The sequence below is a fragment of the Micromonospora sp. NPDC007220 genome, assembly GCF_040634035.1.
GTDB classification, from domain to species: Bacteria; Actinomycetota; Actinomycetes; order Mycobacteriales; family Micromonosporaceae; genus Micromonospora; species Micromonospora reichwaldensis.
Genome location: NZ_JBEYEU010000004.1, coordinates 280813 through 336490, shown reverse-complemented (window position 1 = coordinate 336490; position 55678 = coordinate 280813). Strand labels below are relative to the sequence as shown.

General features: G+C 74.3%; 53 protein-coding genes and 2 tRNA genes (2 of these 55 running past the window's edge). 23 read left to right on the top strand and 32 right to left on the bottom strand.

The window, feature by feature from the left end; all coding sequences use genetic code 11:
• A protein-coding gene (locus ABZ573_RS12130; protein ID WP_327029499.1) for a diacylglycerol kinase family protein crosses the window boundary here: on the top strand, window positions 1-439 show its end. It extends 512 nt beyond the left edge of the window; only the last 439 of its 951 coding nucleotides appear in the window; its start codon lies off the left edge, out of view; the stop codon is at window positions 437-439.
• 451 nt (window positions 440-890) lie between these two features.
• A complete protein-coding gene (locus tag ABZ573_RS12125) occupies window positions 891-1148 on the top strand; it encodes a WhiB family transcriptional regulator (RefSeq protein ID WP_007072794.1) in 258 nt (85 codons plus the stop codon).
• 89 nt (window positions 1149-1237) lie between these two features.
• Here ABZ573_RS12125 and ABZ573_RS12120 read toward each other — a convergent pair whose 3' ends face one another.
• The 4 genes from ABZ573_RS12120 to ABZ573_RS12105 form a co-directional block, all read right to left on the bottom strand.
• Window positions 1238-1999 (bottom strand): CbiX/SirB N-terminal domain-containing protein, encoded by a 762-nt coding sequence (locus ABZ573_RS12120; protein WP_358117887.1) that lies wholly within the window; start codon window positions 1997-1999, stop codon window positions 1238-1240.
• Window positions 2000-2076: 77 nt separating this feature from the next.
• Window positions 2077-2862, bottom strand: coding sequence for a phosphoadenylyl-sulfate reductase (locus ABZ573_RS12115; protein WP_358117767.1), 786 nt, complete (start codon window positions 2860-2862; stop codon window positions 2077-2079).
• Window positions 2859-3017: an IS1 family transposase gene (locus ABZ573_RS12110; protein ID WP_121399684.1), complete on the bottom strand. Its 159-nt coding sequence runs from the start codon at window positions 3015-3017 to the stop codon at window positions 2859-2861. Before ABZ573_RS12110 ends, ABZ573_RS12115 begins: the two co-directional genes overlap by 4 nt.
• 70 nt (window positions 3018-3087) lie before the next feature.
• Window positions 3088-4803: a nitrite/sulfite reductase gene (locus ABZ573_RS12105; protein ID WP_358117764.1), complete on the bottom strand. Its 1716-nt coding sequence runs from the start codon at window positions 4801-4803 to the stop codon at window positions 3088-3090.
• A 431-nt stretch (window positions 4804-5234) separates the two neighbouring features.
• On the opposite strand from ABZ573_RS12105, the gene ABZ573_RS12100 reads away from it, so the two are divergent.
• Window positions 5235-6659 carry a glycosyltransferase family 39 protein gene (locus tag ABZ573_RS12100; RefSeq protein WP_358117884.1) on the top strand — a complete coding sequence of 475 codons (1425 nt, stop codon included), beginning with the start codon at window positions 5235-5237 and terminating at the stop codon, window positions 6657-6659.
• 145 nt (window positions 6660-6804) lie between these two features.
• Here ABZ573_RS12100 and ABZ573_RS12095 read toward each other — a convergent pair whose 3' ends face one another.
• Together ABZ573_RS12095 and ABZ573_RS12090 are read right to left on the bottom strand one after the other, a co-directional pair.
• Complete coding sequence (locus tag ABZ573_RS12095) at window positions 6805-8412, bottom strand: histidine kinase N-terminal domain-containing protein (protein ID WP_358117761.1); 1608 nt, start codon at window positions 8410-8412, stop codon at window positions 6805-6807.
• Between the two features lie 25 nt (window positions 8413-8437).
• On the bottom strand, window positions 8438-9469 hold the full coding sequence (locus tag ABZ573_RS12090) for an SIS domain-containing protein (RefSeq protein WP_132231368.1): 1032 nt from the start codon (window positions 9467-9469) through the stop codon (window positions 8438-8440).
• 185 nt (window positions 9470-9654) lie between these two features.
• Between ABZ573_RS12090 and ABZ573_RS12085 the strand changes: the two genes are divergently transcribed.
• Window positions 9655-11466, top strand: coding sequence for a tetratricopeptide repeat protein (locus tag ABZ573_RS12085; RefSeq protein WP_358117758.1), 1812 nt, complete (start codon window positions 9655-9657; stop codon window positions 11464-11466).
• Between the two features lie 18 nt (window positions 11467-11484).
• Here the strand turns inward: ABZ573_RS12085 and ABZ573_RS12080 are convergent, their stop codons facing one another.
• Window positions 11485-11994, bottom strand: a complete 510-nt coding sequence (locus tag ABZ573_RS12080) for a GNAT family N-acetyltransferase (protein WP_358117754.1) — start codon at window positions 11992-11994, stop codon at window positions 11485-11487.
• The gene (locus ABZ573_RS12075) at window positions 11991-12206 is read right to left on the bottom strand and encodes a biotin/lipoyl-binding carrier protein (protein WP_088973021.1); all 216 of its coding nucleotides are present in this window, start codon (window positions 12204-12206) and stop codon (window positions 11991-11993) included. Before ABZ573_RS12075 ends, ABZ573_RS12080 begins: the two co-directional genes overlap by 4 nt.
• A 220-nt stretch (window positions 12207-12426) precedes the next feature.
• Between ABZ573_RS12075 and ABZ573_RS12070 the strand changes: the two genes are divergently transcribed.
• Entirely contained in the window at window positions 12427-12558 is a 132-nt protein-coding gene (locus ABZ573_RS12070) for a hypothetical protein (protein WP_255421071.1), read from the top strand.
• A gap of 138 nt (window positions 12559-12696) precedes the next feature.
• Here the strand turns inward: ABZ573_RS12070 and rsrA are convergent, their stop codons facing one another.
• From rsrA to ABZ573_RS12045, 5 genes are all read right to left on the bottom strand, one after another.
• Window positions 12697-12984 carry a mycothiol system anti-sigma-R factor gene (gene rsrA / locus ABZ573_RS12065; RefSeq protein ID WP_151457066.1) on the bottom strand — a complete coding sequence of 96 codons (288 nt, stop codon included), beginning with the start codon at window positions 12982-12984 and terminating at the stop codon, window positions 12697-12699.
• A 1-nt stretch (window position 12985) separates the two neighbouring features.
• Window positions 12986-13825, bottom strand: a complete 840-nt coding sequence (locus ABZ573_RS12060; protein WP_151457065.1) for a sigma-70 family RNA polymerase sigma factor — start codon at window positions 13823-13825, stop codon at window positions 12986-12988.
• A 247-nt stretch (window positions 13826-14072) separates the two neighbouring features.
• Complete coding sequence (locus tag ABZ573_RS12055) at window positions 14073-14687, bottom strand: alpha/beta family hydrolase (RefSeq protein WP_358117749.1); 615 nt, start codon at window positions 14685-14687, stop codon at window positions 14073-14075.
• An 83-nt stretch (window positions 14688-14770) separates the two neighbouring features.
• Window positions 14771-15163: a WhiB family transcriptional regulator gene (locus ABZ573_RS12050; protein WP_121399693.1), complete on the bottom strand. Its 393-nt coding sequence runs from the start codon at window positions 15161-15163 to the stop codon at window positions 14771-14773.
• A 194-nt stretch (window positions 15164-15357) separates the two neighbouring features.
• Entirely contained in the window at window positions 15358-16065 is a 708-nt protein-coding gene (locus ABZ573_RS12045; RefSeq protein WP_358117744.1) for an SOS response-associated peptidase, read from the bottom strand.
• Between the two features lie 102 nt (window positions 16066-16167).
• On the opposite strand from ABZ573_RS12045, the gene aroA reads away from it, so the two are divergent.
• From aroA to ABZ573_RS12025, 4 genes are read left to right on the top strand one after another with little or no spacing between them, the layout of a single operon-like run.
• On the top strand, window positions 16168-17469 hold the full coding sequence (gene aroA, locus ABZ573_RS12040; protein ID WP_151455368.1) for a 3-phosphoshikimate 1-carboxyvinyltransferase: 1302 nt from the start codon (window positions 16168-16170) through the stop codon (window positions 17467-17469).
• Window positions 17439-18578 carry a ribosome small subunit-dependent GTPase A gene (gene rsgA / locus ABZ573_RS12035; RefSeq protein ID WP_358117741.1) on the top strand — a complete coding sequence of 380 codons (1140 nt, stop codon included), beginning with the start codon at window positions 17439-17441 and terminating at the stop codon, window positions 18576-18578. Before aroA ends, rsgA begins: the two co-directional genes overlap by 31 nt.
• Before the next feature lie 24 nt (window positions 18579-18602).
• Window positions 18603-19421: a histidinol-phosphatase gene (hisN, locus tag ABZ573_RS12030; protein ID WP_151455367.1), complete on the top strand. Its 819-nt coding sequence runs from the start codon at window positions 18603-18605 to the stop codon at window positions 19419-19421.
• A 26-nt stretch (window positions 19422-19447) separates the two neighbouring features.
• Window positions 19448-20344, top strand: coding sequence for a hypothetical protein (locus ABZ573_RS12025; RefSeq protein ID WP_151455366.1), 897 nt, complete (start codon window positions 19448-19450; stop codon window positions 20342-20344).
• 58 nt (window positions 20345-20402) lie between these two features.
• On the opposite strand, the gene ABZ573_RS12020 is transcribed toward ABZ573_RS12025, so the two are convergent.
• A complete protein-coding gene (locus ABZ573_RS12020) occupies window positions 20403-21605 on the bottom strand; it encodes a glycosyltransferase (RefSeq protein WP_358117880.1) in 1203 nt (400 codons plus the stop codon).
• Window positions 21606-21821: 216 nt separating this feature from the next.
• Between ABZ573_RS12020 and ABZ573_RS12015 the strand changes: the two genes are divergently transcribed.
• The 3 genes from ABZ573_RS12015 (at window position 21822) to ABZ573_RS12005 (ending at window position 24313) form a co-directional block, all read left to right on the top strand.
• Window positions 21822-22820, top strand: coding sequence for an SDR family oxidoreductase (locus ABZ573_RS12015; RefSeq protein WP_151455364.1), 999 nt, complete (start codon window positions 21822-21824; stop codon window positions 22818-22820).
• Window positions 22821-22906: 86 nt separating this feature from the next.
• The gene (locus ABZ573_RS12010; protein WP_225852277.1) at window positions 22907-23635 is read left to right on the top strand and encodes an ATP-binding protein; all 729 of its coding nucleotides are present in this window, start codon (window positions 22907-22909) and stop codon (window positions 23633-23635) included.
• Window positions 23636-23740: 105 nt separating this feature from the next.
• On the top strand, window positions 23741-24313 hold the full coding sequence (locus ABZ573_RS12005) for a DUF5709 domain-containing protein (RefSeq protein WP_151455362.1): 573 nt from the start codon (window positions 23741-23743) through the stop codon (window positions 24311-24313).
• 54 nt (window positions 24314-24367) lie between these two features.
• Here ABZ573_RS12005 and ABZ573_RS12000 read toward each other — a convergent pair whose 3' ends face one another.
• Both ABZ573_RS12000 and ABZ573_RS11995 read right to left on the bottom strand, forming a co-directional pair.
• The gene (locus ABZ573_RS12000) at window positions 24368-25030 is read right to left on the bottom strand and encodes a response regulator transcription factor (RefSeq protein WP_358117877.1); all 663 of its coding nucleotides are present in this window, start codon (window positions 25028-25030) and stop codon (window positions 24368-24370) included.
• A 14-nt stretch (window positions 25031-25044) separates the two neighbouring features.
• Window positions 25045-26175, bottom strand: a complete 1131-nt coding sequence (locus ABZ573_RS11995; protein WP_151455361.1) for a DUF5931 domain-containing protein — start codon at window positions 26173-26175, stop codon at window positions 25045-25047.
• A gap of 120 nt (window positions 26176-26295) precedes the next feature.
• Here ABZ573_RS11995 and ABZ573_RS11990 point away from each other — a divergent pair, with 120 nt between their 5' ends.
• A complete protein-coding gene (locus ABZ573_RS11990) occupies window positions 26296-26763 on the top strand; it encodes an ATP-binding protein (RefSeq protein WP_358117734.1) in 468 nt (155 codons plus the stop codon).
• A 29-nt stretch (window positions 26764-26792) separates the two neighbouring features.
• Here the strand turns inward: ABZ573_RS11990 and ABZ573_RS11985 are convergent, their stop codons facing one another.
• Window positions 26793-27731 carry a ribose-phosphate pyrophosphokinase gene (locus tag ABZ573_RS11985; protein WP_358117731.1) on the bottom strand — a complete coding sequence of 313 codons (939 nt, stop codon included), beginning with the start codon at window positions 27729-27731 and terminating at the stop codon, window positions 26793-26795.
• A 93-nt stretch (window positions 27732-27824) separates the two neighbouring features.
• Between ABZ573_RS11985 and glpK the strand changes: the two genes are divergently transcribed.
• Window positions 27825-29309, top strand: coding sequence for a glycerol kinase GlpK (gene glpK, locus ABZ573_RS11980; RefSeq protein WP_358117728.1), 1485 nt, complete (start codon window positions 27825-27827; stop codon window positions 29307-29309).
• Window positions 29310-29392: 83 nt separating this feature from the next.
• On the opposite strand, the gene ABZ573_RS11975 is transcribed toward glpK, so the two are convergent.
• Window positions 29393-30226 carry a phosphoribosylaminoimidazolesuccinocarboxamide synthase gene (locus ABZ573_RS11975; protein WP_151455357.1) on the bottom strand — a complete coding sequence of 278 codons (834 nt, stop codon included), beginning with the start codon at window positions 30224-30226 and terminating at the stop codon, window positions 29393-29395.
• Window positions 30227-30392: 166 nt separating this feature from the next.
• On the opposite strand from ABZ573_RS11975, the gene ABZ573_RS11970 reads away from it, so the two are divergent.
• The gene (locus ABZ573_RS11970) at window positions 30393-31724 is read left to right on the top strand and encodes an extracellular solute-binding protein (protein WP_358117725.1); all 1332 of its coding nucleotides are present in this window, start codon (window positions 30393-30395) and stop codon (window positions 31722-31724) included.
• A gap of 135 nt (window positions 31725-31859) precedes the next feature.
• Here the strand turns inward: ABZ573_RS11970 and ABZ573_RS11965 are convergent, their stop codons facing one another.
• The 5 genes from ABZ573_RS11965 to ABZ573_RS11945 all read right to left on the bottom strand — a co-directional run bounded on the left by ABZ573_RS11965 (window position 31860) and on the right by ABZ573_RS11945 (window position 38176).
• Window positions 31860-32111, bottom strand: a complete 252-nt coding sequence (locus tag ABZ573_RS11965) for a hypothetical protein (protein ID WP_151455355.1) — start codon at window positions 32109-32111, stop codon at window positions 31860-31862.
• A 293-nt stretch (window positions 32112-32404) separates the two neighbouring features.
• Window positions 32405-32481: transfer RNA gene (locus tag ABZ573_RS11960), tRNA-Met, on the bottom strand.
• A gap of 770 nt (window positions 32482-33251) precedes the next feature.
• A tRNA-Met gene (locus ABZ573_RS11955) sits at window positions 33252-33328 on the bottom strand.
• Between the two features lie 608 nt (window positions 33329-33936).
• A complete protein-coding gene (locus ABZ573_RS11950) occupies window positions 33937-36984 on the bottom strand; it encodes a UPF0182 family protein (protein ID WP_327029509.1) in 3048 nt (1015 codons plus the stop codon).
• Between the two features lie 178 nt (window positions 36985-37162).
• Window positions 37163-38176, bottom strand: a complete 1014-nt coding sequence (locus tag ABZ573_RS11945; protein ID WP_151456066.1) for a PDZ domain-containing protein — start codon at window positions 38174-38176, stop codon at window positions 37163-37165.
• A gap of 113 nt (window positions 38177-38289) precedes the next feature.
• Between ABZ573_RS11945 and ABZ573_RS11940 the strand changes: the two genes are divergently transcribed.
• Window positions 38290-39597 (top strand): zinc-dependent metalloprotease, encoded by a 1308-nt coding sequence (locus ABZ573_RS11940; protein ID WP_165947701.1) that lies wholly within the window; start codon window positions 38290-38292, stop codon window positions 39595-39597.
• Window positions 39598-40045: 448 nt separating this feature from the next.
• Here ABZ573_RS11940 and ABZ573_RS11935 read toward each other — a convergent pair whose 3' ends face one another.
• Entirely contained in the window at window positions 40046-40660 is a 615-nt protein-coding gene (locus tag ABZ573_RS11935; protein ID WP_151456065.1) for a hypothetical protein, read from the bottom strand.
• Between the two features lie 282 nt (window positions 40661-40942).
• On the bottom strand, window positions 40943-41473 hold the full coding sequence (locus ABZ573_RS11930; RefSeq protein ID WP_132231076.1) for a M48 family metallopeptidase: 531 nt from the start codon (window positions 41471-41473) through the stop codon (window positions 40943-40945).
• A gap of 547 nt (window positions 41474-42020) precedes the next feature.
• Between ABZ573_RS11930 and ABZ573_RS11925 the strand changes: the two genes are divergently transcribed.
• From ABZ573_RS11925 to ABZ573_RS11915, 3 genes are all read left to right on the top strand, one after another.
• Complete coding sequence (locus ABZ573_RS11925; RefSeq protein WP_012014940.1) at window positions 42021-42188, top strand: DUF5679 domain-containing protein; 168 nt, start codon at window positions 42021-42023, stop codon at window positions 42186-42188.
• 219 nt (window positions 42189-42407) lie between these two features.
• Window positions 42408-43460, top strand: coding sequence for a TOMM precursor leader peptide-binding protein (locus ABZ573_RS11920; RefSeq protein WP_151456068.1), 1053 nt, complete (start codon window positions 42408-42410; stop codon window positions 43458-43460).
• 78 nt (window positions 43461-43538) lie between these two features.
• Window positions 43539-44906 (top strand): AarF/ABC1/UbiB kinase family protein, encoded by a 1368-nt coding sequence (locus tag ABZ573_RS11915; protein WP_151456064.1) that lies wholly within the window; start codon window positions 43539-43541, stop codon window positions 44904-44906.
• Window positions 44907-45302: 396 nt separating this feature from the next.
• Here ABZ573_RS11915 and ABZ573_RS11910 read toward each other — a convergent pair whose 3' ends face one another.
• The 3 genes from ABZ573_RS11910 to ABZ573_RS11900 all read right to left on the bottom strand — a co-directional run bounded on the left by ABZ573_RS11910 (window position 45303) and on the right by ABZ573_RS11900 (window position 48344).
• On the bottom strand, window positions 45303-45668 hold the full coding sequence (locus ABZ573_RS11910; protein ID WP_088998544.1) for a WhiB family transcriptional regulator: 366 nt from the start codon (window positions 45666-45668) through the stop codon (window positions 45303-45305).
• 128 nt (window positions 45669-45796) lie between these two features.
• Window positions 45797-46054: a hypothetical protein gene (locus ABZ573_RS11905; protein ID WP_327029511.1), complete on the bottom strand. Its 258-nt coding sequence runs from the start codon at window positions 46052-46054 to the stop codon at window positions 45797-45799.
• A gap of 127 nt (window positions 46055-46181) precedes the next feature.
• On the bottom strand, window positions 46182-48344 hold the full coding sequence (locus ABZ573_RS11900) for an ATP-dependent DNA helicase UvrD2 (RefSeq protein ID WP_358117717.1): 2163 nt from the start codon (window positions 48342-48344) through the stop codon (window positions 46182-46184).
• A 92-nt stretch (window positions 48345-48436) separates the two neighbouring features.
• Between ABZ573_RS11900 and ABZ573_RS11895 the strand changes: the two genes are divergently transcribed.
• Window positions 48437-48679 (top strand): mycoredoxin, encoded by a 243-nt coding sequence (locus ABZ573_RS11895; protein ID WP_151456061.1) that lies wholly within the window; start codon window positions 48437-48439, stop codon window positions 48677-48679.
• Between the two features lie 84 nt (window positions 48680-48763).
• On the opposite strand, the gene ABZ573_RS11890 is transcribed toward ABZ573_RS11895, so the two are convergent.
• On the bottom strand, window positions 48764-50236 hold the full coding sequence (locus tag ABZ573_RS11890; RefSeq protein ID WP_358117712.1) for an MFS transporter: 1473 nt from the start codon (window positions 50234-50236) through the stop codon (window positions 48764-48766).
• Window positions 50237-50282: 46 nt separating this feature from the next.
• Here ABZ573_RS11890 and ABZ573_RS11885 point away from each other — a divergent pair, with 46 nt between their 5' ends.
• From ABZ573_RS11885 to ABZ573_RS11875, 3 genes are all read left to right on the top strand, one after another.
• The gene (locus tag ABZ573_RS11885) at window positions 50283-51263 is read left to right on the top strand and encodes a helix-turn-helix transcriptional regulator (protein ID WP_327029513.1); all 981 of its coding nucleotides are present in this window, start codon (window positions 50283-50285) and stop codon (window positions 51261-51263) included.
• A 72-nt stretch (window positions 51264-51335) separates the two neighbouring features.
• Window positions 51336-51572, top strand: coding sequence for a DUF397 domain-containing protein (locus ABZ573_RS11880; protein WP_132231069.1), 237 nt, complete (start codon window positions 51336-51338; stop codon window positions 51570-51572).
• A 214-nt stretch (window positions 51573-51786) separates the two neighbouring features.
• A complete protein-coding gene (locus ABZ573_RS11875) occupies window positions 51787-52062 on the top strand; it encodes a hypothetical protein (RefSeq protein ID WP_132231358.1) in 276 nt (91 codons plus the stop codon).
• A 171-nt stretch (window positions 52063-52233) separates the two neighbouring features.
• On the opposite strand, the gene nudC is transcribed toward ABZ573_RS11875, so the two are convergent.
• The 3 genes from nudC to ABZ573_RS11860 all read right to left on the bottom strand — a co-directional run.
• Complete coding sequence (gene nudC, locus ABZ573_RS11870; RefSeq protein WP_151456613.1) at window positions 52234-53172, bottom strand: NAD(+) diphosphatase; 939 nt, start codon at window positions 53170-53172, stop codon at window positions 52234-52236.
• Window positions 53169-54512, bottom strand: coding sequence for a pitrilysin family protein (locus ABZ573_RS11865; protein WP_358117707.1), 1344 nt, complete (start codon window positions 54510-54512; stop codon window positions 53169-53171). The genes nudC and ABZ573_RS11865 overlap by 4 nt, the downstream gene beginning before the upstream one ends.
• Window positions 54513-54627: 115 nt before the next feature.
• Window positions 54628-55678 carry the 3' portion of a pitrilysin family protein gene (locus ABZ573_RS11860; protein ID WP_327029515.1) on the bottom strand. 260 nt of this gene lie beyond the right edge of the window, so the window shows 1051 of its 1311 coding nt (coding positions 261-1311); its start codon lies beyond the right edge, outside the window — the gene reads right to left on this strand; the stop codon is at window positions 54628-54630.

Below are 55678 nucleotides of genomic sequence, written 5' to 3'. Positions count from 1 at the left end.
GACGCCCTCGCTCTACTTCCGGTCCACCGCGGCCCAGTACTTCCTCAACTCCGACCGTCGCCATCCGGCGATCAGCCTGGAGCGCCCGGACGAGCTGGCGGAGGGCGAGCTGGCGACGGTCATCATCCAGAACACCGCGCCGTGGACGTACCTGGGCGACCGCGAGGTCAACCCGAACCCGGAGGCGTCGTTCGATCTGGGCCTGGACGTGCTCGCCCTGCGGCAGCTCCGGGTGGCCAGCACGACACGCACGGTGACGCAGTTCTTCTCCCGGACCCCAGATCCGCATGGCCGCCAGGTGCTGCGGCTGCACGATGTAGCGGAGTTCACCCTGGTCTCGGCCCGTCCGCAGGCGTTCCAGCTCGACGGCGACTACCTTGGCGAGCGGGAAAAAGTCAGATTCACATCCATTCCCGCTGCACTGAGAGTAATCTGCTAGGTCTCGGGTACTGCCCTAGGTCGACGCGGCCGCGACACCGGACCGATGCGACGGCCGCCACACCGAGGGGCTGTGCCGGAAATGTCAGCAATGTCACGCGGACTGTACTATATTGATCCTCGACAGTGGTACGCCGGGTAACCAGGAAGGCGCTGGAATCCGGACAAAGGGGTTGTGGGCTTGCTCACCGCCCGGAGTTTTTCCGAGCGTCACCCTTGACATCCCGGGCGTTCGTGAAAGTATTCACAAGCGAACTTGAGTTACCGGGACATTGTTTGGATAGGCTCGTCAGGTTGAGCTGTTCCAGCAGGTCCGCAGGGCCGACACAGCCTGCTCACGCACTGCCGAATAGGCGTACGCGAACCGTCACCATTCGGCGCTGCGGATGCATATAGGAAAAGCAACAGAAAGCAATCTCTGCCACCCACCCAGAATGAGGAGTGTTGCCGCCATGGACTGGCGTCACCATGCTGTCTGCCGCGACGAGGACCCGGAACTGTTCTTCCCGATCGGGACGTCCGGGCCGGCTCTCCTGCAGGTCGAGCAGGCCAAGGCCGTCTGCCGGCGCTGCTCCGTGACCGACCAGTGCCTGCAGTGGGCGCTGGAGTCCGGTCAGGACGCTGGCGTCTGGGGCGGGATGAGCGAGGAGGAGCGGCGGGCTGTCAAGCGCCGCGGTGGCCTCCGGGTGCTGCGCGCTCACTCCGCCTGATCCCCCACGCACCAGTCAGTACGCCCCGGCCGGGTACGCCCGCCGGGGCGTGCTGCTGTCCGAGCCTGTATTCGTGATCCGGATTCCGATCACGACCCGGCCGTGATCCCGGCCAACCGGCTCGCCGCGTCCACGCGCCGCAGGACCAGATCGGCCAGCTCCGGCGCGTCGGTCAGCGGGGCGGACACCGCCACCGCACCGGCGCCCCGCGCCGCCGTGGCGACGGCGTCGTGGAACAGGCCCGGAGCCAGGAAGTACGCCGACACCGCCACCCGCCCGGCGCCCCGCGCCCGCAGCCGCGCCACCGCCGCCGCGACGGCCGGCGGGGCCGCCGAGGCGTACGACACGCGGGTGGGCACGCCGAGACCGGCGCGCAGCGCGGCGGCCACCCGGCCCACCGACCCGCGCGCCCGGGCGTCCCTGGTGCCGGCCGCGGCCAGCACCAGCCCGTCGAAGCGCCCCGCCCCCGCCTCACCCAACCGCCGGTGCAGGCCCGCCAGCAGACCGGCGTCCACCGCCCCGTCGGCCGGGCCGAGCACGTCGGTCACCCGTACCGCGATCGGTGGCCCCGCCTCCCGGGCGGCCGCGACCGCCGCCGGGACGTCCACCCGCCGGTGGTACGCCGCCGTGAGCAGCAGCGGCACCAGCACGGCCCGGGGGTGCCCGGCGGCGGCCAGGTTCCGCAGCACGGTCGCCGGTCCCGGCTCGGTGTGGTCCAACCAGCTCGCCAGCACCGGCGTGCCCGGCCGGGCGGCCGACACGGCCCGGGCCAGCGCCCGGGTCGCCTCGGCGGCCCTCGGGTCCCGGCTGCCGTGGGCGACCAGGACCACCGGGTCGGCCACCTCCGACAGCCCGACCGGCCGCCACGACCCGGGCGCCCCTGACGGCCCGGGCGCCCCCGACGCGGGAGAGCCCGGGACCGGCCCGGTCAGACGTGCAGGCCGCACTCGGTCTTCTCGAACATCGCCCAGCGGCCGGCCCGGGGGTCCTCCCCCGCCTTCGTGCGGCGGGTGCAGGGCCAGCAGCCGATCGAGCCGTAGCCCTGCTTGAACAGCTCGTTGACCGGCACGTTCCAGCGGGCGACGTAGGCGTCCACGTCGGCCTGCCGCCAGGCCGCGATCGGGTTGACCTTGACCTTGCCCCGGCGCGCGTCGAAGGTCACCACCGGCGTGTTCGCCCTGGTCGGCGACTCGTCCCGGCGGAGCCCGGCGGCCCAGGCGTCGTAGCCGGCGAGCGCCCGCTCCAGCGGCTCCACCTTGCGCAGCTGGCAGCAGTCGTCCGGAGCCTTGTTGAACAGGCGCGGGCCGTACTGGCCGTCCTGCTGGCCCACGGTCAGGCGCGGCCGGATCGAGCGCACGTTCACCGGCAGCGTCCGGACCACCTCGTCGCGGACCCGGAGCGTCTCCGGAAAGTGCAGTCCGGTGTCGAGGAAGACCACGTCCACCCCCGGGGCGACCCGGGAGACCAGATGGGCCAGCACGGCGTCGGCCATCGAGCTGGTGACGCAGAACCGGGCACCGAAGGTCTCGGCCGCCCAGCGCGCGATCTCCAGCGCCGGCGCGCCCTCCAGGTCCCGGCCGGCCGCCTCGGCCAGCGCGCGCAGCTCGTCGGGGCCGCGCCGGGCCGCGTCGGCCGGAGCCGGGGCGCCCAGGCCGACCAGGCCCAGGCCCGTCGCCGAGACGAGACCGGGCCGGTCGCCCGTGCCCCCGCTCACCGGGCCACCGCCCGGCCGAGCAGGCCGGTGAACTTCACCGTGAACACCCGGGCGCACGCGTGGCACTCCCAGGCGCCGTGGCCGGCCTCACTCGGCCGCAGGTCCTCCTCGCCGCAGTACGGGCAGTACAACGGCGCGGAACGGGTCTCGCTCATCGCGTCACCTCGCTTCGCTCGGCACCGCGACGAGGCCCCACGGCACCGCTGGTTCGCTCGCTTCGATCGCTCATCGGAGTTCCTCCTCGTCGACCCTGATCACCCAGTTGGCGAACGTCTCGCCCGTCTCCCGGCCGGCCAGGTAGCGCCGGGCCAGCCGCTCCACGTACGCCGGAAGCTCCTCGGCGGTGGTCTTCAGACCGCGCAGCTTGCGGCCGAACCCGGCCGTCTGTCCCTCGGCCATGCCGAGCCCGCCGCCGAGGTGGACCTGGAAGCCCTCCACCTGGCGGCCGTCCGGGCCGACGACGAGCTGGCCCTTGAGGCCGATGTCGGCGACCTGGGTGCGGGCGCAGGCGTTGGGGCAGCCGTTGAGGTGGATGGAGATGTCGGCGTCGAAGTCGCGCAGCCGCTCCTCCAGCCGGGCCACCAGCTCCTCGCCGCGCGCCTTGGTCTCGACGATGGCCAGCTTGCAGTACTCGATGCCGGTGCAGGCCATCGTGCCGCGCCGCCAGGCCGACGGCTGCGCCTCCAGGCCGATCCCGCGCAGCTCGCGCATTAGCGAGTCGGTCCGCTCCGGCGCCACGTCCAGCACCAGCAGCTTCTGGTACGGGGTGAGCCGCACCCGCCCGCTGCCGTGCGCCTCGACCACGTCGGCCAGGCGGGCGAGCTGCCCGCCGGATACCCGGCCCACCACCGGGGCAGCCCCGACGTAGTTGCGCCCGTCGCGCTGCGGGTGCACCCCGATGTGGTCCACCGGCCTGTCGGGCAGCTGCGGGGCCGGGCCGTCGAGCAACGCCCGGCCCAGGTACTCCTTCTCCAGCACCTCGCGGAACTTCTCCACGCCCCAGTCGGCGACCAGGAACTTCAGCCGGGCGCGGTTGCGCAACCGGCGGTAGCCGTAGTCGCGGAAGATGCCGACCACGCCCGCCCAGACGTCCGGCACCTCCTCCAACGACACCCAGACGCCGAGCCGCTTGGCCAGCATCGGGTTCGTGGACAGGCCGCCGCCGACCCAGACGTCGAAGCCCGGCCCGTGGTCCGGGTGGTCCACCCCGAGGAAGGAGATGTCGTTCGCCTCGTACGGGGTGTCGACCAGCCAGGAGATGGAGGTCTTGAACTTGCGCGGCAGGTTGGAGTACGCCTTGTCGCCCACGTAGCGGCGGACGATCTCGTCGACCGCCGGCGTCGGGTCGAGCAGTTCGTCGCGGGCCACCCCGGCGACCGGGCTGCCCAGCACCACCCGGGGGCAGTCGCCGCACGCCTCGGTGGTCTGCAGGCCGACGGACTCCAGGCGGCGCCAGATCTCCGGCATGTCCTCGACCCGGATCCAGTGGTACTGGATGTTCTGCCGGTCGGTGATGTCGGCGGTGTCCCGGGCGAACTCGCGGGAGATGTCCGCGACCACCCGCAGCTGTGCCAGGCTCAGCTCGCCCCCGTCCACCCGGACCCGGAGCATGAAGAACTCGTCCTCCAGCTCGTGCGGCTCCAGCACGGCCGTACGGCCGCCGTCGATGCCCGCCTTGCGCTGGGTGTAGAGGCCCCACCAGCGGAAGCGGCCACGGAGGTCCTGCGGATCGATCGAGGCGAACCCCTGGTGGGCGTAGATGTTCTCGATCCGGGCCCGTACGTTCAGCGGGTCGTCGTCCTTCTTGATCCGCTCGTTGGGGTTGAGCGGCTCGCGGTGACCGAGCGCCCACTGACCTTCACCTCGGGGCCGGCGGGGAGTCCGGGCCGGTCGGGGGGACGTCGGGTCCCCGGCCCGGGCCGGGATGCTGCTGACCGCCATGGCGGCGTCCTCCGTTGTCTGCGGTGCCTCGGGAACACGCAAGGCGCGCGGCCGACCCGTCGGAACGGGCTGGCGACAACGGTGTCGGAACAGCCGGCGCGCGGCGCGCCCGAGACAGAGTGATCGGGCGTCGTCAGTGGGCCGGACAGATCGCGCTGCGCACGCGGCCGTAGTCGACGTGGCGACGAGCCACGAAGCGGCGGACGACAGCGGCGGTCATGGAGGTCATGCTGCCACACCCGACGGGGGCCGGCCAACGAGTGCGTGCGGGATCCCACATCACGGGCCACACGTCGCGGGCGCGCCGAGACCGCTGACGCCGCGCCCGATCGGCGGATCGGCGCACCGGACGGCCGGACTGTGTGACGCTGCGGTATGTGACCGGTTCCGCTGACCCGCCCGGCGACCGCGTCCCGCCGGTGCGCGAGGCGGTGAGCGGGCCGGATCGCACGGGCCGGCTGATCTGGATCGGGCCGAGCCTGGCCACGCTGGCCGTGGTACTGACCGGGATCGACCACGCGCAGCCGTGGCGCGACGAGCTGGCCACCTGGAGTGCGGCGAGCCGGTCCCCCGGGGACCTGGTCCGGCTAGCCGGCACCATCGACGCCGCCACCAGCCCCTACTACCTGTTCATGCACGCCTGGGTGGCCGTCTTCGGCGACTCGGTGACCGCGCTGCGGCTGCCCGCCGCCCTGGCCATGGCCGCTACGGCCGGGCTGACCGCGTTCCTCGGGCAGCGCCTGCTCGGCGCCCGGGCCGGGCTGCTCGCCGGGCTGCTCCTCGCGGTGCTCCCGGGCACCTCGCGGTACGGCCAGGAGGCCCGCCCGTACGCGCTGGCCACCTTCCTGGCGGTGCTGGCGACTCTGCTGCTGGTCGAGGCGACGGCCCGACCCCGGTGGACGCGCTGGGCCGGGTACGCCGTCGCCGTGGCCGCGCTCGGGCTCACCCACCTGGTCGCGCTCACCCTGCTCGCCGCGCACGCGGTGGCGGTGCTCGCCACCCGCCGTACGGGGCCGCCGAACCGCCCGCTGCGCTGGGCGCTCACCCTGCTGCCCACCGTGCTGCTGCTGACCCCGCTGGTGCTGCTCGCCAGGGAACAGCGCTCCCGGCAGCTCGGCTGGGTGGATGCCGTCCGCCCCGACGACCTGGCCGCGCTCGCGGGCGGGGTGGCGCAGAGCGGGGTGGTGGGCGGGGTCCTGGTGGGCCTCGCGGCGCTCGGCGCGGCGCGCCTGGGCCGGCGCGCCCTGCTGCCCGGGCTCGCCGTGCTGCTGCCCGTGCTGCTGCTCTTCGCCGCGGGGCTGGTCGTACCGCTCTGGGTGCCCCGGTACCTCGTCTTCGTGGTGCCCTTCGCCTGCCTGCTCGCGGGCGCGGCGCTGGCGACGGTGCCGCTGCCGCCCGCGCTGGCCGTCGTCGCCCTGGCCGGGCTGCTCGGGCTGCCCGACCAGGCGGCGCTACGGCGTACCCACGAGTGGCCGCGCAGCGCGACGGTGGACTACCGGGGCGCGGCCCGGATCGTCGCCGACGGCCAGCGGCCGGGCGACGCGGTCGTCTACTCCCCCCGGCAGAGCTGGCTCTTCCTCGACCTGGGTCTCGCGTACCACCTGGGCGACCGTCGGCCCCGCGACGTGCTGGTGACGCAGGACCAGGCCCGCAGGGGGGACCTGTGGGCCGCCGAGTGCACCCGGCCGGCCGAGTGCCTGGCCGGCGCGGAACGGGTCTGGCTGGTCGTGGCCGGCCGTCGCGACGATCCGCTGGCCACCGTCACCGGCGCCAAGGGCGACGCGCTGCGCGCCGGCTACACCGTCGAGCGGGTCTGGCCGCGCCCGGGACTCACCGTCGCCCTGCTGACCCGCTGACCCACCCACCCCACCCCGCCCCGGCTCCGGCGACCGGCTTGATCGGTCGACGGGGAGCCGGGGTCGTGGGGCCTCCGGGGCCGGTTTCCAATCAACTGATCATGGCCGCCCCGGCACCCCCGGCCCTCGCGCCGGGGTGGGTGGGTCAGCCGGCGGGACGGCCCTCGGGGGCGTTGCGCACCAGCGGGACGACGAGCGTCGCCTCGGTGCCGCCCTTCGCGCCGTCGCGCAGCTCGATGGTGCCGCGCAGCTCGCCGGTGACCAGCGCGCGGACGATCTGCAAGCCGAGGTTGCCGCTCCGCTCGGCGTCGAAGTCGGGCGGCAGCCCACGCCCGTTGTCGGTGACCGAGACGTGCAGCATCTTCCGGAACCGGTGCGCCGACAGCACCACCTCCGGCTCGACCGGACCAGCCGCCTCCGCCACGGGCGCCCCCGGGGCTGGCGCGGCCGGGGCGGGGGTGCCGGGACCGGTCGGGACGACGGGCGTCTCGGCGGCCGGCGGGAAGCCGTGCTCGACGGCGTTGAGCAGCAACTCGTTGAGCACCATCACCAGCGACGTGGCGACCTCGGCGGGCAGCACGCCGAAGCTGCCCTCGCGGCGCATGCCGACCGTGGCCTCCGTCGCGGCCACCTCCGTGGCGGCGCTGGCCACCCGGTCGACGATGCCGTCGAACTCGACCGCCTCGTCGCTGGACATGGAGAGGGTCTCGTGCACCAGCGCGATGGAGGCGACCCGGCGTACCGACTCCTCCAGGGCGACCCGGGCCTCCGGCATGGACACCCGGCGGGCCTGAAGCCGCAGCAGCGCGGCGACGGTCTGGAGGTTGTTCTTCACCCGGTGGTGGATCTCCCGGATGGTGGCGTCCTTGGTGATCAGGGCGCGGTCGCGGCGGCGTACCTCGGTGATGTCGCGGACCAGCACCAGCGCGCCGATCGGCACCCCGGCGGGCATCAGCGGCAGCGCCCGGGTGAGCATCGTCGCGCCCCGCGCGTCGATCTCCCGGCGGGGCGGCGCCTCGCCGCGCAGCGCCGCGAGGATGCCGTTCGCCGCGTCCGTGCCCTCCAGCGGGTCGCTCGCCAGCCGGCGGTGCAGCGCCGCCAGGTCCTCGCCCACCAGGTGGGAGGCGTAGCCCAGCCGCCGGTACGCCGACTGCGCGTTCGGGCTCGCGTAGGTGACCTTGCCGCCGGCGTCGAGCCGGACCAGCCCGTCGCCGACGCGCGGGGCCGACGTGGTCTCCCCGGGATGGCGCGGCGGCGGGAAGGTCCCGTCGGCGATCATCTGGGCCAGGTCGTCGGCGGTGGTGAGGTAGTTCAGCTCCAGCTGGCTCGGGGTGCGCGCGGTGGAGAGGTTGGTGTCCCGCCCCACCACGGCGATCACCTCGCCGGCCTCGCCGTCGGTGGTGCGCAACCGGACCGGGATCGCCTCGTGCCGGGCCGGCACGTCGCCGTACCAGACCGGGTCGCCCTCCCGCCAGATCCGGCCCTGCCGGTGGGCCACCTCCAGGTGGGCCACCTCGGGCCCGCCGACGATCCGCCCCACCTGGTCGTCCAGGTACGCGGTGGGCGCGGTCGTCGGCCGGACCTGGGCGACGCAGAGGAACGCGCCGTCACCGTCCACGGGCACCCAGAGCAGCAGGTCGGCGAAGGACAGATCGGACAGCAACTGCCAGTCGCCGGCGATCCGGTGCAGGTGGTCGATGTCGGCCGGGCGGAGGCGGGTGTGCTCCTCGGCGAGGTTGCGCAGCGTGGACACGTCGACCAGCGTGCCACGACGGGCGTCACATCGTCGCGGTGACCTTCTTCAGCCCGCGCGGCGCGTCCGGGTCCTCGCCCCGGGCGAGCGCCAGCGCCAGCGCCAGGCGCTGCAACGGCAGGATGTCCAGCAGCGGCGCGTACCGCTCGTCGACCTCGGGGACGGCCATCCGGGTGGCGCCCTCGACGTCGGCGGAGCCGACCACCACCACGTCGGCGCGGCGCTCGCCGAGGCGGGGCAGCACCTCGCCCATCGACCGGCCGCCCGGCCCGGAGCCGACCACGGCGAGCACCGGCACGTCCGGGTCGGTCATGGCGAGGGGGCCGTGCAGCAGGTCGGCGCCGGAGAACGCGAGCGCCGGCAGGTACGAGGTCTCCATCAGCTTCAGCGCGGCCTCGCGGGCGGTCGGGTACGCGTACCCCCGGCCGGTGGTGACCAGCTGGCCGGCGAACCGGTAGCGGGGCGCGAGCTGGGTGGGGGTGGTGTCCTCCAGGGTGCGCGCGGCCAGCTCGGGCAGGGCGGCGAGCGCCTCGCGTTCGTCGGCGGGCAGCGCGCCGTCGCCGGCCCGGACGCCCTCGACGAGCATCAGCAGGGCGAGCAGCTCGGCGGTGTAGGTCTTGGTGGCGGCCACCGCGCGCTCGTGCCCGGCGGCGATGTCGACGCTGAGCTCGGCGACGCCGGCCAGCCGGGAGTCGGGCGCGTTGGTGACCGCGAGGGTCAGCGCGCCGGAGGCGCGGGCGGTGCGCAGCACCTCGGCGAGGTCGGGCGAGCCGCCGCTCTGGCTGACGCCGACGACCAGCGCGTCGGAGAGGTCCGGCTTCGCGCCGTAGAGGGTGACGACGCTGGGCGAGGCGAGGCCGGCGGGCAGGCCGAGCCGGATCTCGGTCAGGTACGCCCCGTAGAGGGCCGCGTGGTCGGAGGTGCCCCGGGCGGTGAAGACCACGTGCCGCGGGCGGCGCTCCGCGATGACCGCCGCCACCCGGGCGATCGCCCCGGCGTGCTCGGCGGAGAGCAGCCGCTCGTAGCCCGCCGGCTGCTCGTCGATGTCGGCCGCCATGCCGGCCCCTGCACGCGTCACGGAAACTCCTCCCACTGCGCGATTGCCGCGCGTTTCCTGCTCAGTCTTGCACGTTTGAGCTGGCCTGAGCAATCGAACGAACAGTAGTGCGCAGATGATCACCATCTCGGCGCAACATCACCTAGGCTTGCCCGGCCCCAACGACCGACGAGCGAGAGGACGACGTGCCCGAGGACGACCGGTCGCTGTCCGCGGCGGAGGAACTTGCCCTGGCCCGTCTGGCCATGGACGACAACGACCTGGCGCACGCCGCCGGTCACGTCGCCGCCGCGCTGGCCCAGGCCCCGACCCTGCCCGAGGTGCACGAGACCCTCGCCCGGCTCGCCGCCACCGACGGCGCGGGCGGCGTCGACCTCTTCCCGCTCCAGGGCCACGCCTTCGTCGGGGCCGTCGTGGCCCGCGCGCACCTGCTCGCCGCCGCCGGCCGGCCCGCCGAAGGGCTGGACCTGCTGGTCGCGGCGACCAGCCACGCGCCGGGGACGGACTGGGCCGGGGTGCCGTGGGTGACCACCCCGGAACTCGCCGAGCGCCTCGAACCGGACCGGGCCGCCCGGATCCTGATGCAGGTCTGCGCCGCCGTGCCCGACCCGGTGCCCCGGGCCGGCCGGACCGCCCTGGCCCCCTACCTGGCGCTGGCCCGCAACGCGGTCACCGTCCACCCCGAGCACGGCCTGCTGCTCGGCGCGGCGTCCGCGCTGGCCAGGCGCGTCGGCGAGGTCGACCTGGCGATCCGTTGGGCCGCCCGGGGCGTACGCGCGGAGCCGTCGAAGATCGGCGAGGTGTGGCTCGGGTACGCGTACCGCAGCGCCGGGCGCACCCGGGAGGCGCTGGCGGCACTCGGCCGCGCCGTCGCGCACGACCCCGGCGACCTCACCGTCTACGCCGACATCGCCGGCACGCTCGCCGACAACGGGCGGCTCGACGAGGCGCTCGACTGGATAGACCGGGCGCTGGCCCGGGACCCCTCCTTCGAGTGCGCCGTGCACACCGCGCACCGGCTGCGGCACCAGCGCGACGGCGACGTGGCGCACCTGGTCGCGCTCGCCGACTTCGTCCGGGACCATCCCGACGACACGCACGAGCACGGCGACCTGGCCGAGAGCTGCCGGAGCCGGCCCTGGCTCGGGCAGGTCACCCCGGCGACCGGGCCCGTGGTGGACGCGCTGCGTCAGGCCGTCACCGACGAGCGCGTCGGCCTCGGCGCCGTACGGCTGGACCAGCCCCCGCCGCCCAGCGCGCTGCGTGCCGCCGCGACGGCCGCGCCCGGGCTGCGGATCGAGGTGGCCGGCGTGCCCGACCCGGACCCGCGCGAGCCCCGGCGGGCGACCACCCGGCAGCTCTGGCGGCCCGACGGGACGACGGTCGTGCCCGCCGTGCCGGCGCCCTCGCCGGAGGCGGCGGCGCGGCTGCGGCAGCTCGCCCACCCGGCGTGGCCACACCCGCCGGCGGCGTACGACGCGGCGGTGGGCCTGGCCACCCTGGAACTGGACGACCTGCTCGGCCTGCTGGCGCACCCGCCGGAGGCGCCGCCGACCGCGTTGGGCCGGGTACTCGGGCAGGACCCCTCGCTCTGGGTGCGCTGCGTCCAGGTGTGGGCGTGTCTGGGCCTGCTGCACCACCGCACCGACGAGCCGTGGGCGGAGTCGACCCGGCGCCGGGTGCTGCTGGACCTGGTCTGGGGGGTCGAGGACTGGGTCACCGAGGCGGCCCTGTTCGCCCTGGTCACCGCCGCCTGGGTCGACCCTGAGGTGCGCGCCGACGTGGCCCGGGTGGTGACCGAGCGGCTGGCCGACGTGGCAGCGGTCGCCCGGACCCGCCCGACGCCGATCGCGCCGTCGCTGGCGCACCTGGCCCTGGCCAGCCCGGCCCTGGATCCGGAGACGGCGGCCCTGGCCACCGCGCTGACGGCCACCGCGCCGGTCCCCCGGCCGCGTTCCCGCCTGCGCCGCCTCTGGGGGCTCCTCAGGCGCCGGTGAGCCGTCGCCGCCGGTGGCTCACGCGCCGGTCAGCTCCAGCCGCAGGCCGAGCAGGTGCACCCCGTCCACGGGCACCCAGTCCAGCTCCGGCACCCGCACGAAGCCGCGTCGCCGGTAGAGCCGCTGGGCGGAGGCGGCGAAGCCGTCGCGGACGCAGATGACGACGGCGGCACAGCCCAGCTCGGTCGCCCGCGACACGCAGGCCTCGACCAGCGCCGCGCCGACGCCCCGCCCCTGCGCGGCCGGGTCCACCGCCAGCATCCGGAACTCCGCCTCACCCGCCCGGGACAGCTCGGCGTAGCGGGTGCCGGGCAGGACGAGGGTCACCGAGCCGAGCAGCTCGCCGGTGGCGTCGTCGACGGCGACGAGCACCTCGCCGTCCCGGGCCCGGGACGCCACGTCGGCGAGTACGGCGGCGTAGCCGTGCTCGTTCTTCAGCTGGCCGTCCGCCTCGTACGCGGCCACCGTCAGCCGGGCCACCGCCGCGAAGTCGGCCGGCCCGGCCCGGCGTACCGAGAGGCCGGTCAATCGATCACCGCGATCAGGTCACCGTCCTGCACGACGTCGCCCTCGTTGACCGCGAGCTGCTTGACGACACCGTCGGACTCGGCGACGACCGGGATCTCCATCTTCATCGACTCCAGGATCACCAGGGTGTCCCCCTCGGACACGGTGTCCCCTGCCGACGCGACGACCTTCCAGACGTTCGCCACCATCTCGGCGCGGATCTCCTCGGCCATCTTCGGGCCCTCCCTCTCGCGGTTGCCTGCCGACGTATCCAATCATGCGGGCGACCTCCGGCGGGCGTGGAGCGGCGCGGGCCGGGTCGATGATCGACTCAGGGGCGGTCCGCCGGCGGGTCGTGCGGCGTGGCGCGGCGTCGGCGGCCCCGGCGGACGACGGCGGGTGCCGGCCGCACTAGCATCAGCGGGTCGGACCCGGCGCCGGGAGGACCGGTGCGTGCACCGGCGCCGAGATCGTGCGCAGGCGGGATCCGACCATCACGAGGAGGTCACCATGGCGAAGAAGGCCCGCAAGAAGAAGGCCCGCAAGAAGAGCGGCGCGAACCACGGCAAGCGCCCCAACTCCTGACCGGCGGGCCGGGCCCCACGGCCCGGCGTCGACCAGTCGGCGCGGACGCCGGTGGCCCGGGTCGTCACGACCCGGGCCACCGGCGTCCGCTGTCTCCGGGGGCACCGACCTCGGTCGGCTGCCGCGCCCGGCCCGACCTCAGTCGGCAAGCTCCTTCGACTCGGTGGTCTCGAAGACGACCAGCTCGGTGAGGCGCAGCCGCAGCCGCTCCCGCAGCTGGTCGGGCGCGGTCTCGTTGCCGCAGCAGCGGGCCACCAGCGCCCGCACCTCCTGCTCGATGCCGTACTCGCGCAGGCACGGGCCGCACTCGTCGAGGTGGTGCCGGATCAGCGTGCGCCGCTCCTCGGCGCACTCCAGATCCAGGTAGAGGTAGACCTCCGCGATGACCTCGCGGCAATCCGTCTCGTGCGGATCTCCACAGCTCATGTCAGACCTCCCGGCCGGCGGAAGCGGTCGAGCCCTTCTTCGACGCCGCGGCGCTGAAGCCCCGCTCTGCGGCGTACTGTTCGAGCAGCTTGCGCAGGTTACGCCGGCCCCGGTGCAGACGCGACATGACCGTGCCGATCGGCGTGCCCATGATGTCGGCGACCTCCTTGTAGGAGAAGCCCTCGACGTCGGTGAGGTAGACGGCCAGGCGGAACTCCTCCGGCAACTGCTGGAGGGCCTCCTTGACGTCGCTGTCCGGCAGCCGGTCCAGCGCCTCGGTCTCGGCCGAACGCAGCCCGCTGGAGGTGTGCGACTCGGCCTCGGCGAGCTGCCAGTCGGTGATCTCGTCGGTCGGCGCCTGGATGGGCTGGCGCTGCCGCTTGCGGTAGGAGTTGATGTAGGTGTTGGTCAGGATCCGGTAGAGCCAGGCCTTCAGGTTCGTGCCCTGCTCGAACTGGTGGAAGGCGGCGTACGCCTTCAGGTAGGTCTCCTGGACCAGGTCCTCGGCATCCGCCGGGTTGCGGGTCATCCGCAGCCCGGCAGCGTAGAGCTGATCGACGAAGGGCATCGCGTCCCGCTCGAAGCGGGCCCTGCGCTCGTCCGTCTTCTCGGTCGTCAACCGCACATCCCCTCGCGTCGGATGCTTTCCCGCCGAGGATACGCGTACGGACGTGCCCGCAGATTCACTTCCGGCGGGTGTGCTCGTACTCACCGTGTGCGTGCTCACCGCGGCCGGGCCGACCGGCGGCACCACCGCGGGCCAGTCCGGGCCGCCCAGCAGCCGTCGCAACTGCCGCGCTCCCCGCTCGTCCCGTTCCCGGACCCGCGTCTCGGTCGGCACCGGTCTCCCCCCTCGCCAGAAATGTCGTCCCGGGGGGTGCAACGCCCCCGACGGGGCGGGGCATTCCGCTCACCTCCCCCGTTCCTGGTCCCGGCGCCGGCGGAGGCCGACGCTGGGACCAGGAAGGGCCTGGGAGGACCGGCGCCGCCCGCCCGAACCGGGCGTCCGGCGCCATCCGATGCAACGACCCGCCGCGGCAGGCGGACACGGCCCGCCGGAGCGCCCGGCGATGCGGCGGGGGCGGCGTTCAGCCTCGCGCCCAGCCCTGCCCGCGCAGCCAGTCGCGCACCACGGCGGCCGTGCCGGCCGGGTCCCCCCGCAGGTCGTGCCGCTCCCCCGGGCGGGTCACCACGTGCACCCCCGGCCCCGGCTCCGGCACCCCGAACGGGTCACGGTCGCCGTTGACCACGAGGGTCGGCAGGCCGGTCGCCAGCTCCGCCGCCCGCGACCGCTCCGGGCGGCCGGGCGGATGCAGCGGGAACGCGAGCGCGACGACCCCGGCGGCGCCCACCGCGGGCGCGGTGCGGCACGCCACCCGCGCGCCGCTGGACCGGCCGCCCACCAGCAGCGGTACGCCGGGATGCCGCTGCCGCAGCACGGCGAGCACGGCGGTCCACGCCTCGTCGAGGTGCCCCGCCGGTGCCGGCGCACGGCGTCCGGCGACGCGGTACGGCTGGGTCACCCGGGCCACCACCAGACCGGCGTCGACCGCCGCGTCCCGGAGCGCACGCAGGTCGGGAGCGTCGACGTCGCCGCCCGCGCCGTGCCCGAGCACCAGCAGGGCGCTCGGCGCACCCGCCGGCAGGTCGGTGTCGACCCGGGCGGGCCCGCGCGGGGTGGGTACGTCGTCGTCCTCGGGCATCGGCCCATTCTGCGGTGTCCGGGGCACGACGGGCAGCCGGCCCGCCGAGGTGGCGGGCCGGCTGCGACCGGTTCAGTCGACGGTCAGCTCAGCGGCACCAGGGTGAGCAGCCGGTCCCGGACCGGCGGACCCGCCTCGCGGGCGGCGTCCGGATCCGGTTGCACCTCGTCGCGCCAGGCGACCAGCATCGCCCGCCGTTCGCGCGGGGTGGTACCGCCCCAGACGCCGTGGCAGTCACCCACGTCCAGCGCCCAGGCCAGGCAGGATCCCTGCACGTCACAGCTGCGGCAGAGCGCGACGGCCGCGTCGGCCGGCTCGTTCGGCGCCGGAAAGAACGTTTCCGGGTCGACGTTCTGGCAGGTTCCCCTGGTGCGCCACGCCTCGTCCTGTCGCCGCTCCCGCAACGCCCGCAACAGCCGCGGATCCCGTCGTGCGGTGGCCACCTCGTGCGGCCGGGGCATACGTGCCCGTGTCATCCACCCACCTCCCCCGTGGGACCGGCAAGATCGGTGTGCGTCGTCCGCCCCGTGCGAGTCGCGCCCACTACCGGCGCTGTGTTGTATCGCACTTCCGGACACCGGGACAAGACTTCACGGCGAATATGGGTGAACGTCGGGGCGACGATTCGCCCGCAACTCTGGCAAATCACGCCCGACAATGTGTCGGACTGTCAGAAGAGCGTCATTTCCTCCGGCGCGGCGGCCCGGGCGAGCGGCACCCTCTCGGTCAACTGCGGCCCGTCGTTACGCACGTCGCCCACCGCCGTGCCCACCGGGCGGATCTCCAGCGCCGCGAGCCAGTCGGGCGGGGGCGGCGCGAGCAGGCCCTCCGGCTCGTCGGTCGACAGCCACGCCCCCCAGCGGTCGCGGGGCAGCAGCAGCGGCATCCGGTCGTGCACCTCGGCCAACTCGCCCAACGCGGCGGTGGTGAGCACGCTGAAGGTCAGCAGCGGGCCGCCGGAGCCGTCCCAGACCGACCAGATGCCGGCGAAGGCGAGCACCGAGCCGTCCGACGGGGTCATGTAGTAGGGCTGCTTGCGCCCGTCGGCCGCGCGGCCCCACTCGTACCAGCCGTCGGCGGGGACGAGGCAGCGGCGGCGGGCGAAGGCCCCGGCGTACGCCCGGCTGGTGGCGACCGTCTCGGCGCGGGCGTTGATCATGCGGGCGGCGCCCGCGGGCGACCTGGACCAGGACGGCACCAGGCCCCAGCGGCCGACCGACAGCGCGCGGTGGCCCTCCGGGCTGACCCGCACCAGCGGCACCGGATCGGTGGGCGCGACGTTGTGGTCGGGGCCTACCCCGTCGCCGGTCTCGTCCTGGGACTCGAACAGCGCGCTCAGGTCGCCCGCGCTCCGGGTCGTCGCGTACCTCCCGCACATGCCGCACACGCTAACCCGCCGCGCGCCGCCCGGCTGTCCCGCTGACCGGGAGGACGCGTGCCGGCCGGCGCCACCCGCCGTCGGACGCGGCAGAATGTAACCGTGGGGAACCTGATCGCGACCCGGCCGCCGCAGCCGTGGACCGCTCCGACCGCCTCCGACCCGGTCGCGGCGACGCTGCGCCTGCCCGGGTCCAAGTCGATGACCGCGCGCGCCCTGGTGCTGAGCGCGCTGGCCGGCGGACCGTCGACCCTGGCCGGGCCGCTGCGCGCGCGGGACACCGAGCTGATGGCCGCCGGGCTGCGCGCGATGGGCGCGCACATGTCGATCAGCGACGACGAGCGCTGGCTGGTCCGCCCCCACCCGCTGGTCGGCCCCGCGCACGTCGACGTCGGCCTGGCCGGCACCGTGATGCGCTTCGTCCCGCCCGTGGCGGGCCTGGCCGACGGGCGGATCACCTTCGACGGCGACCCGCAGGCGCGCACCCGGCCCCTCGGCCCGCTGATCGGGGCGCTGCGCTCCCTCGGCGCGCGCGTGGACGCGCCCGCCACCGGCAGCCTGCCGCTGACCGTGCTCGGCGCCGGGCGGGTGGCCGGCGGCGAGGTGGTGATCGACGCGTCCGCCTCCAGCCAGCTGGTCTCCGGGCTGCTGCTGGCCGCGCCGCGCTTCGACCGGGGCGTGGTGGTCCGGCACGTGGGCCCGCCGGTGCCCTCCGCGCCGCACCTGCGGATGACGGTGCAGATGCTCCGGGCCGCCGGCGCGGCGGTCGACGACGGCACCCCCGACGTGTGGGTGGTCGAGCCGGGCCCGCTGACGGGGCGCGGCTGGGAGATCGAGCCGGATCTCTCGGGTGCCGTGCCGTTCTTCGCCGCCGCCCTGGTCACCGGCGGCGAGGTGACCCTCCAGGGCTGGCCGCGCAGCAGCGCCCAGCCCGTCGAGCAGCTCCGCTCGCTGCTCCAGCGGATGGGCGGCGAGGTGACCCTCTCCACCGACGGGCTGACGGTCCGGGGCACCGGCGCGGTGCACGGCATCGAGGCCGACCTCTCCGACGTCAGCGAGCTGACCCCGGCGCTCACCGCGCTGGCCATGCTCGCCGACTCGCCGTCGGTGTTCACCGGCGTCGGCCACATCCGCGGCCACGAGACCGACCGGCTGACCGCGCTGGCGCGGGAGTTCGCCGCCCTGGGCGCCGACATCACTGAGTCCCCCGACGGGCTCGAGATCCGGCCCCGGCCGCTGCACGGCGGGGTGTTCGAGACCTACCACGACCACCGGATGGCGCACGCCGCCGCCGTGGCCGGCCTGGCCGTCCCCGGCATCGAGTTGAGCGACGTGGCATGCACCTCGAAGACCATGCCCGAGTTTCCGGCACTATGGTCGGCGTTGGTGACCGGCAAGAGCTGACACGACGGGGGCGGGTCCTGGCGACCAGACGGCGGGAGTACGACGAGGACGACGTCCGGGTGCGGCCCGGCAAGTCGTCGCGCCCGCGTACCCGCACCCGACCCCGGCACTCCGACGCGGTGGACGGCTTCGTGATCGCCGTCGACCGGGGCCGCTACACGTGCGTGCCGCCCGACGCCGAGCCGGACGCGCCCCTGGTCACCGCGATGCGGGCCCGGGAGCTGGGGCGCAAGTCGGTGGTGGTCGGCGACCGCGTCGGCCTGGTCGGGGACACCTCCGGCGCGGCCGGGGCGCTGGCCCGGATCGTCCGGATCGCCGAACGGACGTCGGTGCTGCGGCGCACCGCCGACGACGACGAGACCACCGCCGAGGGACGCCTGGAACGGGTGGTCGTCGCCAACGCCGACCAGCTGGTCATCGTGAGCGCGCTGGCCGACCCGCCGCCGCGCACCGGCTTCATCGACCGGTGCCTGGTGGCCGCGTACGACGCCGGCATCGAGCCGCTGCTCTGCCTCACCAAGGCCGACCTCGCCGGCCCCGAGGCGGTGCTCGACTACTACGCCGAGCTGGAGCTGCCGTACGTGCTGATCCGCCCGGACTCCGACCTCGACGCCCTGCGCGACCTGCTCGCCGGGCGGATCTCGGTCATGGTCGGGCACTCCGGGGTGGGCAAGTCGACGCTGGTCAACCGCCTCGTGCCGGACGCCGCCCGGGCGGTCGGCACGGTCAGCGCGATCGGCCGGGGCCGGCACACCTCCACGAGCGCGGTGGCGCTGCGACTGCCCCGGGACCCGGCGCACGGCGGGAACGCCCCCGCCGGCTGGATCGTCGACACCCCGGGGGTACGCAGCTTCGGGCTCGCGCACGTCTCCGCCGACAGCCTGCTGCACGGCTTCCCCGACCTGGTCGAGGGGACGGTCGACTGCCCCGCCAACTGCCCGCACACGCCGGACGAGACCGCCTGCGGGCTGGACGCCTGGATCGCCGCCGGCAAGGCCGACGCGCGGCGGCTGGCCTCGTACCGCCGGCTGCTGGCCTCCCGGTCGGGCGAGGGCGACGCGCGCGAACCCGACCAGCGGAATCCCGGCGACCCGCTCGCGGGGTCCTGACCCGGTCGCCGCTACCGTTTGGGCATGCCCGGGTACGCCGACGACCTCGCCCTCGCCCACCTGCTCGCCGACGCCGCCGACGCCGTCTCCACGGCCCGGTTCCGCGCGCTCGACCTGCGGGTCGAGGCGAAACCCGACCTGACCCCGGTCTCCGACGCGGACACCGCGGTGGAGCGGGAGATCCGGGCGCTGCTGGCCGTGCACCGGCCGGCCGACGGTCTGCTGGGCGAGGAGTACGGCGAGGAGCCCGCCAGCGGCCCGGACGGTCGCCGCTGGGTGGTCGACCCGATCGACGGCACGAAGAACTTCATCCGGGGCGTGCCCGTGTGGGCCACCCTGATCGCGCTGCTGGAGGGGGACCGCCCGGTCGCCGGACTGGTCTCCGCGCCGGCGCTCGGCCGCCGCTGGTGGGGCGCGCTCGGCGAGGGCGCGTACGCGGGGCCGGACGCCGCCGGTGGCACGCCGATCCGGGTCTCCGCGGTACGGGACCTCGCGGACGCGAGCTTCTGCTACTCGTCGCTGACGGGGTGGGAGTCCGCCGGGCGGCTGGACGCGATGCTCCAGCTCATGCGGGACACCTGGCGCAGCCGGGCGTACGGCGACTTCTACGGCTACATGCTGCTGGCCGAGGGCGCGCTGGACGTGATGGTGGAGCCGGAGCTGTCGCTGTGGGACGTCGCCGCGCTCGTGCCGATCGTCACCGAGGCGGGCGGGACGTTCACCGACCTGGCCGGCCGGCCCGCCCCCTCCGGCGACGCCGGCACCGAGAGCAGCGCCGTTGCCAGCAACGGCGCGCTGCACGCCGACATCCTCGCCCGGCTGGGTCGGCCAACCGAGCACTGACCTCCGACAGCCTCTATCCTCGCCAGGTGGTCTCCTCCGGTTGGTGCTTCCTCGCGGCCATGATCGTCGCGTACGGCGTCGCCAACCTGCTCCAGTCGGTGGCCGCCGCCCGCACCACCGTGCACCACTCCTTCGACCCGGGACTGCTGCTGCGGCTGGCGGGGCACCGCACGTACCTGGTCGGGCTCGGCTGCCAGGTCGCCGGGTTCGTGCTGGCCCTGCTCGCCCGCCGGGACCTGCCGCTGTTCCTGGTCCAGTCCAGCGTCGCCGCCGGGCTCGGGGTCACCGCCCTGCTCGGCGTGCTGGTGCTGAAGTGGCGGCTGCCGGCCGCCGAGGTGGCCCTGCTGGTGCTGCTGTTCGCCGGCATCACCGCGCTGGTGCTCTCCGCCGAGCCCGCGCCGGCCAAGCCGCTCGGCACCGCCGGCCTGATCGCCCTGGCGGTGGCGCTCGGCGTGATCGCCGTGATCGGCTTCTTCGCCGTACGCCTGCACGGGGCGCCCGGCTCGGTGGCGCTCGGCGCGCTGGCCGGGCTGGCGTTCTCCGCCGCCGCGGTGGCCGCCCGGCCCCTCGCCTCCGCCCCGACGCCGGAGGCGTTCGTCCAGGATCCGCTGCTCTACCTGCTGATCGTCCACTCGGTCGTCGGCCAGCTGCTGCTCGGCCTGGCCATGCAACGCGGCTCGACCACGGCCGCCGTGGCGGCGATGGACGCCGCCGGGGCGGTGCCCGCCGCGATCGTCGGCCTGCTCCTGCTCAACGACAAGATCTGGCCCGGGCGGGAGTGGCTCGCCGCGGTCGGGTTCCTGGTCACCCTCGCGGCGGTCATCGGTCTCACCCGGTACGCCGAACCCCAGCACCACCACGCGGTGGCCGGGGAACGCGACCGGCGCATGGTGGGCGTCGGAGCGCCCGGTCGCCCCCTCTGAACCGGGCGCGCGGGGGCGGCCGGCCCGGGTCAGGCCGCCTCGGACCGCCGGCCCCGGGTCAGGCCGCCTCGACCGGCTTGCGGCGGCTCACCACCCGCTCGTAGAGGCGCTCCAGCGCGCCCGCCGTCCGCTCCCAGGTGTAGCTGCACCGCACCCGGTCGACGGCGGCGTGCCCGTACGCGAACCGCCCGGCGTTGTCGGCGAGCAGCCGGCGCAGCGTCACGCCCAGCGCGCGGACGTCGCCCGGCGGCACCAACCGGCCGGTGACCTCGTCGACCACGGCGTCGGCGATCCCGCCCATCGAGTAGCCGACGACCGGCACCCCGCAGGCCATCGCCTCCAGCGACACCCGGCCGGCGGACGAGTAGTGCGGGGTGCAGGCGACCACGTCCGCCGAGCGGTACCAGGTGGCCATCTGTTCGTGCGGCACCGCGCCCACCAGCTTCACCTGGTCGGCCACCCCGCTGCGCTCGGCCAGCTCGCGCAGCCGCCGGGCCTCGGCGTGGTTGGCGAGCTGCCCGACGGGCGGGCCGCCGGCGATCACCAGCTCGGCGTCGCCGACCAGTCGCATGGCCCGGATCAGGTCCTCCTGGCCGTGCCCGGCCGAGAGCCCGCCGACGGAGAGGATCCGGGCCCGCTGGTCGCGGGGCGCGGCCTCGCCGTCGGGGTGGAACTGCGCGGTGTCGACGCCGGCCGGCACCATCGCCACGGAGGCGCGTTGCAACCCCATCCGGGTCAGCTCGTCGACCTCGTCGTTGCACTGGGCGACCGCGATGTCCACCGCCCGGGTCAGCGCCCGCTCCAGCGGGATCCGCTCCCCCGGCCCGTCGTACTGCCGGCCGAGGTGGCGCAGCTGCTCGACGCCGAGGGAGTGGAACGTCTGCACCACCGGGACGTCCGTCTCGCGGACCGCGTGCGCGGCGGCCAGCCCGCCGACCCAGTAGTGCCCGTGCACCACCTCGGGACGCCAGTCGCCCGTCCACCTCTCGGCCAGCCAGGCGCCGAACGCGGACACGTGCGGCACCAGTTCGGCGGTGGGCAGCGGGGCGGCCGGGCCGATCGGCACCCGCTCCACCCGGTAGCCCTCGACCGTCGCCGTCTCCGGCAGGGCCGGGTCGTCGCGGCGTTCGTACACCCGGACGTCGTGGCCCCGCGCGGCGAGTTCGGCGGCGACCCGGGCGATGTGCTGGTGGGTGCCGACGGTCAGGCCGTCGGTGCCCCTGGCTGGGCCGGCGTGCGCGCAGACGAGGCCGACGCGCATGGGTCACCTCCATGCGATCTTCTCAAGCGGTGGTCCTCGGTCAGAGGGTCCCATTAACCGAACCCCCGGGAGCCGAAACCTGGCAGATCGGGAAGAGCCCGGCGGGTGCTTGCGCGACGGCAACTGTTGCGGGGCGGGCGCCACCCCGACCCGGGGCCGCGAGTATCCGACCGGCGCCGGCCGCATGACCCCTGCCGACGGGGGTACGGGCGAGGAATGCCTCTCACCCGCAGCCTCGCCGACGCCACCGTCGTGCTCACCGGCGCCTCCAGCGGCATCGGTACGGCCACCGCGTACGCCCTCGCCCGGCGCGGCACCGCCGTGGTGCTGGCCGCCCGCAGCGAAGCGGCGCTGGAGGAGGTCGCCGTGCGGTGCCGGGAGCTGGGCGGGCGGGCGCTGGCGGTGCCGACCGACGTGACCGATCCGGCTGCCGTCGAGCGGCTCGCCGCCCGCGCGGTCGCCGAGTTCGGCCGGATCGACGGCTGGATCAACAACGCCGCGGTCGGCGCGGTCGGGCTCTTCGACGAGATCCCCGTGGCGGAGTTCCGCCGGGTGCTGGAGGTCAACCTGCTGGGCGCCGCGTACGGCACCAGGGCCGCCCTGCCCCACCTGAGCGCGGCGGGTGGCGGGGTGCTGGTCAACAACGCCTCCGTGCTGGCCGAGGTGGCGATGCCCTACCAGTCGGCGTACAACGCCACGAAGCACGGCATCCGCGGGCTGGCCGACACGGTCCGCCAGGAGATGCGGGTCACCGGGCGGGGCAACATCTCCATCTGCACGGTGCTGCCGGCCACCATCGACACCCCGTTCTTCCGGCACGCCGCCAACCACAGCGGCCGGGAACTGGTACCGCCGCCTCCGGTCTACCCGCCCGAGGTGGTGGCCGAGACGATCGTCCGGCTGCTGCGCCGCCCGCGGCGCGAGGCGTACGCCGGCGGCGCCGCCCGGCTGATCGGCCTCCAGTGGCGGCTCGCCCCGGCGTTCGCCGAGCGGGTCCTCGGCTGGTACGCGCACCGCACCCAGTTCGGGCCCGCGCCACGGCCGGAGAGCACCGGCAACGTCTTCCACGCCGACGCGGCGGCGCAGCGCGAGGGCGGCTGGCACGGCCGGCGGCGGCACCTGGTGCGGATGACCGCCGCCTTCGGGCTGGCCGCGGCGGGGACGGCCGTCGGGACGGTGGCCGCGATGACCCGCCGCGCGGGAACGAGACGCTGATGCCGGGGGCCGAGCGGTCGGGTGCGCGGTCCGGGCGGACGGTGCACGGTGCGCTGCCTGGCCCGCAAGGCGGGACGGAGCCGATCATGTCCACCGACGCGGGCTGCCGGGTGGAGGCGGACGGGGCGTCCGGCGTGCTCCGGCTGACCGGGACACTCGACCGGTCCGGCGTCGGCGTGGTGCGCGACGGCCTGCTCGCTCAGTTCTGTTGCCGACCCGGCCCGGTCCTCGCCGACCTCACCGCCCTGCGGGTGACCGACCCGGCCGCCCGGGACGTCTTCGCCGAGGTGTGCCGGGAGGTACGCGACTGGCCCGCCGCCGACCTGCTGCTCTGCGATCCGACCGGCGCCGTCGAGGGGGTGCCCGCCTGGCCGACCCTGGCCGGGGCGCTGGCCGGGCTTGCCGCCGCGCCGCTGGCCGCAGTGGCCGAGACCGACCTTCCCCCCGCCGTCGGGGCGGCCCGGCAGGCCCGGCAGCTCGTGACGGAGGGCTGCGGGCGCTGGGACCTGCCCGAGCTGATCGAGCCGGCCGGCATCGCGGTCACCGAGATGGTGAACAACGTGGTCGCCCACGCGCACACCCCGATGACGGTCCGCCTGGCACCCCGGGGCGGCGCGCTGCACCTGGCGGTACGCGACCACTCGCCGCGTCAGCCGGCGTTCACCGGACAGCCGCCGCTGGACACCGCGGGCGGGCGCGGCCTGCTGCTGATCCACACCGTCGCCCGCAGCTGGGGCAGCAGCCGGGTGCCGGACGGCAAGGTCGTCTGGTGCGTGCTGCACGCCGACGACGAGACCACCGCCCACCCCGGCTGAGCGCCGCCCCGATTCCTGCCCCGGCGTCCCCCGACGTGCCCCTTCCGCCCGGATGGCCACGGGCGGCACCGGTTATGCCGGGAGGGCAGTGGGTAGTGATCAGCCATGCGCGACGACGAGTACCCGACCCCCGTGTCCGACCCCGAGGCGGAGGGCCTGCCCGACACCGCCGACGACGACTCGACCGCCAACGACGACGTCCTGACCGGGCGCGAGGCGGACGGTCCGGAGCCCGCCCAGCTGCCGGGCGACCGGACGCCGGTCGCGGTGGACCGGTACGGGAACACCGCCGAGGAGCAGCTCGACGGCGAGTCGCTGGACTACAAGCTCGACCGGGAGCAGCACGAACGCCCGGCCGACGACCCGCTCGCCGGCCCCGTCGACCCGGACATCGCCGCCGAGGCCGACAGCCAGGAGGCGGCGGCGCAGGCCCAGCTCGACGCGGACGTCATCGATCCCGGCCCCACCTCCGACCCGGACTCGCCGGTGTCGCTCTACGACCACGGCAAGCTGGGCAGTGTCAGCGACGGCCAGGTCGGCCGGCTCGTCGAACCGGACGAGGGGGCGCACACCGACCAGGAGACCGACTCGGTGGCGTACGACGCCGGTTCGGCCGGCGGCGGCGCGAGCGCCGAGGAGCTGGCCATCCACGAGACGCGTCCACCGCACTCGGTCTGAACCGGCCCGGAGGGCCGTCGGGGAACCCTTCGGGGGCGGTTCCCCGGCGGCCCCTCAGTCGTCGAGCCCCCGTTCGATCGCGTACCGGGTCAGCTCGACCCGGTTGTGCAGTTGGAGCTTGCCGAGCGTGTTCTGCACGTGGTTCTGCACGGTGCGGTGGGCCAGCCCGAGCCGCTCGGCGATCTGCTTGTAGGACATCCCCTTGGCGACCAGGCGCAGCACCTCGGTCTCCCGGTCGGTCAGGCGGGGCGCCGGGCCGGCACCCCGGGCGTCGCGCCCGCCGGCCTGTCCGGCGCCGTCCGGGTCGGCCGCGAGCCGGCGGTACTCGCCGAGGACCAGCCCGGCCAGGCCGGGCGTGAAGACGGGCTCCCCCGCCGCCGTCCGGCGCACCGCCTCCAGGAACTCCGCCGGGGCGGCCGACTTGACCAGGTAGCCGGTGGCGCCCGCCTTCACCGCGTCGAGCACGCTCTGCTGCTCGCCGCTGGCCGAGAGCATCAGCACCCGCACCTCCGGCAGCACGGCGCGCAGCCCGCGGACCACCTCCACCCCCGAGACGTCCGGCAGTTGCAGGTCGAGGATCACCACGTCCGGCCGGGCGGCGGCGGCCACCCGCAGCGCCTGCCGACCCTCTCCGCTGGCGGCGACGACGACGTGGCCGGCCTCGGTGAGGTCCCGGGCCACCCCCTCCCGCCACATCGGGTGGTCGTCGACCACCATCACCCGTACGCCTGTCACGGTTGTCCCTCCCTCGGAACGGTCAGTTCCAGCTCGGTGCCGGCGCCCGGCGCGGAGGTGATCCGCACCGTGCCCCCGAGGTCCGCGAGGCGGCCCCGGATCGACCGGGCGACGCCGAGCCGGCCCTCGGCGGCGGCCTCCTCCAGCCGGCCGTCCGGGAACCCCGGCCCCTCGTCGCGGATCGACACGGTCACCGTCGCCCCCTCGTCCTCGACGAGCACCCAGGCCCGCCCGTCGGTGTGCCGGGCCACGTTGTCGAGGGCGGCGGCGGTCGCGGCGGCCAGTTCGTGGGCGACCCGCCCGGGCAGGGGCACCGGGGTGGCCGGCGCGGACAGCGAGACCGTCGCCGAGGCGTACCGGCCGAGCAGCCCACGCAGGTCCACCGGCCCGCCGTGGGCGGTGGGCGCGACCGGCGTGGCGCCGCCGATCAGGGCGCGCAGCGCGGCCTCCTGTTCCCCGGCGAGCCGGGCCAACTCCCCTGCCTCGCCGTCCAGGTGGGCGCCGCGCCGCTGCACCAGCGCCAGCACCTGGAGCACGCCGTCGTGGATGTCCCGGGCCAGCCGCTCCCGCTCCCGGGTGGCGGCCTCCAGCTCCACCGCCCGGTGCAGCCGCTCCTCGGCGGTCACCGCCAGCCGGGCGACGTGCCCGACCACCACGCCGGCGAGCAGCAGCAGGATCGTCCCGGTGAGCGACGACTGGCCGATCCGTTCGCGGGTGGCGAGGTCCACCGCGCCGAGCGCCAGCGCGGCGACCGTGCCCCGGCGTCGACCGCCGGAGACCGCCCAGGCCAGCACCGGTCCGGCCAGCCAGGCCACGGTGAGGCTGGGCACGCCGGCGGCGAGCGCCGGCCGCCCGATCACCCACGGGGTGGCCAGCATGATGCCGACGACGACCCCCAGGTCCGCCAGGAGCAGCGGCCAGCCTCGGCGGGCCGGGTGGGCGTAGTTGACGGCGGTCACGCCGGTCCAGGCCGCCATCAGCAGGACCAGGCCGCCGGCCGCGAGCGGATGGGCGTACCGGTCGGCGTCCCGGAGCGCCAGCACGCAGACGTACGCCAGGGAGGCCACCCGGAACACGGCGATGGCGCGCCAGAGCGGGACCTCGAAACCACCGGGCGGCGTCGACACGCCCGTCACGATGCCACAGCCGCCAGGACGGTCCCGTGGGCCGTCGGATGCGGCCGGAGGAACCCTGACGTACGGTGGAAATGCCGCGAAACATCCACGATCCGCTGTCGGGACGGGGCCATGACGAATGCGGAACCCGGAGCACAGCGTACGGTTGTGCCCATCGAACCTTCCCTTCTCATCGCCGAGGCCTTCGACCAGGCCCAGGTGACCGGGCTGCGCCACTCGGTCACCTCCTGCGCGCACGCGGCGGGCCTCAGCGGGCAGCGGCTGGACGACTTCGTGCTGGCGGTCAACGAGTTGATCACCAACGCGGTCCGGCACGGCGGCGGCCGGGGCTGGCTGCGGCTGTGGCGGCAGTCGGGCCAGCTGTTCTGCGAGGTCTCCGACCACGGGCAGGGAATCAGCACGCAGCGGCTGGGCGACCGGAGCCGCCCCGCCGCCGACACCGCCGGCGGATGGGGTCTCTGGCTGGCCCGGGAGCTGAGCGACAGCATGGACGTGGAGACCGGCGCCCGCGGCACGACGGTCCGCATCAGCACCGCCGTCGCGGCCCCCCAGCACACCGGCCGCCACCGCCACGACTGACCCCGGCGGGACCTGCGGCCCGGGGCGGGTCAGGCGAAGAGGGCGCTCACCGATTCGCCGTTGTGGATCCGGCGCATCGCCTCGGCCAGGGCCGGCGCCACGGACAGGATCTCCAGCTTCGGCACCCGCTTGTCGGCGGGGATCGGCACCGTGTTCGTGCAGACGATCTCCAGCACGCCCTCCTGCTCACTGAGCCGCTGCAAAGCGCCGCTGGAGAAGAGGCCGTGGGTGCAGGCCAGCCGGATCGAGCGGACCCGGAGCTCGCGCAGGTGCTCCATCAGCTCGATCACCGTACTGCCCTTGGCGATCTCGTCGTCCAGCACGATCACGTCCCGGTCGGTCACGTCGCCGATCACCGCGCTGATCTTGACCCGGTCGTCGCTGAACCGCTGCTTCGCCCCGGCGGCCACCGGGGTGCCGAGCCGCCGCGCGAACGCCGCCGCCTCCTTGGCGTTGCCGAGATCCGGCGAGACCACCACCGTGTTGCTCAGGTCGTAGCGGGTGAAGTGCTCGGCCAGCTCGCGCAGCGCGTGCAGGTGGTCGACCGGCACGCTGAAGAAGCCGTGCACCTGGGGCGAGTGCAGGGTCATCGCCAGCACCCGGTCCGCGCCCGCCGAGGTGAGCAGGTCGGCGACGAGCCGCCCGCCGATCGAGATGCGCGGCGCGTCCTTCTTGTCGGAGCGCGCGTACGCGTAGTGCGGCAGCACCACGGTGATCCGGCCGGCCGAGGCGCCCCGGGCCGCGTCGATCATGAGCAGCAGCTCGACCAGGTTCTCCTGCACGGGCGGCACCAACGGCTGGATCAGGAAGACGTCCCGCTCCCGGCAGTTGGCCTGCAACTGCACTTCCAGGCAGTCGTTGGCGAACCGGGAGACCCGCACCGGGTGCAGCGGCACGTCGAGGTGGGTGCAGATCTCGGCGGCGAGGTCGGGGTGGGCGGTACCACTGAAGACGGCGATGTCACGCACGTCCGCACATCGTACGGACGTGATCGGGACCCGTTCCGCGGCGGGGCCCGCCGCCGGCCGGCGAAGATCGGTCGGGCCGGGTACGGTGCTGCCGTGACCCCCCAGTACGTCGCCGCCATCGACCAGGGCACCACCTCCTCGCGGTGCATCGTCTTCGACCGGGCCGGGGAGATCGTCTCCGTCGCCCAGCGGGAGCACCGGCAGATCTTCCCCCGGCCGGGCTGGGTGGAGCACGACGCCGAGGAGATCTGGGACAACGTCCAGCGGGTGGTCCGGGAGGCGCTGCACGCCGCCGGCACCGACGCCGCCGGGCTCGCCGCCGTGGGCATCACCAACCAGCGGGAGACCACGCTCGTCTGGGACCGGGCCACCGGGCGGCCGGTGGCCAACGCGATCGTCTGGCAGGACACCCGCACCGCGCCGCTGCTGCGTGAGCTCGACCAGGCGTACGGCGAGGAGCGGTTCCGCTCCCGCACCGGCCTGCCGCTGGCCACCTACTTCGCCGGGCCGAAGCTGCGGTGGCTGCTGGATCACGTCGACGGGCTGCGCGGGCGCGCCGAGGCCGGCGAGGTGCTCTTCGGCACGATGGACAGCTGGCTGATCTGGAAGCTCACCGGCCGGCACGTCACCGACGTGACCAACGCCAGCCGCACCCTGCTGATGGACCTGAGCACCCTCGACTGGGACCCGGAGCTGCTCGACGCGATGGGGGTGCCGGCCGCGATGCTGCCGGAGATCCGCAGCTCCGCCGAGGTCTACGGGGAGGCCACCGGCGTCCTGGCCGGGGTGCCGGCCGCCAGCGCGCTCGGCGACCAGCAGGCCGCCCTGTTCGGGCAGACCTGCTTCCAGCCGGGCGAGGCCAAGTGCACCTACGGCACCGGCAGCTTCCTGCTGCTCAACACCGGTGCCAGCCCGGTCCCCTCCACCCACGGCCTGCTCACCACGGTCGCCTACCGCATCCAGGGCCAGCCCGCCGCGTACGCGCTGGAGGGGGCGATCGCGGTCACCGGCTCGCTGGTGCAGTGGCTGCGTGACAACCTCGGGCTGATCTCCACCGCGCCCGAGGTGGAGGAGTTGGCCCGCACCGTCGACGACAACGGCGGCTGCTACGTCGTGCCGGCCTTCTCCGGGCTGTTCGCCCCGCACTGGCGCAGCGACGCGCGCGGGATCATCGCCGGGCTGACCGGCTACATCACCAAGGGCCACCTGGCCCGGGCCGCGCTGGAGGCGTCCGCCTGGCAGACCCGCGAGGTGGTCGACGCGATGAACGCCGACTCCGACGTGGCGCTGCGCCGGCTGCGGGTCGACGGCGGGATGACCGCCAACGGGCTGCTGATGCAGTTCCTCGCCGACGTGCTCGACGTGCCGGTGGTCCGGTCCCGGATCACCGAGACCACCTGCCTCGGCGCGGCGTACGCGGCCGGCCTGGCGGTCGGCTTCTGGCCGGACCTGGCGACGCTGCGTGGCCAGTGGCGCTCCGACGCGCAGTGGGAGTCGACGATGGAACCGGCGCACCGGGAGCGGGAGCTGCGCAACTGGCGCAAGGCCGTCCAGCGCACCCTCGACTGGGTGGACTGACCGCCGCGCCGCCCGGAACCTCGTCGAGGCCGCCCGGCATCGGTCGAGGCCGCCCAGCCCGTTGGGCACCGGCGGCCCCCCGCTCAGTCCCAGCGGTTGCCGGTCAGCTTCTCGTAGACGTCGACGTAGCGGGCCCGGGTCGCCTCGACCACCTCGGCCGGCACCTCGGGCGCCGGGCCCTGCCGGTCCCAGCCGCTCTCCACCGCCCAGTCCCGGACGTACTGCTTGTCGTAGGAGAACTGCGCCCGGCCCGGCTGGTACGACTCCGCCGGCCAGAACCGGGACGAGTCGGAGGTGAGCAGCTCGTCGCCGACGGTCAGCGTGCCGTCCGGCGCCCAGCCCAGCTCGATCTTGGTGTCGGCGACCAGGATGCCCCGGTCGGCGGCCAGCTCGGCCCCCCGGCGGTAGACGTCGAGCGTGATCCGGCGCAGCCGCTCGGCGGTCTCGGCGCCGACCTTGTCCACCACCTCGGCGAAGGTGATTGGCTCGTCGTGCTCGCCCACCGGCGCCTTGGTCGACGGGGTGAAGATCGGCTCGGGCAGGATGGACGCCTCGACCAGCCCGCGCGGCAGCTCGACGCCGGAGACCGCGCCGGTGCGCTGGTACTCCTTCAGGCCGCCGCCGGTCAGGTAGCCCCGGGCGACGCACTCCACCGCGACCATCTCCAGCCGCCGGCAGCGGATCGCCCGACCGGCGAACTCCGCCGGCACGTCGGTGGCGGAGATGACGTGGTTCGGCACCAGGTCGGCGAGCTGCTCGAACCACCACAGCGAGAGCGCGGTGAGCAGCTTGCCCTTGTCGGGGATCGGCGTCGGCAGCACCACGTCGTAGATCGAGATGCGGTCGGAGGCGACCAGGATCAGGTCCTCGCCGTCGGCGTAGACATCCCTCACCTTGCCCGAGTGCAGAAGTTCCACGCGCCCTAGTACACCATGCGGGCCGGCCACGGCCTCCGCCGGTGGCTGCGGGCATCGATGCGTACGCCTGGGATGTGGTGGTGTGGCCGGACGTACGTTGACACCCTCGCGCGCGCCTGCGTGAATGATCCGGCCGCCCGCCCCACCGGTCCGCCAGGAGTTCTTCGTGCCCGTTGCCCGATCCCCGCTGCCCCGCGCCGAAGCGGATCCGGGCCGACGTCGGGTGCTCGCCGCGATGCTGGGTGCGCCGGTGCTCGCGACCGGCGGGCTCACCGGGTGCACCGAGGGCCGGACGGCCCCGGTGGAGACCGGGCCCGTCGAGCTGTCGGTCTTCTGGTACGGCGGGGCGAAGCGGGCCGAACTCACCGAGCGGGTGCTGCGGCTCTACACCGACCGCAATCCCCGCGTCGGTTTCCGGATCACCTGGCAGGGCGCCGGCGGCTACTACGACCGGCTGGCCACCCAGGCCGCGGGCGGCAACGTGCCCGACCTGATCCAGCTCGACGACAGCATGCTCGCCGAGTACGCCCGCCGCGAGATCGTCCTGGACCTCAGCGGGTACGTCGCCGACCACCGCCTGGACCTGCGCACCCTGCCCCAGGGCCTGGTCCGGTACGGGCAGGTCGACGGCCGTACGGTCGGCGTCGCAGCGGCACAGACCGCCGCCGCCGTGGTCTACGACCGCACGCTGCTGCGCCGGCTGCGGCTGCCCGAGCCGAACACGGGAATGTCCTGGGCGGAGTACGTCGCCTGGGCGCGACGGGTCACCCGGGCGAGCGACGGCCGGGTGGCCGGCACGATGGACCCGTCCGGCGACTACCGGGCGCTCTGGCTCTGGCTGCGCGGCCAGGGCGGTGAGTTCTACCGCGGTCGACAGCTCGGCTTCGACGCCGACGCGCTGATCGAATGGTTCGACCTGTGGCGGCGTGCCCGCTCCAGCCGGGCCACCCCGAGCGCCGCACTCGTGGAGCAGGCCGACGGCGGCGAACCCATCCAGCAGCTCGTGGTCACCGGCGCGACGGCCGCCTCGTTCGCCTGGTCGCACCAGCTACCGGAACTCCAACGCCTCACCGACGCCGAGCTGGGCCTGGCCGCCATGCCGGGTCCCCCGGAGGCCCAGTGGCACCGGGCGTCGATGTACTGGGCGGCCTTCCGCGGCACCCGGCACCCCGACCTGGTCGCCGACGTGATCAACTTCCTGACCGGCAACGGCGAGGCGGGCAGCGTGCTCGGTCACGAGCGCGGGCTCAGCCCCAGCCTCGCCGTGCGCAGCTACGTCGAGGGCAGCATCACCGAGCCGGCGCAGCGGCGCGCGGCCGCCCTCGGCACCGCACTGGCCGCCCGGCTGGGACCGGCGCCCAGCCCACCGCCGCAGGGCCACCCCCGGGTGCGGGCGCTGCTGCTGGAGGCCGCCGAGAGCATTCGCGGCGGCCGGACCGGCCCTCGGGCGGCGACGACCCGCTTCATGGCCCGGGCGGACGCGGCGCTGGCCGGATAGGGCCGGTCACCACGAGGCCGCCACCGGCGGGGGTGCCGGGTCGGATGTCCTGCCTCGGCCGAGGCAGGGCAGGGCACCGTCGCGCTGCCGGAACACCGGCGCGCCAGCGGGCCGCCTCAGCGCGGCGGACCCGCCTCAGCGCGGCGGACCGCCTCGGCGGTTGCGCATCATGCGCATCAGGAGGAAGACGACGCCGGCCACCACGACCAGGCAGCAGAGCAGGCCGATGAAGCCGAAGCCGCCACCACCGCGCCGCCGCCGCGCGGCCTCCACCACGAGCTCACCCGTGCCGGTGGACGCCCAGGCCGCAACGGGCACGAACACCGACAACACGACCGCACCGAAAACGGCGGTCAACCGGCCCCACCACTTACCGAAAGAAGACATGCCCACATCTTCGCCGACAACCGCAACCTCGGCACGTCGGTCAACGAGCAACGCGCGCCGCGCCCGGGCACCCCCTGGCCCAGTTCCGTGGGTCGCCCGCGCCCCGCACCGCGAGCACCCGGAGCACGAGTCGCGGATGTCCCAGGCCCGGCACTCCCGCCGGCCGGCCCGCATGTCGGCGGGTGCGTCGTAGTCCGGGGGTGATGAAGCCCGTCGTCGACCGATGCGACACGTCGACGCCGGAGGCAAGATGCGAAGAGGCCCCGGAGAGAATCTCCGGGGCCTCTTCGACGTGGTAGCGGGGACAGGATTTGAACCTGCGACCTCTGGGTTATGAGCCCAGCGAGCTACCGAGCTGCTCCACCCCGCGTCGGCTCGTTAACTCTAGCGCACCCGACGGGCGATGATCAGCGGACCCCCGATCCTGCGGTAAACCCTGCCCTGACCAGCGCAAACCGGCGCCGGAGGCCGGCACGAGGCACCCGACGCCCCAGCCCGACTCACGCCGCGCCCGGCCGCAGTGGCGGTAATGACACATCTCGGTCCGCTTCCGGGCTCCCGGCCACCTCCGGGCTCCGGCCCGCCTCCGGGCTGCCTCCTTTGGTGCGCACGCTGCCTTCTCGCGCGAGAATCCGGTGATCAGGACGCCATGGACGTTATCCGGGCTTTTTAAGGTCCATGGAGTCCTGATCACGCCGCCGCACGCCCGCCTGTCCGGTCGTTCGGCCGTGCGTCCGTCGCCAGTGGTGGCCGTTGGCGTTCCTGCGCGACCGGTCGCGGTTCTCGCCGCCGTGTTGTCGCCCCCGCCGATGTCCGCCGACGGATCGCGTGACGTCAGTCACTCCGCCTCCGCACTGACGCAATGCACAACCGCCGGTCCAGCCAACGGGCAGCGGGCAGCGGGCAGGCATGCAGCAAACAGGTGGGCAGCGGCAGGCGACGGCAGGCAGGCATGCAGCGGCGAGCGGCGGCGGCAGCCGACGGTGGGCGGCAGGCGGCGGGCGGCACGGAGCCGGAGCCGGAGCCGGAGCCGGAGCCGGAGCCGGAGCCGGAGCCGGAGCCGGAGCCGCGTGATCGTCGGGCAGCGGTGGCCCGGAAATGCGGAACGGCCCCGGATTGAAGTCCGGGGCCGTTCCGACGTGGTAGCGGGGACAGGATTTGAACCTGCGACCTCTGGGTTATGAGCCCAGCGAGCTACCGAGCTGCTCCACCCCGCGTCGGTTCGTATACCGTATCCCACCGACCCCCGTCGCCGCAAAACGACCCCGGGGACACTCCACGACAACCACGACTTGACGGTGTCTGCGGGCACCTACGTCTCCCGGGCGATGGGGCGGCAACGACGACTGGCTGCTCGCGGAGCGCCCCCGCACTGGTACTGACCGCACCGACATGTCGAGGCGGTAGTACAGGGCGAGCGCCTGCCGCTGGGCGTCCGGCAACCGGCGCAGCGCGCCCGCCAGCAGCACGCCGTCCTCGTTCGGCGGCGGCACCGGTTCAGGCGGCCCGGTGGGTGCGGCTCAACGCCACGTGTGGCGCGCGCCCGCCCCACGCCCCACGCCACGCGCCACGCGCCACGCGCCAACGCTGCAATCGCGCCACCGGTCTTGGGCAGCCGGGCGACCACCAGCCGCAGCCACGCCTCCGGCGCCGGGTGGGCGGCCGGTCCGGCCCACAGTGCCGCCAGGTCCGGGCGTACGCCTCCTCCACGGCGACGTGGGACGGCGGGTTGCGGTGCCCGGCCGGTGGTCGCGAACGCGACAGCGCCCCCGGTGTCGGGACCGGAACGGTCCGTCGGCCGGGGGCGCTGTGAGGGCGGTGCGGGTCAGCCGCCCGGGGTGGGTGAGGCGCTGCCACCCGGTGCCGGGGACGCCGGGGCGCTGGGCGTCGGGGACGCGGGAGCGCTGGCGCCGGGTGCCGGGGACGCCGGGGTGCTGGCGGCCTGCTGGGCCCGCTGGAAGGCGGTGAGCGCCTCGTCGAGCGCCTTCAACGCGCGCCCGTACCGCTCGAAGTCGCCCGAGGTCTGCGCGGCCCGGACCTCCGCGATGGCGGTCTGTACGCGGTTCGCCGCCTCGGCCAGCTCGCCGGTCAGCGGAGGTGCGGTCCCACCCGGCGGCGTGCCCCCGGCCGGGGGCGGGGTGCCGCCGGCGGGCGGCGGGGTGCCCGGGGCGGCGGCCTGCTTGCCCTGCTCGACGAGCTGCTTGATGCCGTCGGTCACGTTGTTGGCCAGCACCACGTAGGAGCCGCCGTCGCCGTACGACATCAGCACCCGCTGCAACAGCGGCGGCGCGTTCTGCGCGGCGGTCTTCACGTAGACCGGCTCGATGTAGAGCATGCCGTCGCCGAACGGCAGGGAGAGCAGGTTGCCGTACTGCACCTGGGCCTGCTGGGACTGGAGCAGGTTGAGCTGCTGCCGGATGTTCGCGTTGTTGGTCATCGACTGGTGCACCTGCACCGGGCCGGAGACCCGGGTCTGGTCGGGCAGGTCGAGCACCTCCAGTCTCGGCTGCCCGTCCACGTACGACCCGGAGATCAGCGCGGCGAGGTTCTCCCGGCCGTTCGGGGTGACCGCCGAGGTGAGCTGGAAGCGCGCCGACTCCTGGCCGGGGAACTGCGTGTAGAGGTAGTAGGGCGGCTGCTTCTGGCCGGTGTCGGGGGCGTCCGGCACGTTCGGCACCTGCCAGAAGTCCGTCTCGGAGTAGAAGGCGCCGGGGTCGGTCACGTGGAACCGGGTCAGCAGGTTGCGCTGCACCTTGAACAGGTCGGCCGGGTAGCGGAAGTGCTCGGCCAGCTCGGCCGGGATCTCCGACTTCGGCAGCACCAGGTCACCGCCGAACGCCTTGTTCCACGCCTTGAGCACCGGGTCGGTCTCGTCGAACTCGTAGAGCCGGACCGTGCCGTCGTACGCGTCGACGGTGGCCTTCACGGAGTTGCGGATGTAGTTGACGTTCTCCCGGGCGAGCTGGAAGGTGCCCCGCCCGGTCAGCTCGTCGGCCGTCTGCTCCTGGAGGTTGACGCGCTCGGCGTACGGGTAGGTCGCCGCCGTGGTGTAACCGTCGATGATCCACTGGATCCGGCCGTCGACCACCGCCGGGTACGGGTCGCCGTCGAGGGTGAGGAACGGGGCGACCTTCTCCACCCGGTCGCGGGGGTTGCGCACGTAGAGCAGCTTCGAGTTGTCGTTGACCGCGTCGGAGAGCAGGAAGTTCGACTCCTGCTCCTTGATCGCGTAAAGCAGCCGCCGGGTGAACGAGCCGATCTCGACGCCGCCCTCACCGGTGTAGGTGTAGGACTCGCCGCCCTCGCCGACCGGGCGGTCGAACTCCGCCTTCCGCGCCGGGTCGCTCTGGCCGACGATCGCGTAGTCGCTGGCGTCCATCCGCTCGCCGTAGTAGACGCGGGGCTGCTTCGCCGCGATCTGCTCGGTCTGCGAGGCACACTGCTCGCTCGTCTGCTGGCCCTGCTCCTTCTGCTGCTCCTGCGGGTCGCCGAGGAAGCCGGAGACGAAGAAGGGCTGACCGCCGCAGACCACCCGGTTGCCGGGCGCCGCCACGAGCCCGTAGCCGTGGGTGTAGACGGTGTGCCGGTTGATCCAGGTGTTCTGCTGGGGGGTCAACTGCCGGTAGTTGACCTCGCGCAGGCCCACCACGTAGTCCTGCACCTTGCCGTTGACGCCGTACCGGTCGACGTCCAACTTCTCGCCGAAGTCGTAGAACTGCCGGACCTGCTGGCGCTGGGTGTACGTCTCGGAGACCAGTTGCGGGTCGAGCAGCCGGATGTTCGGCACCACGGAGGTGTCCGTGGCGAGGGTCGCCGGCGGGGTCAGGTTGCTCGCCGCGTACGGCGTGGTGGTGGCCGCCTCCAGGCCGAACGCCGAGCGGGTGGCCTTGATGCTCCGCTCGATGTACGGCGCCTCCTTCTCCTTCGCGCTGGGCTTGACCTCGAAGGTCTGCACCGCCCAGGGGTAGACGCCGCCGATGGCGACGGCGGAGACGCCCAGCAGGGCGAGCGAGATGCCCGGCCAGACCAGGTTCCGCATCCAGGCGTTGGAGAAGACGATGATCGCGATCGCCACGACGATGGAGATGTAGGCGAGGATCTCCTTGGCCGGCAGCAGCGCGTTGACGTCGGCGTAGCCGGCGCCGTAGACGGGGCCGTTGCCGTACTCCAGCAGCATCGCGCGCCGGTCCAGCACGTACGCGAGCGCCTTGAGCAGGACGAAGACCGCGACGAGCGTGCTCAGGTGGGCCCGGGCGGCGTTGGTCATCCGGTCGCCGACGCCTTGGAGGCGGACGCCGCCGAAGACGTAGTGCACGGCGAGCGCGCCGATCACGGAGAGCACCACGGCGGTGAAGCCCACGCCGAGCAGGTAGCGCAGGAACGGCAACTGGAAGACGTAGAAGCCGACGTCGATGCCGAACTCCGGGTCCTTCACGCCGAAGTCCCCGCCGTTGCGGAAGAGCAGCCACTGGTTCCACCGGCTCTGCGCCGACAGCCCGGCGAAGAGGCCGACCACGGTGGCGACCAGCGTGATCCACAGGCCGAGCCGGGGGCCCAGCAGCATCCGGTAACGCTCCAGGGTGGCCTGCTCCGGCGAGTGCGGGCGCATCCGGGGGCGCAGCCGCTGGGCCAGCCAGAGGTTGCCGCCGACTATCAGCGCCATGCCGAGGCCGACGGCGAAGAAGAGCAGCAGCCGGGTCGTCAGCACCCCCGTGAAGACCCCGGTGTAGCGGACCTCGTCGAACCACAGCCAGTCCGTCCACGCCCGGACACCCCAGCCGAGCAGGGTGAAGAGCACGAACACCCCGACCAGGACACCGATCGTGACGCGTCCGCGTCGGCTCATCCTCGGCAGGGGGCTGCTGCTCTTCATGACCACTGTTGGCTCCGCACGCTCGATGTGATCGGCTCCGACCAGGCACCCAGAGTACGGGGTGTTCCTGAACGCGTCGGTCCAAGGTCACACGGCGTCGCGCCGCGCGGCGGAGGCGTCGACGGACGGGCGGCCGGTGCGGGCCCGTCACGTACGCCGGGAACGCCCGCGCCCATGGTCAGCAACGGGTCGGCTGACCCCCGGCGCGCAGCGTCTCCAGCGCGGTCAGTGCCTCGTCCAGCGAGCCGACCTTCAGCAGCGGCAACCCGGGCTGCGGGTTGCGTACGGCCTCGGCGCAGTTCGCCGCTGGCACCAGGAACGCCACCGCGCCGGCCTCCTTCGCGCCCACCAGCTTCTGGGCGATGCCACCGATCGGCCCGACCCGGCCGGCGTCGTCGATCGTGCCGGTGCCGGCGATGACCTTCCCGCCGGTCAGGTCCTCCGGGGTCAGCTTGTCCACGATGCCGAGGGCGAACATCAGGCCGGCACTCGGCCCGCCGATGTCCTCCAGGTCGATGCTCAGGGTGAACGGGTGCGGCTGCTGCTGCTCGATCTCCACCCCGATGCGGGGTCGCCCGTCCTGCTCCCGGCTGGTGACCGCCGCCGTCGCGGCGGCGCCCTCGCGGGTGTAGCCGATCCTCAGCGCGGTCCCGGCCGGCTTCGCCCTGATCAGGTCCGTGAGGCGCGTGGCCAACGGGACCGGTTCCCCGTCCACCGAGGTCAGCACGTCGCCGGGCTTGAGTACGCCGGCCGCCGGACCGTCGGCGGCGACGGTCTTGACCACCACCTGCACCGGGAAGCCCAGCTCCCGCAGCGCCGCGGTCTCCGCGCTGGTCTGCGAGACCCGGAAGTCCTCCGCGTTGCGCTCCTCGACCTGCTTGCGGCTCTCCCCCGGCGGGTACACCAGCTCGCGGGGTACCACCGCCTCGTCGTCGGAGAACCAGCCCTGGATCGCCGAGCGCAGCTTGACCGAGGGCTGCACCCCGACCGTGGTCAGCCGGAGCTGGCCGGCGGAGGTGGACGTCTCCCGGCCGGTGACCTGGATGACCTCCTTGCCGTTCTCCTTGCCGAGCGTGTTGACCGTCGGCCCCGGGCCGAGCACCACGTACGGGATGGGCGCGCCGAGCACGCCGATGCTGAGCAGAGCGGTGAGCAGAGCACCGAGCAGGACGGTCACGCCGCGACGTCTCATGCGGCAGAGCGTACCGACCAGGATCGGGGCCTCCGGCGGGTGAATCGCGACTTCGCCCTCAGCGCAACGCCAGCGGCAGCTACCTGGGGCGCGGCGCGCGTACCGTAGACGTCGTGCCTGATATTCCGTTCGGTTTCGCGCTCCCGGGTGGGCAACCACCAGACCCCAACGATCCCGCGCAGATGCAGCAGTTCATGTCGCAGTTGCAGCACCTGCTCTCCGCGTCGGGCAGCGGGCCGGTCAACTGGGACCTGGCCCGGCAGGTGGCCGCCAGCCAACTCGCCGCCGCGGGCGACCCGGCGGTGTCGCCCTTCGAGCGCAACGCGGTGGAGGAGGCGTTGCGGCTCGCGGACCTGTGGCTGGAGCCGGCCTCCGCCCTGCCCTCGGGCATCCAGACCTCGCTGGCCTGGAACCGCAACGAGTGGATCTACAAGACGCTCGACGTCTGGCGCAAGCTCTGCGACCCGGTCGCCAGCCGGATGGTCGGCGCGATGGGCGACCTGGTGCCGCCGGAGGCGCGCGCCCAGCTCGGCCCGATGCAGTCGATGGTCGCCACCCTCGGTGGCGCGCTCTTCGGCGGCCAGCTCGGCCAGGCACTCGGCTCGCTCGCCGCGGAGGTGCTCTCCGCCGGCGACATCGGGCTGCCGCTCGGCCCGGCCGGCACGGCCGCGCTGATCCCGGCCAACATCCGGGCGTACGGCGAGGGCCTGGAGCTGCCCGAGGACGAGGTGCGCCTCTACGTCGCCCTGCGCGAGGCCGCCCACCAGCGGCTCTTCCAGCACGTGCCGTGGCTGCGCGGGCACGTGCTCAACGCCGTCGAGATGTACGCGGCCGGCATCCGGGTCAACCGGGAGGCGATCGAGGAGGCGATGGGCCGGGTCGACCCGACCGACCCGGAGTCGATGCAGGCGATCGCGCTGGAGGGCATCTTCACGCCGGAGGACAGCCCGGCGCAGAAGGCGTCGCTGGCCCGGCTCGAGACCGCCCTGGCCCTGGTCGAGGGCTGGGTGTGCCACGTGGTCGACAGCGCGGCGAGCGGCCGGCTGCCCAACGTGGTGAGCCTCGGCGAGGCGTTCCGCCGCCGCCGGGCCGCCGGTGGCCCAGCCGAGCAGACCTTCGCGGCGCTGGTCGGCCTGGAGCTGCGTCCGCGCCGGCTGCGCGAGGCGGCGGCGCTCTGGGCGGCACTGACCGAGCACCGGGGCATCGCCGGCCGGGACGCCCTGTGGGGCCACCCCGACCTGCTCCCCTCCGACGACGACTTCGCCGACCCCGTGGCCTTCGCGATGTCCGAGTGGGACCTCGGTGAGTTGGAGAGCTTCGACTTCAGCGCGCCGGGCGGCCCGGAGGAGAAGGCCCCGGGCGAGCCGGAGCAGCGGCGCCCGGACGACGACCCCGAGGGCGGCGACGCCAGCCGCCCCTGACCGCGTCGACGACGAGGGCCGCCCGACCCCTGGTGGGTCGGGCGGCCCTCATCGCACGGTCGGGCGGCCCTCGCCGCGGTCAAGCAGCCCAGGTTGCGCGGTCGGGCCACATCGCGGAGTCGGCCCACGTCGCACGGTCGGGCCACGTCGCACGGTCGGGGCCACATCGCGAGGTCGGGCCACATCGCGAGGTTGGGCCACATCGCGAGGTTGGGCCACATCGCGAGGTCGGGCCACATCGCGAAGTTGGGCAGCCCGCGTCGCGGGGTCGGGCGGCTCACGTCGCACGGTCGGGTCGCGCCGCAAGGTCGGGCGGCCGCCCGTCTTCGCGCGCGGCGCTCGTCGCGGGGTCGGGCTGCCGTCGCGAGGTCAGGCTGCGTCGCGGGGTCGGGGGCCCGGCCGTGGTCCGGAGGGGGCCAGTGCGGGTCGCTTCCGGCCCGCGGTCGGCTCAGCGGGGCTGCGCGGTGCCGGAGAGCAGGGCGCGGGTGGTCTCCCAGCCCTCCACGGCCGGGTCGAGGAACGCCAGGTCGCCCGGCCCACGCAGGCGCCGCCAGGCCGGGGTCACCGCCAGGTCGCCGGGTCGCGGCGCCGCCGCGCGCACGGCCGCGGGTCGCGCGGTGTCCAGGTCCAGCGCCGGCAGCCACGCCGGTACGGGCAGCCGGGTGGCCACGCCGAGCAGCCCCGGTCCACCGCCCTCGACCGGGGCGACCGCGACCGGCCGGGTGGTGAGTGGGCGCAGCAGCTTGCCGATGGTCAGGCCCGGCACGTCGGGCGCGTCGCCGGCGATCACGGCCACCTGGTCGTAGCCGGTGTCGGCGAGAGCGGCGAAGACGGCGTTCGGGGTCGCCTCGGGGACCTCGTACACGGTCGTGCCCGGCCAGACCACCGCGTCGGCCAACTCCCGGTCCGCCGGGGTGACGGCAACGGCCGTCTCCACCTCGTTGAGCGTGGCGAGCAGGTCGACCACGTCCTCGGCGAGCGCGGCCCGCCAGTCCACCGGGTCGGTGCCGGGCGGCGCCCAGGTCACCGGTCCGAGCAACGCCACCACCACACGTCGGGCCACCCCACGACCCTAGCCGGGCACGTCACGAGCCACGACCCACGGGCGCGGGAAGGCGGCGTCCACCCGCTCGGCGACGTCCGACATGAGCAGCCGGCTGCCCGAGTCGCGTCGAGATCTTGGCAGGAACGTGCCCCTGGAGGGGCCGTCGCGTACCAAGATCTCGCCGGCTCCGTCCGCCCCGAAGCCGGCGCGGCAGCGCGGACAGCGCGGATTAAACCGGCGCGGGCAGCAGGCGTTGACGGAGGTCGGGACGGCGGGTGGCCGGCGGCGGCGCTGACGGGGTCAGTCGGTCAGCGGGGTGCCCGAGGCCGCCGCGACGCCCTCCAGGTAGCCGCGCGCCCGCTCGGACTTCGGGTAGCGCGCGACGAGCGCCCAGAACCGCGCGTTGTGACTGGGCACGATGAGGTGCGCGAGCTCGTGCAGGAGCACGTAGTCGATCACCCAGTCCGGCAGCCCCTGGACGCGGTGCGAGATGCGGATCGTGCCGTCGTCCGGGGTACAGGATCCCCACCGGCCGTTCTGGTTGGTGACCCAGCGGACGCTCGTCGGTACGGCCTGCGCGCCGTGTTCGGCGAGGTAGAGCTTGATCAGCCGGGTGGCCCGGGCGAGCAGCTCGGCGTCGGACCGGGCGAGGCGCCCCTCCCGGGCGGCGAGCCGGGCGAGCATCCGGTCGACCCACTCGCTCTCCTCGGCGCGGGAGAACTGGTCCGGGATGAGGACGACGACCCGTTCACCGTCGCGATACGCGGACACCGTGCGTCGCCGACGCTGGCTGCGCCGCACTTCGACGACCGGCTTCCGCGCCCCTGCCATCAGCGGGCCGCGCAGCCTCGGATTCCTGTCACGAAGGAAAGCTAATGCGTACTGACCAGGGGTCCGCAAGGGTCAACACCTCGACACCCGCCCGGAAAATGGTGATTGGTCGGCAGGAGTCCCAAAAAATCTTTTGCCGGGCCACGGTGAATCGTCGCCGTCACCCTTCGTGGCGGCCGTCCGCGGGTGCGGAGGTGTCGCACCGCTGGCCTCCGCCGGGGTGCGGCGGGCACACCCCCACGTTAGGTGATCTCCGTGGCAGGCGCAGCTCGGGGTCCCCGCACGGGGCATCTGGCCGGGTTCGGTCGGCGTGTCCCCGCCAAACTGACTTATCCGACGTAATTCGCCATGCACACTCTCGACGTCGACTTGCTCACAGTGACGAAGCACAGCTGACATGGAACCGCCCACACCTGGGTAGGGTCCGCGGACCAGCGGTCACGAGCGTGGCCGTGGGAGAACGACCCAGCGCCGGTGCCCGAGTGGCCCGCCGCCGGGAACCCCCGCCGGGACGGCATCGGCCGGCGGACGAGACGAGGAGGGCACCGTGGCCGACCAGGCCCAGACCTACAACGGTTACTGCGTCAAGTGCAAGGAGAAGCGGGACTTCGAGGGCCGCGTCGAGGTCTCGAAGACCGGGATGAACATGGCCAAGGGCAAGTGTCCGGTATGCGGCACAACAGTGAACCGCATCCTGGGCAAGGCGAAGGTCTGACCCGTACGGATGCGTCGGAGGGGGCGGCCGTCGGCCGCCCCCTCCGGCATGACCGCGCCTCATCCGCCGGCGCACCCGGTCGCGCACTGTCGGCTCGCCGACATGGTTACCGGCGGGTTGTGGATATCCCGGCATTTCCTGTGGACAGCCCTGGACAGGGCACCGCGCACCTGTGGACAACGATCGACGGTGAGCACGGACACGGTCACGATCGGTGTCATGCGCCGAGCCACGCTGCCCCGTCCCGTCCTGCTGCCGGGCCTCACCAGACTCTGGCGGGACCGTCACACCCTCCAACTCGGCGTCGAGCCGGGCCGCGCCGTGCTGCTGGAGATCGCCGACCCCCGGGCCGCCCGCCTGCTCGACCTGCTCGACGGCACCCGTAGCGAACGGCTGGTCCTGGCGCACGCCGTCGCCGCCGAGGTGGCCCCCGACGAGGCCCGCGCCCTGCTCGACGCGCTGCGGGCCGCGGGCCTGGTCGTACCCGCGCACACCCTGCTGCCGAAGGACCTGGCCGGCCCGCCCCGGGCCCGGCTCACCGCCGAGGCGGAGGCGCTCGCCCTGGCCTCGGCGCGGCTGCCCGGAACGCCCGCCCAGGTGCTGCGCCGGCGGCTGGCCGCCCGGGTGGTGGTCAGCGGCACCGGCCGCCTCGGCGCCCCGGTCGCCCTGGCGCTGGCCCAGGCCGGGGTGGGGCACGTGCACCCGGACCTGGCCGGGCCGGTGCGGCCGGCGGACCTGGTCGGCACGGGCATCCCGGCCGCCGCGCTCGGCCGTCCGCTCGCCCGGGCGGTACGCGACGCCGTCGAGCGGGCCGCCCCCGGCACGGGCACGGGCCCGCTCCGGCGGGGCCGGGTCGACCTGGTCGTCCAGCTCGGTACGGACCGACCGGCCGCCCTGCTCGCCGCCGGTCACGCCCAGCGCCGCCAGCCGCACCTGCTGCTCGGCCTCCGGGAGGGCGTGCCCGTGGTCGGCCCGCTCGTCCGCCCGCCCGCCGGCCCCTGCCTGAACTGCCTCGACCTGCACCGGGCGGACCGGGACCCGGACTGGCCGGCGCTGGCCGCCCAGCTCGCCACGGGCGCGGGCGAGCAGGCGTGTGCCACCGCGACCCTCCTGGCGGCCGGGGCGTACGCGGCGGCCGAGGCGCTGGCGCAGCTCGACGGGGGCACCCCGGAGACCCTGGGCTGCGCGGTGGAGATCACCGGGGCGGGGCGGTTCCGCCGCCGGATGTGGCCGCCGCACCCCTCCTGCGGATGTTCGCGACGGCGCCGGTGACGCCCCCGAAGGCGGGGACGGGCACCCAGCCCGGCGGCAGAGCAGCCGCGGGCCCCCGGAGTCGGTAACAATGGCCGGGTGACCGACATCCCGCGCCGGGCCGTGTCCCGGACCGCCAAGCTCGCCGCTCTGCCGCTCGGCTTCGCCGGTCGGACCGTCCTCGGCATGGGTAAGCGCGTCACGGGGCTCGCCTCCGACGTGATCTCCGCGGAGATCCAGCAACGCACCGCCGAGCAGCTCTTCAGCGTGTTGGGGCAGCTCAAGGGCGGTGCGATGAAGTTCGGGCAGGCGCTGTCGGTCTTCGAGGCCGCCCTGCCCGAGGAGATCGCCGCCCCCTACCGGCAGGCGCTGACCAAGCTCCAGGAGGCGGCGCCGCCGCTGCCGGCGGCCAGCGTGCACAAGGTGCTCGCCGAGCAGCTCGGCCCGGACTGGCGGGACCGGTTCGTGGAGTTCGACGACACCCCCGCCGCCGCGGCCAGCATCGGCCAGGTGCACCGGGCGGTGTGGCGGGAACCGGGCTACGGGCCGTCCGGCGCGCCGCAGACCCGCGACGTGGCTGTCAAGATCCAGTATCCGGGCGCCGGCGACGCCCTGCTCGCCGACCTCAAGCAGCTCTCCCGCCTCGGTGGGATGTTCCGGGCGATCCAGCCCGGGCTCGACGTCAAGCCGCTCCTGGCGGAGCTGCGGGAACGGATCACCGAGGAACTCGACTACGAGCTGGAGGCCGAGTCGCAGCGCGCCTTCGCCGCCGCGTACGCGGACGATCCGGAGATCCACATCCCGGCGGTGGTCTCGGCGTCGCCCCGGGTCCTGGTCACCGAGTGGGTCGAGGGCACCCCACTGGCGGAGATCATCCGCGAGGGCACGGAGGAGCAGCGCGACGAGGCCGGCCGGCTGATGGCCATCCTGCACCTGTCCGCGCCGCAGCGGGCCGGGCTGTTGCACGCCGATCCGCACCCGGGCAACTTCCGGCTGCTGGCGGACGGTCGGCTCGGCGTGATCGACTTCGGCGCGGTGGCCCGGATGCCGGAGGGCACGCCCGAGCCGATCGGCCGCATCGCCGCGCTGGCGCTGCGGGGCGACGCCGATGAGGTGGTCGCGGGCCTGCGCTCGGAGGGCTTCATCGGTTCCACCGAGGAGATCGACGCCGAGGCGGTACTCGACTTCCTCCGTCCGATGCTGGAGCCCATCGCCGCCGAGGAGTTCCGGTTCACCCGGGCCTGGCTGCGCACGGAGGCGACCCGGTTGGCCAGCCCCCGCTCCCCCGCTTACCAGTTGAGCCGGCAGCTCAACCTGCCGCCGTCGTACCTGCTCATCCACCGGGTGACGCTCGGCTCGATCGGCGTGCTCTGCCAACTGGAGGCGAAGGCGCCCTACCGGGGCATCCTGGAGCGCTGGCTGCCCGGCTTCGCCCCGTCGGCCGGCCAGCCCTCGGCGGGCGGCTGAACGACGGCCGCGCAACCGGACGCGGCGCGCGGCGCGAAGAAGACGGCGCAGCGCGCGGAAGACGGCACGCGCGCGGAAGACGACACGGGGCGGGGGAACGCGACGAGGGGCGGTGGCCGGATTCCGGCCACCGCCCCTCGTCTATTGGTGGGGTACTAGAGAACGCCCAGGTCGCGCGCCGCTCGGTTGCGGCTGTTCATGGCGACGGTACGGGCGGAAAGGGTTGCCTCAGTGCTCGTGGTGGTACGACCGGCCTGAGGCCGGCGCATTCGAGCCCGGGACAACGCTTCGTGAAGTAGTTGCATCTCGGCGACTCCGTCAAGAACGTTCAGCATGGTGGTCAGCTCTCTCGTCGCCGGCGTGACACCGGCGTGGGTGGGTTGGATCGGGTGCATGTCAGGCCGCCAGCCGGACCGTGGTGCGCGACTCGGACAGCCCACTGGCCGCCAGTCGTGCCTCGGCCTCGACCCGGAGCGCCGCGTCGCGGGCGAGGTCCTCCTTGCGCGGACGGCCACGGGGCCGCTTGCGCGGGACGACCGCGCCACGCTCGAAGATCTCGCCGCCCCAGACGCCCCAGGGCTCGGCCCGCTCCACCGCCCCGGCCAGGCACTCGACGCGCAGCGGGCAGTCCCCGCAGAGCGACTTGGCCAGCTCGAGCTCGGCGGGCGAGTCGGAGAACCACAGGTCGGGGTCGAACTTCCGGCAGGGCAGGTTCGCCTCCACCTCGACGCTCACGTCGAGTGGGGCCAACGCCAGACTCATCGCCCGGTCACCTCTCTCTCACTTCGATCTCGTGGATCGCATTTCCGACGTACTTGGCGGGCAAAAAACTGAGGCCGCGGATCCCGGTAGCGGGTTCCGCGGCCTCGAGGTGAGCCGGTGTCTGAGAATCAGACCGGTCTACCTCGAGGTGGAACTCCGCGGGCGCCCATGTAACGCTTGACAGCATCGACGCCCTTGCCCGTGAAGCCACTGGTCCCCTGGTTTCCGTTTGGCGCGGTGGCGAGAATCAGCTCGGCCTGAGCCTCGACACGGTGCACCTGGGAAACCGACGGTCGCGCAGTGGCGAGGGCCACCCGGACAGCCGACAACGGAGCGACGACAGCGGGCAGCGCCGCCGGACGCTCGTTGATGTAGACGATCTCCATCGGGACCACCTCCTCTGACGTTCACTCGTGCCGATACGGTCTCTACCCCTCGTGAGCAGCCCGAATGGCGCCGCTCGCGAGGTGTGTCATGAGGCTATTCCTCGCCACGGGGCGAGGGCAAACGAATTTACGGCGAGATTTCGAAAGTTTTCTCCGGGCAGACGTCGTCGACCGCCGCGCCCGCCACCAGCGCCAGGACCGCCTCCCCGTAGAGGCCGAGTTTCCGGGGCCCGATGCCGGCGATGGCGATCAGTTCCTCCGCCCGGCCGGGCCGCCGCTCCGCGAGCGCGACCAGAGTGGCGTCGGTGAAGACCACATAGGCCGGTACCCGCTGCCCGCCGGCCACCCGCTGGCGCCACTCGTGCAGCCGTTCGTGCAGCTCCTCGTCGATGTCCGAGGGGCAGGTGGGGCAGCGGCCGAGCTTGCGGTCCGGCCCCGCGAGCAGGGTGGCGCCGCAGATCCGGCAGGAGACGATCTGGGTCCGGCGGCGCTCGGGCCGACGCGCCGCCGGAGCGGCCCCGGCCCGCTCCGTCCCGCCCGAGCGGTCGAGCTGCGGCAGGAACCGCGAGGGCCGCCGGGCCCGCCCGCCCGGCGAGCGGGCCGAGGCGTACGACAGCCAGAGCCACTCGCGCGCCCGGGTGACGCCGACGTAGAGCAGCCGGCGCTCCTCCTCGACCTGTTCGACGGTCTTGGCGTACGTGGTGGGCAGGGTGCCCTCGGAGAGGCCGACCAGGAAGACCGCGTCCCACTCCAGGCCCTTGGCGGAGTGCAGCGAGGCCAGGGTCACCCCGTCGACCGTCGGCACGTGCTGTGCGGCGGCGCGACGGGCCAGCTCGTCGTTGAAGTCGGCCAGGGTGGCGGGGCGCTCGACCGAGGCGGCGGGCCCGATCGGCACCACCTCCGGGGTGGCGGCGTACTCCTCGGCGAGTTGCACCAGCGCGGCGAGCGCCTCCCACCGCTCGCGGGCGGCGCCACCGGCCGGGGCGGCGTCGGGGGCCCAGCCGACCGCGGTGAGCGCCTCCACGACGGCGGCGGGCAGCGGGGTCTCCCCGGGGATCGACCGGGTGGCGGCCCGCAGGGCGACCATCGCCTGCCGCACCTCGGCCCGCTCGAAGAACCGCTCCGCCCCCTGCACCACGTACGGCACCTGCGCCTCGGTCAGCGCCTTCTCGTACGCCTCGGACTGCGCGTTGGTCCGGAACAGCACGGCGATCTCCTTCGCCGGGGTGCCGGCGTCGACCAGTGCGCGGCAGCGGGCAGCCACCGCGTTGGCCTCGGCCGGCTCGTCGGTGAAGATCCGCAGCTCCGGTTCGGGGCCGGGCGGGCGCTGGCCGACCAGCTCCAGGCGCAGCCGGGCCTCGGTGCCCCGCGCCTGGGAGATGACCGCGTTGGCCAGCCCGACGACCTGCGGGGTGGAGCGGTAGTCGCGGACCAGCCGGACCACCGTCGCGCCCCGGTACCGGCGCGGGAAGTCGACCAGGTACGACGAGGTGGCCCCGGTGAACGAGTAGATCGTCTGGCTGGCGTCGCCGACCACGGTCAGGTCGTCCCGCCCGCCCAGCCACGCCTGGAGCAGCCGCTGCTGGAGGGGGTTGACGTCCTGGTACTCGTCGACGACGAAGTGCCGGTACTGGGCGCGGACCTGCTCGGCGACGTCCCGGTGCTCCTCGATGCCCCAGACCGCGGCGCGCAGCATGTCCTCGAAGTCGATCACCCCGTTGGACCGCTTGAGCCGCTCGTACGCCGCGAAGACCTCGGCGACGCGGGCCGGCTCGTGCGGGGTGTCCCGCATCGCCTTCGCCGCCGCGACGACGTATTCCCCCGGTTCCACCAGCGACGACTTCGCCCACTCGATCTCGCCGGCGAGGTCCCGGGCGGCCGCCCGGTCGGTACGCAGGCCGGCCTTGGCCGCGGCGAGGGTGACCAGCCGGACCTTGCTGTCCAGCAGCTCGGGCATGGCCCGCCCCTGGAGCAGCCGGGGCGCGAAGTAGCGCACCTGGCGCAGCGCCGCCGCGTGGAAGGTGCGCGCCTGGACGCCACCCACCCCGAGCGCGGTGAGCCGGGCGCGCATCTCGGCGGCGGCGCGGGCCGTGAAGGTCACCGCGAGCACGTGCCGGGCGGAGATCTCCCCGGAGAGCGCCCGGTGGGCGATCCGGGAGGTGACCGCGCGGGTCTTGCCGGTGCCGGCGCCGGCCAGGATGCAGACGGGGCCGGCGGGGGCGGTCACCGCCGAGCGCTGCTCGGGGTCGAGCCCGGCGAGCACGCGTTCGGATGCTGAGTGAACCACCACAGCGAGGAATTGTCTCAGCTCCGCCAGACGTTGCAGCGGTTAGCCTGGGCTTGATCGGCAAGCCGCCACGCGGACCGTTGGAGGATCTGACCATGCTGACGATGTACTCGACCCCCTGGTGCGGCTACTGCCACCGGCTGAAGTCGCAGCTCGACCGGGAGGGCATCGGCTACGAGGTGGTCGACATCGAGCAGGACGCGAAGGCCGCGGAGTTCGTGATGAGCGTCAACGGCGGCAACCAGACCGTCCCGACGCTGCGTTTCGCCGACGGCAGCGCCCTGACCAACCCCTCGATCATCCAGGTCAAGCAGCACCTGGCCACGATCGACGCCTGACCGGACGCAGCACCGCCGACGAGCGGCCGCCCACCCGGGCGGCCGCTCGTCGCGTACCACGGGGGGTCCTGACGACGCGGCGGCTCAGCGCGCCGGGCCCGGTGGGGTCGTGCCGACCACCTCCTGGCTCGCGGCGGCCGGGTCGACGGCGGCGGCCCCTTCGGCAGGCCGGCGGGGGGCGGGGATCCGGACGGGTGGCGGTGGGCTGAGCGTGCGGCCGTGCCAGAGGTAGCCGCCGGCGAGCAGGGTGGCCACCCCGATCAGGGCGAACAGGACGCGGTAGTCCAGCACCCCTACGAGCAGCGCCCCCGCGCCGATCGAGAGCGCCTGCGGGCCGCTGACCACGGCCTCCGAGGCCGCGGCGACCCGGCCGAGCAGCGCTTGCGGGGTACGCCGTTGGATCAGCGTGTGCAGCCCGACCATCGTCAGCGGCAGCGACACCCCGGCCAGCAGTACCGCGACGAAGCCGAGCCAGAGGTTCGGGTACACCAGCGCCAGCGAGGCCGGCCCGAAGAACGCCACCCCGGCGGCGAGCGTGCCCACCTCGCCGGCGCGGCGCACCACGGCCGGGGAGAGCAGCCCGCCGACCAGTCCGCCGATGCCCTGCACGGTGACCAGCACGCCGACGAACGCGGCGTCCCGGCGCAGCCCCTGGTCGACGTACGCGAAGATCAACGACTCGCTGAAGCCCATCGCCAGCGATCCCAGCCCGTAGCCGAGCAGCGCCCGGCGCAGCGCCGGCTCCCCGGCCAGGTGACGCAGCCCGGCGCTCACCTCGGCCGGCCAGCGCAGCCCGGGCCCGGCGGGCGGCGTTTCCGTCGTGCGGAGCAGGCCCACCACGACGGCCGCCGACAGGAAGCCGACCATCCCGATCACGGCCAGCATCCAACCGCCGACGGCGGCGTAGAGCCCGGCGCCGGCCAGCGGGCCGACCAGCCGCAGCCCCTGGCGTACGGTCTGGAGCACGCCGTTGGCCTCGGCCAGCAGTTCCACCGGCACGAGCTGGCGGATCAGGCCGCTGAGCACCGCGCTGAGGGTGATGTACGACAGGCCGTAGAGGGCCGCCACCACGTAGATGATCCACACGTCGGTCCGGTCCCGCACCACGAGGAGCGGGGTGAGCAGCACGGCCGTCACCAGGTTCGCCGCCACGAAGAACGGGCGCCGGGGGTAGCGGTCGACGATCCACCCCACCAGTGGGGCCAGGGTCATCGGGGCGATGACCGCGAAGATGGTGGCGCCGGCCAGCCCGTCCGACCCGGTCAGGTCCTTCACCCAGATGGCGAGGGCCAGCAACAGGATCGACTCGGCGGCCATGCTGGCGAGCAGGCCGCCGAAGAGCAGGCGGAAATCCGGGCGGCGCAGGACGGTGCGCATGGGGTCCCTCCGGCGGGGGTGGTGCGCGGCGTGGCGCGGTCTGGGGTGGCACGGTCGGGCCGACGGCGTCGTACCGGACGCCGTGCCCTTCCACGGTCCTCTTTTCTGCGAGACACGCCCCCACCGGGACCTCCGGCGGGAGGCGCGCCGTCCATACTGACCGTGGGGGGCGAATTTCATACAGTTACCGTCGCGTCTGCGGCGGTCCACGGGAAAAGAGGACGTCGTGCCTCCTGCCTCACCCAGCCCGATCCTGCGCCGCCGCAGGTTGGGCACCGAGCTGCGCCGGCTGCGCGAGGCCGCGGGTCTCACGGGAGACCAGGTCATCGAGCGGATCGGCTGGGCGTCCGCGTCCAAGTTGTCCCGGCTGGAGAACGGCCGCAGCCGCCCGGACCCGGACGACGTACGCGTGCTGCTGGATCTCTACGGCGCCGACGAGGCGCTGCGGCGGGAACTCCTCGGTATCACCGAGGAGGCCGGCGACATCCGCGGCTGGCTGCGCAACTACCCGGTGATGACCCAGCAGCAGCGCAGCTTCGCCGAGCTGGAGGCGGGCTGCGCGGAAATCTCGGAATACAACCCCGTCCTGGTGCCGGGCCTGCTCCAGACGCCGGACTACGCGTCGGTGCGGATCGCCTCGGCCCGGCAGGTCGACGAGGAGGCCGGCGACCCGGAGGCCGGTGAGGACATCGACACCGAGGTGCGGGCCCGGCTGGCCCGGCAGTCGCTGCTCACCCGCTCGACCGACGCGCCCCGCTACACGGCGGTGCTGGAGGAGGCGGCGCTCGGCGGCCGGACCGGGCCGCCGGAGGTGCTGCGCGCGCAGCTGGTGCAGCTCTGCGAACTGGCGATGCTGCCGAACGTCACGCTGCACGTCCTGCCGCGTGACACCCAGATCGGCGACTGGTACCTCCCGCCGACCGCGTTCTCGGTCTACCGGTTCGCGGATCCGCTCGATCCGGAGACCCTGGCCATCGAAGGGGGGTTCACCGACGTCATGTCGACCGAGGTAAACGCCCTAAATCGCTATAAAGTGGTGTTCGAGTGGCTATGCACGGCGGCGCTCTCCGAATCGGACACCCTCTCCTGGCTGATCGAGGCGACGGGGCGGCTGCCCGGCACGGCGACCGCGTCCACGGTGGCGTACGGGCCGGCAACGGCGCCGACCCAACGCCGCCGGCATTCCGGGCGCCTGACGGACCGGTGAGCACGGGGGCCCACCGTCGGGTCGTGCGGCGCCACTCGTTCCATCGGAGCAGTTCACCTCAGGAGTGGCACGATGAACGAGATCCGCAACACGCCGTCCGTACTCGCCCAGCTCGCCGACGCCCCGTGGCGTAAGAGCACGCGCAGCCAGACCTCGAACTGCGTCGAGGTCGCACCACTGAGGACCGGGCCGGTCGCGGTGGCCCTGCGCGACAGCAAGGACCAGGGCGGTCCGGTGCTGCTGTTCAACCGGGCCGGCTGGCTGGGCTTCATCGCCGGCGCGAAGAACGGACAGTTCGATCTGAACTGATCCGTCGACCGTCGCGGGGCCGCCGGCAGCGTGCCGGCGGCCCCGCCGCGTCTGCGCCCTGCCACCCCGCCGACCAGGCATCCGCTGATCGGATGAGCCTCCGGACCAATCGTCGCGTTTCACTTGATGAGACGACCGCGCGGCGTAACATGACGACAGAGTGACGTGGAACTTCCACCCGTTCCCCACCCTCGCGATTCATCCGGAGACCCGCATGCGGTTCCTGATCGTTCGCACCGACATCCGCGCAGCCGCCGACGTGGACATCGCCGCCGCCTGGGCGTGCGGTGACCGACTCCGCGACGAGACCACCACGCCCGAGCCGCGCCGCCAGATCGTGCACGCCGAGGAGCGCGACGCCGCGCTGCTGCTGGCCCGGGCCCTCGCCACGGTCGGCGCGGTCCGCTCCGGGAAGCAGCGGGTCAAGGTGCTCCCGCTCGACGAGCCGGGCCGCGGACGGCGGGCCGCACCCGACGACCGAGGCAGCTGACCCGCACCCAGACGTCCGTCGTGGTCGGACCGGCTCCCCCGCCGTGCTCCTTTGCCCCAGCCGACCACGGCGGCCCGTGTTCCCGGTCCGTGACCGCCGCGGCAACGGCGGCCACGGGCCGGGACCGCACGGCCCCCGGCCACCGGCGCGCCCGCGCGCGGCGGGACCGGCTCAGCAGTGCCCGTCGAGCCAGCGGTGGATCAGGAAGAGCGCGATCGACGACGGCGGCGGCAGCACCAGGCGGGCCCCGCCGACCTCCACCGGCCGTCCCGCCAGGGCCGCGCCGATCTCCCGGCGGGAGAACCACCGGGCGAACGCGATCTCCGTCGGATCCACCTGCACCGGATGCTCCGGATCCGCCGTGGCGAGGAAGCCGAGCATCAGGGAGCCGGGAAACGGCCACGCCTGACTGCCCGCGTACGCGATGTCGTCGACCGGGACGCCGACCTCCTCGCGGACCTCGCGCAGCACCGCGGCCTCGGCCGACTCCCCCGGCTCGACGTAGCCGGCGAGGCAGGAGAACCGGCGCTCGCCGGCGGTGTGCGGCCAGGTGGCGTTGTTGCCGAGCAGGCACCGCCCGTCCAGGCCCGGAACGCCGTCGTGCACCAGCACGATCATCGCGGGATCGGTACGCGGCCAGATCCGCTCCCCGGCCGGGTCGACCCGGGACCAGCCGGCCTCGTCCACCTCCGTCGGGTGCCCGGTGGCCGACGAGTAGCGGTGCCGCAGGTGCCAGTTGACCAGCGCCAGCGCGGTGGTGAACAGCCCGGCGTCGCGGTCGCCGAGCAGGTGCCCGACCTCGCGCAGGTGCGCCGCCCGGGCCCCGGACACCGCCGGCAATGGGGCGTCCACGGCGAAGACCGGCACCCCGTCCGGCTCGACGCCGAGGAACATCGGCGACGTCGGCTCGGGCAGCCCGGCCGGGTCGACAAGCACCAGCTTCGGTGGCGACGTGTCGGTACGCACCAGCGCCCGGCCACCGTCGGCGGAGTCGAGCACCAGCACCCGGGCCCGGCTCCACGCCTGCGCCAGCCACCCGGGGTCGGTGCGCCGGTGGGCCGCCCGGTCCAGGGTGGAACGGGCCAGCGGCGGCGCGGGCTCACCGCTCACGGTCGTGCCGGCTCGGTGGTGACCGGGGCCAGCGCCGCCACCTGCGGCCCGATCCGTTCGGCGTCGCCCAGCACCACGGTGACCGCCTGCGCCGGGGCGAGGTAGCGGGCCGCCGCCTCGGCCACGTCGGCCACGGTCGCCTTCGCCAGCCGGGCGGCGTGCTCGGCCAGGAACTCCAGGCGCAGCCCGCTGCCGGCGTACGCGCTGGTCAGCGAGGCGAGCCCGGCCTGGGTGGACATCCCGAGCTGGAGGGTGCCGAGGGCGTACTGGCGGGCCTGCTCCAGCTCGTCCTCGCGGGGCGGGAGGGAGGCCAGCCGGCCGAGTTCGTACGTCGTCTCCAGCAGCGCCGGCCCGGTGACCTCGGTGGCCACGTCGACGGCGGCGACCAGCACCGACCCGGCCACCGAGTGCTCGACGAGGGAGTGCCCCCCGTACGTGTAGCCCTTGTCCTCGCGGATGTTCTCCACCCAGCGGGAGGAGAAGTAGCCGCCGAAGATCAGGTTGGCCAGTTGCAACGCGGCGTGGTCCGGGTGGGTGCGGGGCACCGCCGGCAACGCGATCCGCAGCGAGGACTGCACCGCCCCCGGGCGGTCGACCAGCAGCAGCGGCCCGGGCTCCAGCGGCGGGGCGGGCGGCAGGTCGGCGGTGTGCCCGGCGCCGGTCCACCCGGACAGTGCCTTCTCGGCGGCGTCCAGCGCCCGGTCCGGCTGCACGTCACCGACCAGCACCAGCACGGCGTCGGCGGGGTGCACCCGCTGGGCGTGCAGGGTTCGCAGCACTCCCGGCCGGACCGCCCGGACCGCCTCCGGTTCGGGGGTCTGCACCGCGTACGGGTGGCTGCCGTAGACCCGCCGGAGCAGGGCGGTGCGGGCCAGGTGTGCCGGCTGGCTCCGCGCCACGTGGATCCGGTCCACCAGCCGGTCCCGCTCCGTGGCGACGTCGTCGTTCGGGTAGGCCGCGTCGGTCAGCACCTCGGCGAGAATCTCCAGCATCCGGTCCAGCCCGGTGACCAGGCCGGCGCCGGAGAGCATCAGCCGATCCGGGTCGATCCCGGCGGAGAGCCCGCCGCCGACCTTCTGCAACTCGGCCGCGATCTGCACGCTGGACATCGTCCCCGTGCCGGAGAGCAGGGTCTGCGCGAGCACGGCGCCCCGGGCGAGGTGGGTGCGGCCGAACGGCATCCACAGCCGCACCTCCACCAGCGGCACCGCCGGCCGGCGTACGGCGATCACGGTCAGCCCGTTGCCCAGCGTGCGCTCGGCCTGCTTCGGCAGCTTGAGCCTGCGGTTCGGGCCGAGCGGCGGCAGCGCCCGGGGCGCGGCCGGTGCGGTCACGCTCACTGTGTCTTCTCCGTTCGCGACTGCGGGGCTCGCAAGACCGGCTCACTCCTCGCGCTCACCGAATCCACCTTCGTTCGCGACTGCGGGGCTCGCAAGACCGGCTCACTCCTCGCGCTCACCGGGCCCCTCCTGGGATGACCTCGATGGACGCGCGGCGCTCGGGCCGCAGGGTGGCCGCGGCGGCGCGGACCTGCTCGTCGGTGACCTCGCCGACGAGCCGGGGCAGGTCGTTGAGCAGCCCCGGCTCGCCGCGCTGCTGCTCCAGCACGGCCATCTGCAACGCCCGGCCGAGCACCGCGTCGGTGTCGCGCAGCAGGTGGGTCGCCATCCGGGCCTGGGTGCGGGCCAGTTCCCCCTCGGCCACGCCGTCGGTGGCGAGCCGGTCCAGCTCCTCGTCGATGGTGCGCAGCACCTTGTCCACGTCCCCGCCGGGGGGCAGGTGCGCCTGGAGCAGCAGCGCCGTCGGGTCCCGCACGTCGAACGGGTCGCCCATGAAGCCGACGTAGCCGCCGAGGCTGGTCACCGCCCGGTCCCGCTGGACCAGCCGCTCGACCAGCCGGGACGCGTCGCCGTCGGTGAGCACCTCGGCCAGCACGACGTACGGCAGGTAGGCGGCGAAGTCGGTGATCGGGTCGGGCACCCGCCAGGCGCCCGCCACCGCCGGCAGCGGGGCCAACTCGTCGGTGTACGAGGTGCGCCGCTCCTCGGTCAGGTCGGGCTCGGTGAAGTCGGGCCGCTTCGGGGCGGGACGCGCCGGCACGTCGCCGAAGTGCCGCTCGATCAGCGTGGTCGCCTCGGCTACGTCGATGTCGCCGCTGACCGCCAGCACCGCGTTGCCGCTCGCGTAGTAGCGGCGGAAGAAGTCGGCGGCGTCGGGGACGGTGGCCGACTCCAGGTCGACGAAGGAGCCGTAGCCGTCGTGCGCGTTCGGGAAGGTGTCGAACATGACCGGCGGCAGGGTCAGCCAGGGAAAGCCGCCGTACGGGCGGTTGAGGACGTTGACCCGGATCTCCTCCTTGACCACGTCGACCTGGTTGCGCAGGTTCTCCTCGGTCAGCCGGGGGCCGCGCATCCGGTCGGCCTCCAGGAACAGCGCCCGCTCCAGGGCGTTGCTCGGCAGGGTCTCGAAGTAGTCGGTGTAGTCCAGGTGGGTGGAGCCGTTGAAG

What these genes read in the sequence shown, in the direction of transcription:
- ABZ573_RS12125 (WP_007072794.1), top strand. Translation starts at nt 891, where the DNA reads ATGGACTGGCGTCACCATGCTGTCTGCCGCGACGAGGACCCGGAACTG.
- ABZ573_RS12110 (WP_121399684.1), bottom strand. Translation starts at nt 3,017, where the DNA reads ATGAGCGAGACCCGTTCCGCGCCGTTGTACTGCCCGTACTGCGGCGAG.
- ABZ573_RS12105 (WP_358117764.1), bottom strand. Translation starts at nt 4,803, where the DNA reads ATGGCGGTCAGCAGCATCCCGGCCCGGGCCGGGGACCCGACGTCCCCC.
- ABZ573_RS12090 (WP_132231368.1), bottom strand. Translation starts at nt 9,469, where the DNA reads ATGGCGGCCGACATCGACGAGCAGCCGGCGGGCTACGAGCGGCTGCTC.
- ABZ573_RS12075 (WP_088973021.1), bottom strand. Translation starts at nt 12,206, where the DNA reads ATGGCCGAGGAGATCCGCGCCGAGATGGTGGCGAACGTCTGGAAGGTC.
- rsrA (WP_151457066.1), bottom strand. Translation starts at nt 12,984, where the DNA reads ATGAGCTGTGGAGATCCGCACGAGACGGATTGCCGCGAGGTCATCGCG.
- ABZ573_RS12055 (WP_358117749.1), bottom strand. Translation starts at nt 14,687, where the DNA reads ATGCCCGAGGACGACGACGTACCCACCCCGCGCGGGCCCGCCCGGGTC.
- ABZ573_RS12050 (WP_121399693.1), bottom strand. Translation starts at nt 15,163, where the DNA reads ATGACACGGGCACGTATGCCCCGGCCGCACGAGGTGGCCACCGCACGA.
- ABZ573_RS12045 (WP_358117744.1), bottom strand. Translation starts at nt 16,065, where the DNA reads ATGTGCGGGAGGTACGCGACGACCCGGAGCGCGGGCGACCTGAGCGCG.
- rsgA (WP_358117741.1), top strand. Translation starts at nt 17,439, where the DNA reads ATGGTCGGCGTTGGTGACCGGCAAGAGCTGACACGACGGGGGCGGGTC.
- hisN (WP_151455367.1), top strand. Translation starts at nt 18,603, where the DNA reads ATGCCCGGGTACGCCGACGACCTCGCCCTCGCCCACCTGCTCGCCGAC.
- ABZ573_RS12020 (WP_358117880.1), bottom strand. Translation starts at nt 21,605, where the DNA reads ATGCGCGTCGGCCTCGTCTGCGCGCACGCCGGCCCAGCCAGGGGCACC.
- ABZ573_RS12015 (WP_151455364.1), top strand. Translation starts at nt 21,822, where the DNA reads ATGCCTCTCACCCGCAGCCTCGCCGACGCCACCGTCGTGCTCACCGGC.
- ABZ573_RS12010 (WP_225852277.1), top strand. Translation starts at nt 22,907, where the DNA reads ATGTCCACCGACGCGGGCTGCCGGGTGGAGGCGGACGGGGCGTCCGGC.
- ABZ573_RS12005 (WP_151455362.1), top strand. Translation starts at nt 23,741, where the DNA reads ATGCGCGACGACGAGTACCCGACCCCCGTGTCCGACCCCGAGGCGGAG.
- ABZ573_RS12000 (WP_358117877.1), bottom strand. Translation starts at nt 25,030, where the DNA reads ATGGTGGTCGACGACCACCCGATGTGGCGGGAGGGGGTGGCCCGGGAC.
- ABZ573_RS11990 (WP_358117734.1), top strand. Translation starts at nt 26,296, where the DNA reads ATGACGAATGCGGAACCCGGAGCACAGCGTACGGTTGTGCCCATCGAA.
- ABZ573_RS11965 (WP_151455355.1), bottom strand. Translation starts at nt 32,111, where the DNA reads ATGTCTTCTTTCGGTAAGTGGTGGGGCCGGTTGACCGCCGTTTTCGGT.
- ABZ573_RS11950 (WP_327029509.1), bottom strand. Translation starts at nt 36,984, where the DNA reads ATGAAGAGCAGCAGCCCCCTGCCGAGGATGAGCCGACGCGGACGCGTC.
- ABZ573_RS11945 (WP_151456066.1), bottom strand. Translation starts at nt 38,176, where the DNA reads ATGAGACGTCGCGGCGTGACCGTCCTGCTCGGTGCTCTGCTCACCGCT.
- ABZ573_RS11930 (WP_132231076.1), bottom strand. Translation starts at nt 41,473, where the DNA reads ATGGCAGGGGCGCGGAAGCCGGTCGTCGAAGTGCGGCGCAGCCAGCGT.
- ABZ573_RS11920 (WP_151456068.1), top strand. Translation starts at nt 42,408, where the DNA reads ATGCGCCGAGCCACGCTGCCCCGTCCCGTCCTGCTGCCGGGCCTCACC.
- ABZ573_RS11910 (WP_088998544.1), bottom strand. Translation starts at nt 45,668, where the DNA reads ATGAGTCTGGCGTTGGCCCCACTCGACGTGAGCGTCGAGGTGGAGGCG.
- ABZ573_RS11905 (WP_327029511.1), bottom strand. Translation starts at nt 46,054, where the DNA reads ATGGAGATCGTCTACATCAACGAGCGTCCGGCGGCGCTGCCCGCTGTC.
- ABZ573_RS11895 (WP_151456061.1), top strand. Translation starts at nt 48,437, where the DNA reads ATGCTGACGATGTACTCGACCCCCTGGTGCGGCTACTGCCACCGGCTG.
- ABZ573_RS11890 (WP_358117712.1), bottom strand. Translation starts at nt 50,236, where the DNA reads ATGAAATTCGCCCCCCACGGTCAGTATGGACGGCGCGCCTCCCGCCGG.
- ABZ573_RS11880 (WP_132231069.1), top strand. Translation starts at nt 51,336, where the DNA reads ATGAACGAGATCCGCAACACGCCGTCCGTACTCGCCCAGCTCGCCGAC.
- ABZ573_RS11875 (WP_132231358.1), top strand. Translation starts at nt 51,787, where the DNA reads ATGCGGTTCCTGATCGTTCGCACCGACATCCGCGCAGCCGCCGACGTG.